Below are 57,251 nucleotides of genomic sequence, written 5' to 3' on the forward strand. Positions count from 1 at the left end.
GAGGTGTGCCCGCTCGCGCGCGGGCACACCTGCCCGGCCGGTTACTGGTGGCGCTGGGCGTGCCGCTGGCCGTGTTCGTGGTATATGAGCTGTACACGAACATCGTGGCCGCGGCCCGCCCGCTCCACTAGCTCAGGCTGTCCAGCCAGGCCTGGTGCAGCCCGGCGAACCGGCCCGAGGCCGCGATGAGCTGGGCCGGCGGGCCGTCCTCGACGATCCGGCCGCGCTCCATGACCAGCACCCGGTCGGCGATCTCGACGGTCGACAACCGGTGCGCGATGATCAGAGCCGTCCGCTCCGCGAGGATCGTCCGCAGCGCGCGCTGCACCAGCCGCTCGCTGGGCACGTCGAGGCTGGAGGTGGCCTCGTCCAGGATCAGCACGGCCGGGTCGGCGAGGAACGCCCGGGCGAACGCCACGAGTTGCCGCTGCCCGGCGGACATGCGGCCGCCGCGCTTGCCCACCTCGGTCTCGTAGCCGTCGGGCAGGCCCGCGATGAACTCGTGGGCGCCGATGGCCTTGGCCGCCTCGCGTACCTGCCGGTCGGTGGCGCCGGGCCGGCCGAACCGGATGTTGTCCGCGACCGTTCCGCTGAACAGGAAGTTCTCCTGCGTCACCATGACCACGGCCTGGCGCAGCGTCGGCTCGTCGAGCGTGCGCAGGTCGACGCCGTCGAGCAGCACGCGGCCCTCGGTCGGGTCGTAGAAGCGGGAGATGAGCTTGGCCAGCGTCGTCTTGCCCGCACCCGTCGCGCCGACCAGCGCCACGCTCTGTCCCGCCGGGATCGTCAGATCCAGGCGGGGCAGGATCGGCATCTCCTTGACGTAGGAGAACTCGACGGTCTCGAAGCGCACCTTGCCGCGCGCCCGGCCGCCGGGCAGCGCCGCCGGCTCGCGCGGCTCGGGGACGCCGGGCTCCTCCTCCAGCACGCCCGACAGCTTCTCCAGCGCCGCGCCGGCCGACTGCAGCGTGTTGTAGAACTGGCTGACCTCCTGCATCGGCTCGTAGAACTGCCGGAGATACAGCAGGAAAGCCGTCAGCACGCCGACCTTGACGTCACCGTGCAGGGCCAGCCAGCCGCCGTAGAGCAGCACCCCGCCGATCGTCAGGTTGCCGATCAGCTTGATGCCGGTCATGAACGTGGCGCCGAGCTGCATGCCGCGCGCGTTCGCGCCCCGGTAGTCGTCGTTGAGCTGCTCGAAGATCTCCTGGTTGCGCGGCTCCCTGCGGAAGGCCTGCACCGCGCGGATGCCGGTCATCGACTCCACGAAGTGCACGATCACCAGGGCCACCGTCTCGCGGGTACGCCGGTAGACGATGGCCGACTGCCGGCGGAACCACTTGGTGAACAGCAGCAGCAGCGGCAGCGGGACCAGCGCCACCAGGCCGAGGTGCACGTCCAGGATCAGCAGCAGCACCGCCGTGCCGACCATGGTCAGCACGGCCTTGACCAGCGCGTCGAACCCCGACTGGAGCAGCTCGGCGATGGCCTCGATGTCCGAGGTCAGCCGCGAGATGACGCGCCCGGAGGTGTACTTCTCGTGGAAGTTCAGCGACAGCCGCTGGAAGTGGTCGAACACCCTCCTGCGCAGCTCCAGCAGGATGCTCTGGCCGATGGTGCCCGACAGCCGCAGGAACGCCTGCCGGGTCAGCGCCTGAGTGACCGCCGCGGCCAGGATCACCCCGACCACGGTGATCAGGACGCCGGCGCCCGACCCGCGGGTGATCGGCGGGATGCCCTCGTCGATGCCCACCGAGACCAGGAAGGGGATCGACAGGCCCGCCGCGTTGGAGACCACGATGATCAGGATGAGCAGCGTGATCTTCTTGCGGTACGGGCGGAGCAGCGCGCCGAGCAGCTGCCGCGAGCGGGCCCGCAGCAGCACGGACACCTTGTCCGGCAGCTCGTCCTGGTCCTCGGAGGCGACGCCGAGCCAGGACCTCGCGTCCGGCTTGGTCTCCGGAGCCGTGGTCGTCATCGCAGAGCCCCTTCCGACGCGTCGTCGAAGTCGGCGTCCTGGGCCAGCAGCTCCCGGTATTCGGGGACCTGGGCCAGCAACTCCTGGTGCTGCCCGACGTGGGTGATCGTGCCGCCGCGCAGCAGCGCCACCTTGTCGGCCAGCAACACGGTGGAGGCTCGGTGGGCGACCACGATGCCGGTCGCCTCGCGCAGCACGTGCCGCAGCGCCTCCTCCACCAGGGCCTCGGTCTCGACGTCGAGCGCGGACAGCGTGTCGTCGAGCACCAGGATCCGCGGCTTGCTCAGCACGGCCCTGGCCAGGGCGAGCCGCTGCCGCTGGCCGCCCGACAGGGACAGGCCCTGCTCGCCGATGCGGGTGTCGAGGCCCCACGGCAGGTCGTAGACGAACATGGCCTGCGCCGTCTGGATGGCCTCGGCCAGCTCCTCCTCGGTGGCGTCGAGCCGGCCGAGGGTGAGGTTCTCGCGCACGCTCATCGAGAACAGCGTGGGCTCCTCGAACGCCGTCGCCACCACCGAGCGCAGCGTCTTGAGGTCGAGGTCGCGTACGTCGTGCCCGTCGATCGTGACCCGGCCCGAGGTGGGGTCGATCAGCCGGGGCACCAGCGCGGTCAGGGTGGTCTTGCCCGCCCCGGTCGCGCCCACGATGGCCACCGTCTCGCCCGGCCGGACCTCCAGCCAGACGTCGCGCAGCACCGGCTCCTCGGAGTCGGCGAAGCCGAAGCCGACGCCTTCGAAGCGCAGGTGGCCGCGCGGCCGCTCGATGGTGTCGCTGCCGCCCTCGATGGCCGGGACGGTGTCCATGACCTCCATCAGGCGGTCGGCGGAGGTCATCGCCTCCTGGGCCATGGCCAGGATGTAGCCGAGGCTCGCGATGGGCCAGACGAGCTGCAGCATCAGCGTGGTGAAGGCCACCAGGGTGCCCAGCGTCAGCGCGCCGGAGCCGACCGCCAGCGCGCCGAGCAGCAGGACCAGGGCCAGCGTGATGTTCGGGATGAACTCCAGGAAGGAGAAGAACTTGGCGGACAGCCGCACCTTGTCCATCGACGTGCCGTACACCTTGAGCGCGGCGTCGTCGTAGCGGTCGTAGACGTGGTGGCGGCGGCCGAACGCCTTGATCGTGCGGATCCCGAGCGCGGACTCCTCGACGAGCGTGGCGAGGTCGCCCTGCTCGTCCTGGACCTGGCGGGAGATCCTGATGTAGCGCTTCTCGAAGCGCAGCGACGTCCACACGATCGGCACGGACGAGGCCAGCACCAGCAGCCCGAGCGGCCAGTACATGTTCAGCAGCAGCACGGTGACCGTGATGAGCTGAAGGATGTTCATGACCAGGAAGAGCATGCCGAAGCCGAGGAAACGACGGATCGTCGACAGGTCCGTCGTGGCCCGTGATAACAGCTGCCCGGACTGCCAGTCTCCGTGGAAGCCCATGGGCAGGCGCTGCAGGTGCTCGTACAGGTCGTCGCGGATGGCGGTCTCCAGGCCGAGCACCGGTTTGACCTGGAGCCACCGCCGGAAGAAGATCAGCAGGGCCTCGATGACGCCGACGCCGATCGCGAGCAGCCCGAGCGGGAGCAGCGCGTCGGAGTCGCCGTGTGCCACGGGACCGTCGATGATCTCACCGCTGATGAGCGGCAGGGCGATGCCGACGCCAATGCCGACGATCGCGGACAGCCAGATGATGACCAATCTGACGACGTACGGGCGGAGGTAGGACTTCATCCGCCACAAGGAGTTGGAGGACAGCAGGGGACGGCGAGGTGTGTGCGTATCGGGAGGCATTCCTTCTAGGCTAATACGTGGGATCAACCGATTTTCTGTGGCCTCAGGGTCGGTTTCCTGTACGTGACATGGGGAAACGTGAAAGATCGTGCATTTCTGGCAGACCCTAACCGGCCTTGCGACGAAGAGGAATCCGTGATCGACCAAGCAGAGCTTCCGCACCTGCGGCGTTGCGTCGAGCTCGCCACGCGGGCCCTGGAGGTGGGCGACGAGCCGTTCGGCTCGGTGCTGGTCTCCGGCGACGGCGCCGTCCTGGCCGAGGACCACAACCGGGTCGCGTCCGGGGACCGCACGCAACATCCGGAGTTCGCGCTCGCCCGCTGGGCGGCCGAGCACATGACGCCCGAGGAGCGGGCCGCGGCCACCGTCTACACCTCCGGCGAGCACTGCCCCATGTGCGCGGCCGCGCACGCGTGGGTGGGCCTGGGGCGGATCGTCTTCGTCGCCTCCTCGGCCCAGCTGTCCGCCTGGCTGGCCGAGCTGGGCGTGCCCGCGCCGCCCGTGCGCACGCTGCCGGTCAACGAGGTCGCGCCCGGCGTGGTCGTGGAGGGCCCGGTGCCCGAGCTGGTGGAAGAGGTCCGCGAGCTGCACCGCCGCTTCCACGGCTGACGGCCGACACCCGTTTGACCTGCGGTTTGTACGCTGCGTGGCAAAGTCGATCCATGGTGCACTGCCGCTCCATCAGGGCCCGGATGACGATCGCCACGGTGGCGTTGTTCGGGGTCCTGCTCATGACCGGAGTGGCGATCACCATGGCGGTGTACCCCGCACGGGCCCGCGCCGACCTCCTGGACCAGGCGGCCGCCGCCAGCCGGCGCCTCACGACGATCGTGGACACCTACCGCTTCCCGGGCCCGATCCCACCGCAGCAGGGCATCGGGCTCCTGCAGATCGTGGACGCGAGCGGCAACGTCGTGGCGGCCAGCCGCGGGCTCACCGGCAGCCCACCGCTCACCAGGGCCCGGCCGACCGGGGGCGAATCACGGGTCGACGCCCGGGTCTGCCAGCCCGAAGGGTGCATGCTCGTGGTCGGCACCAGCAACCGTGCCACCGTGTACGGTCCGATCGTCGCCTACGCGGCGGTGCGGGAGCCGTTCCTGCTGCGCTCCTCCTTCCTGCCGGCGCTCCTGTTCGGCCCGGCGCTGCTGCTCCTGGCGCTGATGGCCTGGGGCACCTGGTACGGCGTCGGCCGCGTGCTGGCCCCCGTGGAGCGCATCCGCCAGGGGCTCGAACGGATCAGCGCCGAGGACCTCAGCCGGCGCGTCGAGGTGCCCGCCACCCGCGACGAGGTCGCCGAGCTCGCCACCACCGTCAACGACACGCTGTCCCGGCTGGAGGACGCCGTCGAGCGGCACCGGCGCTTCGTCTCCGACGCCTCCCACGAGCTGCGCGCCCCGATCACGGGCCTGATGGTACGGCTGGAGGCGGGGCTGGAGGAGCGTACCGAGGCCGACTGGCGGGCGGCGCTGGACGACGCGCGCCGGCTGTCCGACATCGTGCACGACCTGCTGATGATGGCCCGGCTGGACGCCGGGGCGACGGTGGCGGCGGAGCGGGTCGACCTGGGGCGGCTGGTGGAGGAGGAGGTCGCCCGGCGGACCTGCCGGCTGCCGGTGACGGTGGAGGCCGAGCCCTGCGTGTTCGTCCAGGGCAACCGGCTGCAGCTGGCCCGCCTGTTCGGGAACCTGCTGTCCAACGCCGACCGGTACGGGGACTCCTTCATCAGGGTCAGTGTGCTGACCCGCGGGAACGACGCGGTGCTGGAGGTGGTGGACGACGGGCCGGGGATCCCGGAGGAGTTGCGGGAGTGCGTGTTCGAGCGGTTCACCCGGCTCAACCGGACCCGCTCCAGGGACGCCGGGGGAAGCGGCCTAGGGCTCCCGATCGCCCGCGACATCGCCCGCTCCCATGGCGGCGATCTCGGCATCGGAGAAGGGCCGGAAACTCGGCTGATCCTCCGCCTCCCGCGCGACTAGCTCGGCCGCCGCCCGCACCACCGCCGCATCGACGTCCGTGCGCTGCTCCAGGACGCGGAGGACGCGCTGCAGGCGAGCCGGCCCGGTCCAGCGATAGGAGGCGATGCGCAGCAGGTTCAGCACCTCCGCGCCCGGCATCCCCCACGCGTCCAGCTCCAGTTGCCGCAGCACCCGGTCCACGTAGGCCCAGCTCGGCGCGAAAGTGAGGGCCCGCTCGTACCGGGAGTGACCCGGAGCCTGGCCCAGCAGGACCGCCAGCAGGTCGGCGACCGGGCTTCTCGGGTAGGCCCCCAGTCCGTCGTCGATCTCCACCACATACGGAAGCAGGTCGGCGTAGAGATGCCCCAGTGAGGTGTCGTCGCGGAAGGAGATCTCGCGCATCCAGGTCGAGTCCGCCGACTCCACCCTGTAGAGCTGCTCCGGCACGGCGTCGAAGGGCCAGGTGTGGAAGACCAGGTCCTGTGAGTCGATGAAGGGGTTCCGCTCGACGGCGACCACCATCATCCGCGTCCCGTCGCGCAGGAAATGACGGACCCTGACCGTGCGGGTGAGCGACTCCCACTCCGCCCGGACGAGCTGCGAGTGCCACAGCCGGGCGATCCGGCGCCACAACTCGTTCGCCGGCTCCGGCTGCTCGACGCGGAACAGCTCGGTCCCCGGGATCGGCGCGCCCGACGACAGCAGGGCGAGCAGCAGGAGGTTGGCGCTGTGGACGGCGCACCGGGCGGTCACCTCGATCCGTGCCGGCTGGTAGGCGTCGTAGGCGGACCCGGGACGGGCCATCAGGGACTGCGAGAACAGCTCGCACAGGTGCCGCGTCAGCAGCGCGCGCCGGTCGGCGGGGATCAGGCGCTCGATGCCGTACTCGAGGAAGTCCACGGTGGGGGCGCGGACGGTCAGGCCCGCGAAGGACAGCAGCGCGTGCAGGTAGGCGTCGTCCGGCCTGGCGGGGCGGCGGCGCGACTCGGCGGACGCCAGCTCCTCGGCCAGGTCGGCCAGCTCCCTGACGACCAGGCGGGCGACCAGGTACTCGCCGAACGTGGCGTGCAGGAACTCGTAGGTCTTGAGCCGCTGCTGATCCCGCAGGGCCTGGGTCGTGTGGACGAAGAAGAAGCCGCCGATGACGCCTTCGGCTCTGGTCAGCGGGCGGCGGAAACCGTGGGCCTGCTGCGTGGTCTCCTGCGCCGCGGGCAGCAACGCGCGGAGGTCGGCCTCGAGGTCGTCCTCCATGACCCACTGCCGGCCGCGGTTGAACATCGCGAACGCGGTGATCGACAGGCGCAGCAGCTCGTCCTCCACCGCGCGTTCCAGCTCCGCGTCCGCGAGGTGCTCGTCGGACTTGCGGACCTGGCGGGCGGCGAACCCCGTCAGCAGCCGTTCGTACAGCTCCGCCTCGTGGAGGTCCTCGCGCATGAGCCGCAGCGCGTTCGCGTCGGCGTCGTACAGGGCCAGCATGAGCAGGAGCAGGGGCTGCTCGGCGAGCGCCGGGACGGCCAGCACCCGGTCCACCGGCAGCGGCTCCAGGCTGCGTTCCCGGAAATAGCCGGAGTTGGCGTGGTTCCAGGTGGTGACCCACAGGTGGATCTGGTCGTCGTCGAAGGGCTCCAGCCGCACCACGTACGAGCCCCCGGGCAGCCGCGCCCGGTCCGCGACCAGGGTCCTGGAGGTGACGACGACCGCCAGCGCCCGGCCCCGCTCCGCCTGGGCGTGCTGGAACTGGGCGACCCGCTCCAGGTAGTCGGTCTGGTTGACCCCGGTGGCCTGGAGGAGCTCGTCGAACCCGTCCAGCATGACCACCGGCAGCGCGCCCCCGGCCGCGTGCACGAAGTCGGGCCAGGACATCGCCTCGTCCAGGGCGGCCCTGATGCCGTGCTCGATCTGCGCCAGCACGTCGCCGTCGGCGGGGACGCCGCGCAGCTCCACCCTGAGCGGGAGGAACTCCTCCGCGGGCAGCCGGGCCGCGAGCACCCGCGTCAGCACGGACTTGCCCGCGCCCGGCTGGCCGAGCACGAGGAGCGGCGCCTCGGTGGCCTGCGGGAGCGTGAGATGGCCGGCCAGGAAGGCGTCCAGGTCGTGACGGCGCGGGTGCCTGGCCCAGGTGGCCTCCGAGGCGACCAGGTGGCGCGAGTCGGGCGTGAGCAGGCGGAAGCCGGGGTTGACGTAGCCTTCGTCAAGGAAGGGGATCGTCATCCCGGCCGGTGTCCTGGACGAGGAGACGATCGGGCGCCGGAGGGCGGCCTGGTTCGACCGGATCAGCGACGCCAGCCGGTCGGACGGGCCGCGGGTCGCCGGGATCCTGGCCAGCTGCTCCTGGATTCCCGCCAGCCCCCGCGCCAGGCTCCTGACCTCCTCCCGGGTGGCCTGGTGATCGACGCGATCGGACCAGCAGGCCACCTCGGGGAACTCGGCGACGAGCCGGCGGAAGGACTCCTCGTAGCGGCGCACAGCCCGAGGAGCGATCTCCTGGCCCAGCCGTCCCTGCGTGGTGTCGTCCCAGGACTCCCAGAAGGCCAGCCCGGTCAGGAAGGCGAGCAGCTGGTTGGTGAGCATCTCGTAGTGGAGTGAGAGCTCCTCCAGCACCCTCTCGTACGGGAGTGCCGGGCTGGGCATCGGCATGGTGGAATCCGCCAGGAGTCGCCCGAAACCGTCGATCCCGGTGATCCTGCGCTGGTCCTCGGGGGTGAGCTCGCGCAGCACGTCCACCTCGGCGAGCACCTCGAGGTAGGCGGCGATCACGATGACCGTGTGCGCCGCCGCCAGCCGCTGCGTCGTGTCGTGGCGGCTCAGGCCCTTCACCTTGTCGCGCAGCCCGCGGAGGAAGGCGTCGCCCAGCCGGACCGCCTCGGCGCGGGCGTCGAACAGGTCGATGCCGCCCGTGCCGAACAGCGCCAGGGACGACGCCTTGTCCAGCACGTTCGTGAGCCGGCTCGGGCCGCCGAGCAGCACCACGGCGTCGCGATAGGTGAGAATCTGCCGCATCCCACCCAGTCTGCCGAAGATCGCGGCGACGCGTTCAGGATTCGGTGCCGAGCGCGATCGTCTCGGCCACTTCCGCGTGCCGCTCGGCCTCCTCCTCGGCGAAGCGGGCCGCGTCCAGTTGCTCGGCGATGTCCTCGTCCTGGCGCATCAGCGCCTCCAGCGACTGCCCGGCCATCTCCAGCACGCCCATCTCCGCGTACGCCGCCTGCAGCCGCGGGCTCCACAGCCCGATGTCCTTGACGCACGGCACGATCCGGCTGAACAGCAGCGACCTGAACAGCCGCAGGTACTCGGACCTGTCCGTGGCCTCCATGGCCTCCGCGACCTCGGCCTTCGACAGGCCCAGGTGCTCCCAGGTCTCCCGGCCGCGCAGGCGGTCGCGCATGAGGTAGCAGCCCTCGATGACGAAGTCCTCGCGCTCGCGCAGCTCGCTCCCGGACAGGTTCCCGTAGTAGTCGCGCAGCGCCATGCGCCCGAACGCGACGTGCCTGGCCTCGTCCTGCATGACGTACGCGAGGATCTGCTTGGGCAGCGGCTTGGTGGTGATGTCGCGCATGACCCCGAACGCCGCCAGCGCCAGCCCCTCGATGAGGACCTGCATCCCCAGGTACGGCATGTCCCAGCGCGAGTCGCTCAGCGTGCTGTCGAGCAGCGCCTTCAGGTGCTCGTTGATCGGGTACGCCAGGCCCACCTTCTCCTGCAGGAACCGGGCGTAGGTCTCGGCGTGGCGGGCCTCGTCCATGGTCTGCGTGGCCGCGTAGAACTTCGAGTCCAGGTCGGGCACCGACTCCACGATCTTGGCCGAGCAGATCATCGCGCCCTGCTCTCCGTGCAGGAACTGGGAGAACTGCCAGGCCGCGCCGTGCAGCCGCACGTCCCTGCGCATCTTGTCGTCCATCCGGTCCCAGAGCGGGGTGCCGTAGATGGCGATGGTCTGGTCGGGGATCCCGAGCACGTTGTACGGGTCCACCTCCAGGTCCCAGTCGATGCGCTTGGTGGAGTCCCACTGCTTGTCCTTGCCCTTCTGGTACAAGGCCAGCATCCGGTCCCGGCCGTCGTCGTACTCCCAGGTGAACCGGCTGCTTCCGGACATCTCGACGTCCCAGGTGGAGAGCTCCGGGGGGATGGTGTAGAGATCGTGGGTCGACATGGGACCTCCGAGGGGGGTTACGTACACCGTACGTCCGTGTTTCGAGCTTGCAGGTACGCCGTACGTCAGTCAATAGAATGAGCTATGCCATCCGAGCCTCTCTCCCGAGGACGCATCGTCGCCACGGCCATCGACCTGATCGAGCGGGAGGGCGCCGACGCGGTCTCCATGCGGCGCATCGCGGCCGAGCTCGGGGTGGGCGTCATGTCGCTCTACAACCACGTGCCCAACAAGGACGCCCTGCTCAACGGGGTGGCCGAGGCGGTGCTGAGCAAGATCGAGTTCACCGACGACCCCGACGCGCACTGGACCGACCGGGTGCGGATGCAGGCGCGGGCCTTCCGGCAGATCGCCCACCACCACCCGCGCTCCACCATGCTCGTGGTCAGCCGCCAGCTCCACTCGGCCGCCGGCCTGCTGCCCGTCGAGCGGGCGCTGGCCACGCTGCGCAGTGCCGGGTTCGACGGCGCGGACGCGGTGCGGATGTTGCGCATGTTCATCGCCTACATCGTGGGCTCGCTGCTGCGCGAGGTCGGCGTGACGCCCACGTTCGCGCCGGTCCAGACCCGGACGATCAAGGCCGACGGGGTCGATCCGGCGCTGTTCCCCGAAGTGAGCTCGCTGGCGGACCTGCTCGCCGAGTGCGACCACGAGGCCGAGTTCGACTTCGGGCTGGAGTTGCTGATCACGGCGATCGAGGCCCATGCGGGGCGTCGGGAGGGCACCCGGTGAGCTGCCCCGGGTGCCCTCCGGAGCCGGCTAGTACCAGTTGTGCGATCTCCAATGCCCCCAGGCGCCGCACGGCCTGCCGTACCTCCCCTTGATGTAGGCCAGGCCCCACCGGATCTGCGTCTCCGGATTGGACTTCCAGTCGTGGCCCGCGCCGCGCATCTTGCCGGCCGGAAGGGCCTGCGGGATGCCGTACGCGCCCGACGAGTGGTTGAGGGCCCGGTGGTTCCAGTTGCTCTCCCGGGTCCACAGGGCGTCCAGGCAGCGGAATTCCCGGTAGTTCCAGGCCCGCTGGACGACGTGGTCAAGGGCGATCTTCTTGTTCCTGCTGGCCGGCCGCACGGCCGACATCTTGGGTTGCGCTGACGTGGTCCAGGTCCGGGTCTTGATCGGTGGCCCGCTCTCGACGCTCTCGGCCCTGGCCGGTGCGGTGGCGCCGAAGGCGGTGACCGCGGTGAAAGAGATAATGGTGCCGCTTATCGCGCGTTTGCCGTCCAATGTGATCCTCGCTGTCGGGTCGCGTGCGGACGGGCGCCCTCGACGGGCGCCCTGCCGGTCCGCGTCCGTGGCTCGGACGTGGAGGGTCCGCGCGGCCCTCCGGGATCCTGTGTCCGCCCGGTCGTGCTGGGCGGCCCGGAGGGCGCCGCGACGTGTCCTCTAGCACGATTCCTATTACGCGCGGTCACCGCGGGTCATACACCAAGACACGCGAAGGACAGGTGTTTGTGTGATCGTTGCGGATAAAGGGTCCGTTCGCTGGACCGGTATTGCGCGGTCCGCCACCCAAATGGGCGGGCCTTGCCGGAAAACGCGGACAAGCCTGGGGTTTGGCTCAGTACCAACGGTGGGATTGGAAGTGCGCCCAGGCGCGACACGGCGTCCCGTACCGCTGCTTGATGTAGCCGAGGCCCCACCTGATCTGGGTGCGGGGGTTGGTCCGCCAGTCGCGGCCCGACGAGGCCATCTTGTGCCCCGGGAGCGCCTGCGGGATTCCGTAGGCGCCCGAGCGGTTGCCGGCGCGGTGGTTCCAGCCGCTCTCTCTTGACCAGAGCAGGACCAGGCACCTGAAGTGGGCTTTGTCCCAGCCTCGCTGGGCCACCATGGCCTTGGCGATGGACTTGTTCCTGCCGCTGGTCTGGGAGCTCTGCGCCTGCGCGGCCGGGGCGCCGCCCGCCGCCACGAGTGTGGCGGTCAGGACCAGGACGCCGGTACGGCGGAGCATGGGCATGCGGGTTCCCTTTCGAGGGGGTTCGTGGACCGCGCCACCCTGCCCGATGGGTTCCCTTTACAGCGAATTGATGATGAAAAGGTAGATCGTCAGTAAAGATCTCGATATATACCTCCTTCTGGGGATATGTCGGAAAAATGAGGGGTGCGTCACAATTCTGGCCTGACTCGTTCTGTAGGGTCGGAACATGAGCCTCAGCGACATCCCGCTTCGCACCCTCACGGACGCCCCCACGACCCTGGGCGAGCTGGCGGCCGGCAAGCCCGCCCTCATCGTCAACGTGGCCTCCCGGTGCGGCCTCACCCCGCAGTACACCGCGCTGGTCGAGCTGCACCGGCAGTACGGCCCGCGCGGCTTCACGGTGATCGGCATGCCCTGCAACCAGTTCGCCGGCCAGGAGCCCGGCACGGCCGAGGAGATCCAGCAGTTCTGCGCCGCCACGTACGGCGTGGACTTCCCGCTGCTGGAGAAGGCCGACGTCAACGGCCCCGGCCGCCACCCGCTCTACGCGGAGCTCACGCAGGCCCCGGACGGGGAGGGGGCGGCCGGCGACGTCCAGTGGAACTTCGAGAAGTTCCTGGTGGACGGCGAGGGCCGGGTCGTGGCCCGCTTCCGCCCCCGCACCACCCCCGACGACCCGGCGGTCGTCTCGGCGATCGAGAAGCTGCTCTAGGGCGTCAGCCGGCGGTGTGCGCGAGGACGGCCGCGGCCAGCTCCTCGTGCACCTCCGGCGGCAGCGTGTGCCCCATGCCCTCGACCATCATCAGCCGCGCTCCCGGGATCGCCTCCGCGATGAGCGCGCCGTGGCCGGGCTTGGCCGGCTCGTGGGTGCCCTCGATGACCAGGGTGGGCGCCTTGACCAGGTGCAGCACGCCCACCGGCTCGAAATCGGGCCGGGCCATCGCGGCCAGGCGGTGGTTGGCCACGGCGTCCAGGTCGCGGGCCCGGTCGTAGATCCGCTCCTGCAGGCGGCGGGCCGCGTCCTCGTCGAACGGCAGCGCGGTCCCGTGCAGCACGCGCTGCTCGGCGATCATGCCGTCGATCCGCTCCCGCCGGTCCGCCGGCGGCGGGGCGGCGATCATCGCCCGGAAGAAGTCCACGAACTGCGGCGCCGGCTCCGGCAGGCTGCCCTCCGGCTGCGGCTGCCCCATCAGCGCCCGCATGATCACCTGGCCCTCACCGCCGCCGAGCGGCGAGGAGCCGATGACGGTGAGCGTCCGCACGCGCTCCGGCCGCTCGACCGCGATCAGCTGCCCGAGCAGCCCGCCCGCCGAGTGGCCGACCAGATGCGCGCTCTCCAGCCCGTGCGCGTCCATCACCCGCAGCACGTCGTCCTTGATGTCGTCCCACGTGTACGGCTCCTTCGCGAAATCGACGGTGCCGGACCTGCCGGTGTCGCGGTGGTCGTACCGGATCACCCGGCGGCCCCCGGCCGTCAGCCTGCCGACGAACTCGTCCGGCCACAGGATCCCCTGCGACATCGAACCCATGATCAACACGATCGGCGCGTCGGTGGCGGCGCCGAACTCCTCGCTCCAGATGTTCGGTTGCATGCTCAGAGCATGTCCTGTCCGGCCACAGGTGCCTTCCGTAGAACTACTAGCCGCGCCAGCTCAGTACGGGTACCGATGCCGAGCTTCGGATAGATCTTGTACAGGTGGTACTCGACCGTCCGGGGGCTCAGGAAGAGCTGCGCGGCGATCTCCTTGCTGGACAGCCCGTCGGCGACCAGCCCGGCGATGCGCCGCTCCTGCGGGGTCAGCGCGTCCAGCACCGAGCCGCCCGGGTCCTGCGCGCTCTCGCCCGCCGCGCGCAGCTCGCCGTGCGCGCGGCGGGCCCACGGCTCCGCGCCGGCCTGCCGGAACGTCTCCAGCGCCGCCCTCAGGTGCGGGCGCGCCTCGCCCGGCCGGTGCGCGCGGCGCAGTCGCTCGCCCAGCAGCAGGCCGGTCCTGGCCGCCTCGAACGGGTTCGCGTGCAGCCGCAGCGCCTCCTCGAAGTCGCCCTCGCCGGGTGCGACCATCGCGCGGCACCGGGCCAGCAGGGCGCGCGACTCCGCGGTGCCCGCGTTGGCCGACCACCGCTCGTACGCCTCCAGCGCCGCGCCGGCGGCCGCCACGTCGCCCGCGCCCAGGGCGGCCTCGATCCGGTCGGGCGTCGAGCGCCACACCACGGTCGGATGGCCGGCTCCGGGACCCGCCGCCACGATCGCGGCGAACCGGTCGTGCGCCGCGGCGAACCGGCCCAGTCCCAAATCCAGCATGGCCAGCGCGTACGCGGCCACGCCGACCCGCAGCCCCACCCGGTGGGGGACGGCGATGGCCAGCGCCTCCCGGGCGTGCCGGCGGCACTCCTCCTCCTCGCCCCGCAGCGCCGCCAGGACCGCCAGGTTGGCCAGGTGCGCGGCCACCGTGTTGGCGTACCCGGCCTCGCGGGCCAGCTCCAGCCCCTCCTCCGAGAGGGCCCGGCTCTCCGCCAGCCGCCCGGCGAACCGCTCGCCGGTGGCCACGAACTCCAGCACCACGGGGAGCTGCCCGACCATCCCCGACACCCTGGCCACCCGGCCGGCCCGCCCGGCCAGCTCCCCCGACAGGTCGGCCTCGCCCAGGTAGCTGGCCGCCGCCGACGCCCACAGGAACTCGGCCGCCTCCGTCAGCTCGTCCGTCCGCCCGAGCGCCCGCCTGAGCAGGTCGTGCCCGCCGGCCGCCCCGGAGAGCATGGCGCCGATGCCCGCCAGCACGTCGCGCAGGAACCCCTCGGGGTACGCCTGCGCCCGCCGCCCGATCTCCACGATGGCCGCCGTGTCGCCCGCGTACGAGGCCGCCTCCGAGGCGTCGGCCAGCATGCCCAGGCTCTCGCCGGCGGCCAGGATCCGCACGGCCTCGGCGGCGCTGCCCGAGTTCAGCTCGAACCGGCCGCGCAGCTGGGCGATCTCCATGCCCAGCGCGGCGTCCGCCCCCGCGCGCTCGCGGGCCTCGGCCAGCAGGGACTCCGCCTGGCCGGGACGGCCGCCGAGCCAGGCGGCGACCGCGGCGTCCTTCAGGCGGGCCGCCCTGAGCGGCGGCTCCGGGGTGAGCTCGGCGGCCCTGACCAGGGCGGTGGCGGCGTCGCCGTACCCGCCCCGGTCGCGGGCCCGGGCGGCGGTCTCGGCCAGCGCGGCGGCGACGCCCTCGTCCTGGCCGAGCGCGGCGGCCGCCAGGTGCCAGGCACGGCGGTCGCCGTCGGCGAGTTCGGCCAGCACGGCGTGCGCCTCGCGGCGGCCCGCCGGGGTCGCGGCCTCGTGGACGGCCGAGCGGATGAGGGGGTGGCGGAAGCGCACGGCCGGGCCGGAGACGTGCGCGAGCCCGGCCGCCTCCAGCTCGTGCAGCGCCGCCCGGTCCGCGCCCATCCGGGCCGCGGCGCGCAGCACCAGGTCGAGGTCGCCTTCGACGGCCGCGAGCAGGGCGACCAGACGGACCGGCTCCGGCAGCGCGGCGACCTGGTCGCCGAAGAGCCGGCTGCCGCCGGGCAGCGGGTCCGGCAGCGGCTCGCGGCCGGCGAGCTGCCCGGGACTCAGCAGCCGTACGGTCTCGCGCAGGGCCAGCGGGTTGCCCCTGGTCAGCGCCACGAGCTCCCGCTTGACCCCCGCCGCGACCCCGGCGCCCGCCGCGGCACCGGTCTCGGTCGCCGTGCCCCCCGCGGGTCCGGGCCGCTCGCCGGCGCCGGCCTCCAGCAGTTGGGTCGCCGCCGGTTCCGGCAGCCCGCCGAGCTCCACCGACGGCACCCCCTTCACCGGCGCGTCCCCCCGTACGGCCAGGAGCATCGCGATCCGCTCCGTGCCCAGCCGCCGGGCGGCGAACAGCAGCGCGTCCGCCGAGGCCCGGTCCACCCACTGGAAGTCGTCCACCACGCAGATCAGCCCGTCCGGCGCGGCGGCCTCGGCCAGCAGCGACACCACCCCCGCTGCCAGCAGGAACCGGTCCCCGGACGCGGACCCGGCCAGTCCGAGCGCCCCGCGCACGGCCTCGCGCTGCGGCTCCGGCAGCGGGTCCAGCAGCCCGGCCACCGGGCGCAGCAGCTGGTGCAGGGCGGCGAAGGCCAGGTCGGACTCGGGCTCGACGCCGGTCGTCCTGAGCACCCGCATGGAGCCGCCCCGGGAGGCGGCCAGGTCGAGCAGGGCCGTCTTGCCCACGCCCGCCTCTCCGCGCAGCACGAGGGCCGCGCCGGCGCCGTCGCGGGCCCGGGAGATCACGTCGTCGATGGCGGCGGTCTCCGCCGATCTGCCGAAAAGCACAAAGGGGACTGTATTGGCAGGTCAGGGGATGGGAAAGGCGGGCGGTGCCGCAGCGCGCGCTGGGTACCGCTCTACGTTGTCGGCCGGCCCGCCGCCGGCCCGGACACTCGCCGCACGTCACGCAGGGAGCGCGCATGACGATCAACCCGTACGCCGGATCGCCCTTCACCTACGTCGCCGAGCCGGCCGCGGCCCCGTACTCGATCGTCGAGTTGATGCCCGGCGTGCGCAATCTGTGCGAATACGTGCGGCTCGCACCCGGTGAGCGTGTCCTGCTGCTGATGGAGCACACCGTGGATCCGGTCGTCGTCCAGGCCATCGCCGCGGCGGCGGCCCTGCGGGACGCGGACGTGCGCATCCTGTCGGTGCCGCCGTTCAGCGCCGGCGGGTGGGACCGGGAGGCGCCGCTGGGAATCGAGACGGCCGCCTTCCACGAGGCCGACGTCGTGATCAGCGGCACCTGGTGGGGCGAGGTGCACACGGCGCCGCTGTTCTTCGACCAGATCAAGTCCCGCTCCTCCCGCTTCCTGTCCCTGCACATGACCGCCACGGCCGGCGCGCTGCTGACCGGCGGCCGGCTGCCCGCCGAGGTCTTCTACGCGCTGCTGCGGCGGGCGCTGCGGCAGCTGTCCGCGGCGACGTCGATCCGGGTGACGTCCGGGCGCGGGACCGACGTGACGTTCTCCGGGCCGGCCTTCGACCCCGACCCGGGCGCGCTGCGGCCCGGCGACTGGCGGCCCTTCCCGTACGGGGGTGCCAACTTCTGGCCGACCGACACCGAGGGCGTGCTCGTCGTCGAGGACTCCACGGTCACCGGCGTGCCGGAGGAGCCCCTGCGCATCACGCTCGAGGGCAACCTGGTCCGCAAGGTCGAGGGCGGGGTCGCCGCCGAGCAGCTGCGCCGCTACTGTCCCGGCGGCTTCTACATGCGGCACGGCCTGTTCGGGCTGAACCCGAAGGTGCGCCTGTCCGGCGGCACGCAGTTCGAGCGGGAGAAGCACGCCGGGGCGTTCTACTGCGGCCTCGACGGTCTGACCGACGGTGTGCCGGTCAAGTCGGGGCCCGGCTTCGCCCACTGCGACTGCCAGGTGGACCGGCCGACCGTGGTCGTGGACGGGGAGCTGTTCGTGGAGCAGGGGCGGCTGCTGATGCTCGACGAGCCGGAGATCAGGGAGGTCGCGGCGCAGTTCGGCCCGCCGGACGTGATCCTCGACGACAACCCCGTGATGATCCTGCCGCGCCGCTACAGCGGGGCCCGATAGAGGGCCTCGATCAGCGTACGGACCCGGAAGTCGCCGCCTTCCAGCAGCTCGGAGCCGCGGTTGGGCACGTAGCCGAAGGCCAGGCCGCGGTCCGGGTCGGCGAAGGCGAAGGAGCCGGTGGCGCCGCTCTGGCCGAACAGCCCGGTGAGGTGCTCGGGAGCGGGCCAGAACGGGCCGCCCGGCACCGCGAACCCGATGCCCCAGGCGGTGCGCACCCGCAGGATCCGGTCGATCCCGTCGGCCTGCGGGGTGCGCACCCGGTCGAGAAGGTCCCGGCTCAGCAGCCGGACGCCGCCGACCTCGCCGATCAGGGCGGCGAAGTAGCGGGCCAGGGAGTGGGCCGAGGCGACGCCGTCCATGGACGGGCTCTCGACCTCGTACGTGCGCCGCTCGTTGGTCGTGTCCCAGCCGATGGCGACGCTGCCGTACAGGGCCCGGTACGTCAGGGTGCCGGGATCGTGCAACGCCTCGACGAACTCGGCCAGCTCCGGCACCTCCATGCCCAGGCGCACCGCCTCCGCGTCGGGGACCACCATCGTGGCCAGCCGCGGCATCGCCGCGTCCGGCACGCGGACGTAGCAGTCCAGCCCGAGCGGCCCGGTGATCTCCCTGGCCAGGAACTCGCTCAGGGTGAGCCCGGAGACCCGGCGGACGATCTCGCCTGCGAGGTGGCCGATGGTCACGCCGTGGTAGCCGTGCGCGGTGCCCGGCGGCCATTCGGGGGCCGCCGCCGCGAGGGCCTCGGTGATCGGTGTCCAGTCCCGCAGGTCCTCCCAGGTGATCGGGCGCATGTGCAGGCTCGGCAGCCCGGCTCGGTGGCCGAGCAGCGTGCGTACGGTGATCTCGTCCTTGCCTTGCCGGGCGAACTCCGGCCAGTAGCGCGCCACCGGCGCCTCCAGATCGACCCGGCCCCGCTCGGCGAGCAGCAGGAGCGCGCCGGAGGCGAAGGTCTTGCAGGTGGAGGCGAGGGGGGCGATCGTGTCGCGGCGCCAGGGGCGGCGCGTCGCGGGGTCGGCCCAGCCGCCCCAGAGGTCGACCACCGGCTCGCCGTGCCGGTAGACGGTGAGCCCGGCGCCCACCTCCCCGCCGTCCGCGAAGTTCCGCTCGAACGCCTCCCGCACCGGCTCGAATCCCGGTGCCACCACACCCTCTGCCAACGTCATCGGGCACTCCTTTCCGATCTTCCCGACCTTCCGGTCGGTAGGGAGCATGACGCTAGCCTACCGATCGGAAGGTTGGCAACCGACCGGTAGGTAGGGATGTTAGGCTGGCGCGGTGGCACTGCGGAGGAGGCGGCGTTGACCAGGGACGAGCCGGGTGGCGACACGAGGTCTCGGATCATCGAGACGGCGCGGGAGTTGTTCACCGCGCAGACCTACCGCGCGGCCTCCATGCGCGACATCGCCGCCCGCGTCGGCATCACCAAGCCGTCGCTCTACCACCACTTCCGCAGCAAGAGCGAGCTGCTGGCCAGCCTGGTGGAGCCGCCGATCGACGAGCTGGAAACGGCGATCGAGGCGGCGAGCGAGCAGGCGTCCGCGGGCATCGGGCCGGCGGAGGTGCGGCGGCGGGTGCTGGAGGGCTGCCTCGACGTCATGCTGGCCCACCGGGAGACCATGGTCCTGCTCCTGCACGACGCCTCCGTCTACGGGGACGAGACGACCGGGACGATGTCCCGGGTGGTCGGTCTCATGAACCGCGCCGTCGACCTGCTGGCGGGCCCGGACCCGGACTGGCGGCGGCGGGTGCGCGCGGCGCAGGCGCTGGCCGCCGTCACGGACCCGATCACCCAGCTCCCCGACGTGCCCGCCGCCGACCTGCGCGCCGAGCTCCTGCGCGGCGCCGCCGCCGTCCTTGCCACCGATCCCTAGCCTCTCCGCCACCCCTTACCCGCACCCTCCCGGCCCCCCCGCACTTCGGCGTGGGTCCTCCGGGAGGGAAGGAACGAGGGATGACAGGGGCGGACCCTCCCCGCACTTCGGCGTGGGTCCTCCGGGAGAGAAGGAACGAGCGGTGACGGGGGGCGGGCCGGAGCCCGGCCGGGCGGGCGCGTCGTCGTGGGGGCGCCGCCCGCCGGCGCGGCCGGCTCGCGATCGAGCCCACCTGCGGCAACGGGGCTCAGCGGCGGGGAGCGCAGCTGCCGCGGATGATGAGCTCCGTGGGCAGGACGACGCCGCGCGGCCGGCGGCCGCCGGAGCGCAGGACCAGCTCGGCCGCTCGATAGCCCATGTCGCGGCCCGGCTGGGCGATCACCGTCAGGGGCGGGGAGCAGAGCTCGGCCCAGGGCACGTCGTCGTACATCACCAGCGACACGTCCCGGGGCACCCGCAGGTCCAGCTCCCTGGCCGCCAGCACCGCCGCCTCCCCGAGCACGTTGCCCCCGGCGAGCACCGCCGTCAGGTCGGGGCGGCTCTGGAACAGGCCGGAGGCGGCGGCGTAGGCCGAGTCGCGGCTGCCCGTGCCGAACACGACCAGCTCCTCGTCCACCGGCGAGCCCACCGCCTCCCGGAACGCCGCCACCCGCCGGTCCTGGCCGGGGCCGCCGAGGAAGGCGATGCGCTTGTGGCCCAGGCCGCGCAGGTAGCGGACCGCCGTGCGGATGCCCGCCCGGTCGTCGGCCACTACGGACGGCACATCCAGCGGGCGCGACTGCGGGGCGGGGGGCAGGCCGTCCAGGCGCATGAGGTCGGTCATCGCCGTCGCGGCCGGATCGTCGCCGGCGGCCGGGCCGGGCGGCAGGTGGTCGGCGAAGACCACCGTCATGCCCGCGCGGATCGCCGGGGCCCAGGTCTCCTCGTCGCCGGACGGGACGGCTATGAGGCGGTCGACGCTCTGCTCCAGGAGCATGCCGATCAGCTCGGACTCCTGCTCGGGGTCGCCGCCCGTGGAGCCGAGCACGACAGGCTCGCCGGCCGAGCGGGCGCAGGCGAGCACGCCCTCGGCGAGCTGGGCGTGGAAGGTGTCGGTCAGGTCGGGGACGAGCAGGCCCATGCCGCCCGTGCGGCGCTGGCGCAGGTTGCGGCCCAGGGCGCTGGGGCGGTAGTCGAGCTGGGCGGCGACGGCCAGGACGCGCTCCCGCGTCTGCGGGCTGGCCGAGCCGCCCGAGAGCACCCGGGACACGGTCGCGACGCCCACGCCGGCCGCCTCGGCCACATCCTTGATCGTCGCCCGCCTCTCCATGGAAACGATTCCATCATGGTTCCAGGAAAACCGGAAGACGGACGCGCTGACAACGGCTGGTCACGCGGTAACCCTTGACACCGATGTCCGTTTCGGGTGAGATGCTTGAAAACGTATCCACGTGAGTGGTGACTCTGTACCAACGTCCGGGCCACAGCCCTGGAGCGCGAAGGAATGTCATGGCATCCATCGTTCTGACGAACGTCGACAAGATCTACGCCGGTGGCGTAAAGGCCGTGAACGGGCTCAACCTTGAGATCAAGGATGGCGAGTTCATGGTGCTGGTCGGCCCGTCCGGTTGCGGTAAGTCGACCGCGCTCCGGATGATCGCCGGCCTTGAGGACATCAGCGGCGGCGAGATCTCGATCGGCGACAAGGTCGTCAACCACCTCCCGCCCAAAGACCGCGACATCGCGATGGTCTTCCAGAACTACGCGCTCTACCCGCACATGACGGTCGAGGAGAACCTCGCCTTCGGCCTCAAGCTCCGCAAGATGCCGAAGGCGGAGATCCAGAAGCGCGTCGGCGAAGCCGCCAAGATGCTCGGCCTGGACACCTACCTCAAGCGCAAGCCGGCCGCCCTCTCCGGCGGACAGCGCCAGCGTGTCGCCATGGGTCGCGCCATCGTGCGTGAGCCGCAGGCCTTCCTCATGGACGAGCCGCTGTCCAACCTGGACGCCAAGCTCCGCGTCTCCATGCGCGCCTCCCTCAACACGCTGCACGAGCGCCTCGGCGTCACCACCGTGTACGTCACCCACGACCAGGTCGAGGCCATGACCCTGGGCGACCGCGTCTGCGTCCTGCGCGACGGTCTGCTCCAGCAGGTCGACACCCCGCAGAACCTGTTCGACAAGCCCGTCAACCTGTTCGTGGCCGGCTTCATGGGCTCGCCGTCGATGAACTTCGTCACCGCCGAGCTCGTCCGCGACGGTGGCGCGGCCGTGACCTTCGCCGACATCAAGCTGCCGATCCCCGACTCGACGTTCACCGACAAGCCGGGCCTCGACCAGTACATCGGCAAGAAGATCATCCTCGGCATCCGCCCCTCCGACTTCGAGGACGCCACCTCGGCCGGCAACCACGCCAACGGCTGGGCCACGCTGCCCGTCAAGGCGGAGGTCACCGAGGAGCTGGGCTCCGAGATCAACGTCCTGTTCCTGATCGACGCCCCGCCGGTCGAGCACAAGGACACCGTCGCCGCCGCCGACACCGGTGACGACGAGGAGGCCGCGCTGCCGCTCGTGGGCGACAAGTCCCTGTGGACCGCCCGCGTCAACGCCCGCAGCCACGTGCGTCCCGGCCAGAACATCGACCTGGTCCTCGACACGCACAACCTGCACTTCTTCGACCCGTCCTCCGGCCTGGCGATCGGCCACGAGGCCAACCGCTGAGCACCCCCTGACTCCTGATTCCCGGCCGTGAGCCCAGCTCACGGCCGCTCGGGCCCCCACCGCGACCCCCTCCCGCGGCGGGGGCCCGTTCCTTTGCCGCGGGAGGGGAGGGTCAGCGGCCGATCCTCGACGACACCATGGACTGCAGGCTGCGCGGCACCAGGCGGCCGACCGCCACGATGGCCTTGTAACGGAAGTCCGGCACCGACACGCGCTTGCCCAGCGCCAGGTCACGCATGGCGTCGCGGACCACGTCCTCGGCCTTCAGCCACAGGAATCCGGGGATGCCCGAGGCGTCCATCGAGGCCCGCCGGTGGAACTCGGTCCGCACGAAACCGGGGCACAGCGCCATGATCCTGATGCGCGGGTTGCCCACCTCGTGCGCGGCGGACTCGCTGAAGTTCACCACCCACGCCTTGGACGCGCTGTAGGTGCCCCGGGTGAAGAACGCGGCCACCGAGGCCACGTTCACGATCGCGCCCCGGTCGCGCTCCAGCATGCCGGGCAGCGCCGCCAGCGTCAGCCGCAGCACGGCCTCGCAGTGCACCTTGAGCATGCGCACCTCGTTCGCGACCGGCACGTTCGGGAAGTGGCCCGCGTTGCCGAACCCGGCGTTGTTCACCAGCAGGTCGACGCCGCGAGCGGGGTCACGGAGCCGCGCCTCGACCCTGGCCAGGCCCTCCTCGGTGGCCAGGTCGGCGGGCAGCACCTCGACGTCCACGCCGTACCTGAGCTTGAGCTGGTCGGCGGCCTGGGCGAGGCGGAGCTCGTCGCGCGCCACGAGGACGAGCGAATACGCGTCGGCGGCCAGGCGCCGGGCGAAGGCGGCGCCGAGGCCGGCGGTCGCTCCAGTGATCAGTGCGGTAGGCATGCCTGAACCATAACGTTCATGGCAGGATGAACGGTGTGCGCCTCGTTGTGGCCGTGTCGCTTATCGTGTCGCTCCTCGTGGCACTCACCGCCTGCTCGACCGCCCGGCCGCCCGCCGAGGCGGTCTCGACGGCTTCCGCGGTGTCCCCGTCTCCCGCGCCGTCGCCCGACGCCACCCCGTCTCCCGACGTGACCCCGCCGCCCGAGCGGGGTGAGCTGCGCTTCACGGAGATCGCCGAGCTGGAGCAGCCGGTGGCCTTCGCCGTGCGCAAGGGCGACGACCGGCTCTACGTCGCCGAGCAGACCGGCCGGCTGCGCACCTCCGGCGGCGACACGGTCATCGACCTGTCCGGCGAGGTGAGCACGGGCAACGAGCAGGGGCTGCTCGGCGTCGCGTTCCACCCCTCGGGCCGCTGGGTCTACCTCGACTGGACCGACGCGAACGGCGACACCCACGTCACCGAGTGGGCCTACGACGGCACCAGGGCCACCGCCAGGCGCGACGTGCTCACCCAGGACCAGCCGTACGCCAACCACAACGGCGGTCAGCTCGCCTTCGGCCCCGACGGCCACCTCTACATCGCGCTCGGCGACGGCGGCAGCGCGGGCGACCCGGAGGGCAACGGCCAGGACCTGGGCACGCTGCTGGGCAAGATCCTGCGCATCGACCCGCGCGGGAAGCCGTACACCGTGCCGGAGGACAACCCGTTCGTCGGCAAGGAGGGGGCGCGTCCGGAGATCTGGGCCTACGGCCTGCGCAACCCCTGGCGCTTCAGCTTCGACCGCTCCACCGGCGACCTGTGGATCGGCGACGTCGGGCAGAACGCCTGGGAGGAGGTCGACTACCAGCCGGCCGGTTCTGAGGGCGGCGAGAACTACGGCTGGAACCTGCGCGAGGGCAAGCAGCCCTTCCGCGACGGCAAGGCCGGTGACCTGGTCGACCCGGTGATCGTCTATCCCCTGAACGAGGGCGGCAACTGCTCGGTGATCGCCGGCCACGTCTACCGCGGCCAGAAGATCCCCTGGTTGCAGGGGCAGTTCCTGTACGGCGACTTCTGCGCCGGATGGGTCAGGGCCGCGCCCGTGGACGATCTCAAGGCCGCGGCCGAGGTGGGCAAGGTGGACCAGCTCTCGTCGTTCGGCGAGGGCCCCGACGGCGAGCTCTACGCGCTCAGCCTGCAGGGTCCGCTCTATCGGATCGAGGCTGCCTGATCCGCTCGATCAGGTCCTCCACCTGGTCGTTCAGCTTCGCGCCCCGGGCCCAGCCCGCGTAGTGGGTCAGGAAGACCACCACCTCCCGCAGCTCGTTCTCGTTCAGGTCCCCGGCGCGCAGGGCGGCGTCGAGCTGGACGTCCGTCATCTCGTGCAGTCCCTGGCCGACGAGCAGCCCGATGAGGAGCAGGCGGCGCTCCCTGATCGACAGGACCGACCGTGACCAGACATCGGCGAACTGGCGCTCAGCCGTCATGCCGAAGGAGTCCACGGTCTCCATCGCGGGTTCTGTCATTGTTCGCTCCGGGGGTGGCGGTAGGGATCCTCATATCTTTCGCTACTTCCTGAGTTGAACCAATGGAGGTTGCATGAACGTTGTAGCGGCGCGCCACAGACCCGGTACGGACGGCTTTTTGATCTGTAACAAGTAAAGCCAATGGACGGCCAAGATTTGGTCAAGATTTTTCACCGCCCATCGGGCTCATTCCTCCTGAAAGCGGGCACAACCACTCCGTTGGTCCGTAAAGCGGAGGTAAGCCCTGGTGAAAAAGGCACGGGCTTTGATCGCGCTCATGGGCGCGGTCCTGATGCTGTCCGCGTGCGGACAGCCGGAGTTCACCTACGTACGTGACAAGGGTGGCACGACCTACTTCAAGGTGCCCGCTTCGTTCACCCAACTCGACGCCTATCCCATCGAGCTGTATCTGTCCGGTGACCACCCCAACTCGCAGGCGGCGCTGCTGCGGGCCCAGCGAGTCTGGTCGACGGCCTTCGACCAGTCAACGGATCCGTCGGTCAACCACCTGCTCGGCTCGCCGGAACCGTTCGTCTACGCCACCGTGCACCAGCTCACCGAGGAGCAACGCGACTCGATCTCCCTGAACCGGCTGCGCGACTTCATCCTGCCGGTGACCGAGCAGATGCGCATGCTCTACGCGCAGCAGGCCGCGGCGGGCGGGCAGGCGCCGATGTTCAACGGTTTCGAGCCCATCAGCGACGAGGTCCTGCTCCTGGACCAAGGCGCCAGGGGCGTGCACGTCCGCTTCAACTATCAGATCGGCAACGACGTCCAGACCTTCGACCACACCGCCATCCTCGACGAGAAGGGCGGGACGGTCTCCGTCATGCTCATCGGCTGCCAGTCGGTCTGTTTCCGGAAGCGCGCCGCCGAGTTCGAGAAGATCGCGAGTTCGTTCAAGCTGCTCCGGCTGCCCGGATGAGGGAGCATCATTGACCACGACCAATCAGCATGAAGGGCTGCGTGCCCCCGGCAGCGGGCCCTCCGATCCCGAATCCGTGACCAGGAAGAAGATGCAGTTCTGGGATCGGAGCAAGTTCCTCATCGTCCTCGTCCTGGCCTACCTCATCCTCACGTGGAAGGTGATGGCGGACTTCGAGGGCGTCGTCAGCTTTCCCGAGGCGGCGCAGCAGATCGCGTACGCCTACCAGTGGATCTTCTGGCTGCTCGGCGCGGAGGTGCTGCGGCAGCTGCACTTCTTCGTCAGCGAGCACTGGTCGGCCTACCACCGCTTCTGGAGCCAGAAGGTCTTCGGCGGTTTCGAGCGCTGGACGCACCGCCGCTTCGACGACTGGACGCGCTTCCGCCTCGCGCGGGCGCTGAAGATCGCCTTCTTCATCACGCTGACCGCGCTGGTGCTGGGTGCGGTGCTGGACGTCAGCCCGTTCGCCGCGCTGCTGCAGGCGCCGGCGCTCATCTGGCAGGCGCTGCCGTTCTTCCTGCAGATCGTCTTCCTGTTCTTCTTCGTCATCATCCAGTTCGTGGGCCTGTTCTGGTTCCTGTCCAGGGGCGGCGTCGAGACGTACTTCCCCGACGACATCAAGACCCGCTTCCGCGACGTGTGGGGGCAGGACCACGTGGTCGAGCGGGTCCAGGAGAACATCGTCTTCCTGGAGCGGCCCGACGAGATCGAGCGACGCGGCGGGTACGTCCCCAGCGGCCTGCTGCTGTGGGGCCCGCCGGGGACCGGCAAGACCCTCATGGCCGAGGCCGTGGCCGGCGAGACCGGCAAGCCGTACGTGTTCGTGGATCCGGGCGCGTTCACGAACATGTTCATGGGCGTCGGCATCCTCAAGGTCAAGGGGCTGTTCAGGAAGCTGCGCAAGCTGGCCCTCCGGTACGGCGGCGTGATCGTCTTCTTCGACGAGGCCGACTCCCTCGGCAAGCGCGGCCGCCTCGCCCAGCAGGGCCCGCCCGGCCAGGGCGGCGGCTTCTCCGAGTTCTCCGGCCACCACGGCTGCCACGGCCTGAGCTACCTGACCGAGGAGACCCGCCAGGTGCTGGCCTTCCGCGGCGGGCCGCCGGCTGAGGAGGAGCCCGGCCGGCGCAACCGCTTCTTCATGGGCGGCGGCATGAACGGCAGCGGCGACCCCGGCACGCTGCAGGCGCTGCTCACCGAGCTGTCCGGGCTCAAGAAGCCGCGCGGGTTCTTCAACCGTCTCGTGCGGCGGCTGCTCGGGATGCGGCCCAAGCCGCCGCCCAAATACCGCATCCTCGTCATGATGGCCACCAACCGGCCGGACGCGCTGGACGAGGCGCTGCTGCGGCCGGGCCGCATCGACCGCATCTACAAGGTCGGCTACCCGTCCAAGGCGGGGCGGGTGCGGACGTACCAGGGCTATTTCGACAAGGTGTGGCACGAGCTCACGCCGGAGCAGATCGACAAGCTGGCCACGATCACCCCGTACGCCACCGGCGCCACGATCAAGGACCTGGTCAACGAGTCGCTCATCACCGCCATCAGGGACGGGCGGGAGATCATCACCTGGTCGGACGTGCTGCGCGCCAAGCGGCTCAAGCAGCTCGGCCCGCCCGAGGACGTCGAGTACATCGAGCGCGAGCGGCACGCCGTGGCCGTGCACGAGGCCTGCCACGCCGTCGTGGCGTACGTGACCCGCTTCCACCTCGAGATCGACATCGCCACCATCGAGAAGGGCGCCGACTACCTGGGCATGGTCGCCTCGATCAAGCCCGAGGACCAGTTCACCCGGTGGAAGTCCGAGCACGAGGCCGACATCATGGTCTCCCTGGCCTCGCTGGCAGGCGAGCGCATGTTCTTCGGCGAGGACAACTCCTCGGGCGTCTCCGGCGACCTCTACTCGGCCACCTACCTGACCGCCATGATGGAGTCGTACTGGGGCATGGGCTCCGGCGTCACGTCGCTGCCCGCGCTCCAGGAGCTGGAGATCATGGGCGGCAAGGCCATGCGCAAGCGCGGCCCGGGCGGCTCCATCGGCATCACCGACAGGGAGCCGGCCAGGAACCAGCCCGACCTGACGCCCGACGTGCTCGGCGAGCGCATCGAGTTCAACCTCGTCCGGCTGCTGGAGAAGACCGAGGCGCTGCTGCAGGAGCACCGCAGGGAGGTGCTCTGCCTGGCGCACGCGCTGGAGACGCACAAGACGCTCAACGGCGACGACGTGGTCGCCATCATCCGGCGCGAGCCCGGGCCGCTCATCGACGGCACCGTCTACGCCTCCGACGAGCTCTACCGGGAGCTGGAGGACTACCACCGCGACGCGGCCAGGGCGCACAAGGAGCACAGTCACATCGAGCGCGACCTGCCGGGGAACGCGGGGGAGCCGGTCGAGGCGGTGCCGGTCGGCCTCGGCGGATCGGGCCTCAAGGCCGCCCGCGCGATGCCACCGGGCCCGCCGGCGGTCATCCAGGGCCATCCGGTGATCCAGCCACCCGCCCCCTACGGGCCGCCTGTGCCGGCGGGCTCCCCGGCGTCGCCCACGGCGGCGGGGCCGCCCGGGACGGTGGGAACGCCTTCCGCGGCAGGCTCGCCCGCGCAGGCGGGGCCGCTGGGGTCGCCTATGGCGGCGCCCCCGTCGGTGACGGCGCCCGCGGGGGCCACGTCTTCGCCGGAGACATCCGCCTCGGGCGGCTCGCCGCCGGTCGCCCCTCTGCAGGGCGGGGCTTCGCAGGTCGCGCCCCAGCAGGGCGGGGCTTCGCCGGTCGCGCCTCTGCAGGGCGGGGCGTCGCCGGTCGCGCATGACGGGCCGGTCGTGCATGACGGGCCGGTCGTGCCCGACAGGTCGGCCGAGCCTGCCGACCGGCCCGAGTTCGTGCCCTGGGCCGCCGCCGCCGCTCCCGCGCCGGTCTCCGGGGTGGCCCCGGCGGCTGCCACGCCGGTGCCCGTGGTGGTGGGCACAGCCGCTCCAGCCGCCGCGCCGGCGCGGCGCAGGGCTGTCGGCCGGATCTGGCTGGTCGTCGCCAGCCTGCTGGGGCTGGTCGTGCTGTCCATCATCGCCGCGCTGGCGGTGACGGGCACGCTGGCGGGCGGCAACGGCGCCAACGCGGCCGGCTCGTCGCCGGTGGCCTCGCCGGGGCTGCTGCTCCTGCTGTTCGTCGTGGTCGTCGCGGCGATCGTGGGCGGCGGGCTGGCGTTCGTCGCGATCAAGGGCGTACGCGCGGCGCAGGCCAGGGCCGAGCAGGAGCGCGACACGGCCAACGCCCGAGCCCAGCTCCTGGCCGCGGCGATGGAGCCGGACAAGGCCATGCGGCTGCTCGGCTACGACGGAAACGGCAACGGCACCGACTGGCGCGCGTAGCCGTACCGTCCACGGGATCGGCCCATCGGGCCCGGGCACGACGCCCGGGCCCGATGCGTGTCCGGGCGGACGTGTGCGGGCGCGGACGTGCGCGGACGTGCGCGGACGTGCCTCAGAGTCGGCGCGCGGTCAGGGTCGGTGCGCGGTCTGGGTCGTGTGTTCCTCGTGGGCGCGGCGCAGGAGGGCCATCAGGCGGTCCTCGTCGCGGATCTGCCGCCGGTACTTCTCCGGCAGCTTCCTGAGCTCCGCCTCCTCGGTGAGCAGCCGCCGGAAGATCTCCTCGCGCACCTCCGGGTCCTGCTCGACGTCCAGGTACTGCTGCGCGTGCCGCCGGACCACCGACACCGTGTTCTGCGCGCGGCCCTTGGCGCTGGCCAGCGAGGCCACCACCGTGACCAGCAGCACCCCGATGATCACCGACAGGGACAGGCCCGTGCTGATCTCGACGACTGGCACCGGCTCGCCGTCGTTGATGAACGGCACGTTGTTCTCGTGCAGCGCGTGCAGGACCAGCTTGACCCCGATGAAGGCGAGGATGACGGCCAGGCCGTAGGCCAGGTAGATCAGCCGGTCCAGCAGCCCGTCGATGAGGAAGTAGAGCTGGCGCAGGCCCAGCAGGGAGAACGCGGTGGCGGTGAAGACGAGGTAGACGTTCTGGGTCAGGCCGAAGATGGCCGGGATCGAGTCGAGGGCGAACAGGATGTCGGTCCCGCCGATGGCGATCATGACCAGCAACATCGGCGTCATGACCCGCCGCCCGTCCTCGACGGTGAACAGCCGGTCGCCGTCATAGGTGTCGGTGGTACGCAGCAGCCGGCGGGCCACGCGGACCATGAGGTTGTCGGGGGAGTGGCTCTCCTCGCCCTCCGGCTTGAGCAGGTTGCCCGCCGTGATCAGCAGGATCAGGCCGAAGAGGTAGAACACCCACGCGAACATGTTGATCAGCGCCGCGCCCACCAGGATGAACCCGGTCCTGGCCAGCAGCGAGAAGACGATGCCGAACAGCAGCGCCTTCTGCTGGTCGGCGCGCGGCACCTTGAAGCTCGACATGATGACGAGGAACACGAACAGGTTGTCGACCGACAGCGCCTTCTCCGTCACGTAACCGGCGAAATACTCGGCCCCCGGCTCGGGCCCGCCGAGCAGCCAGACGCCGACGCCGAACAGCAGGGCGATGCCCACGTACAAGGCGGACCAGACCGACGCCTCGCGCAGCGTGGGGATGTGCGACTTGCGGACGTGGAAGAAGAAGTCGAACAGCAGCAGCCCGACGATCCCCAGGATCGTCAGCCACCACACCGCGGCGGATACGTCCACTCGAGGCTCCATGTGTGCGGGCCGTCGTGGGGGGTGGCGACTTCTGGCGGGCGCGAACTCGTATCCTCGCAAGTGGTACCCGGTCTTACCGGATCTCACCCGGCATCCGTCCCGGAGAGAGAAGGGGCACAGTGCGACAGGAGCACCGCGTCATCGTCATCGGCGGCGGCATCGCCGGCGCCGGCGCCGCCTTCGCGCTGGCCCGCAGGGGCGCGGCCGTCACGGTCGTGGAGTCCGGCCTGGCCGGGCAGGCCACGGAGGCCGGCGCGGGCATCATCTCGCCGTGGGCATCCACCGTCGAGGGCCCGTTCTACGACCTGTACGCGGCGGGCGCGGCCTACTACCCGGAGGTCATCGAGCGGCGGAGGCGACGGTCATCGAAACCCGGGTCGGGCTGCGCCCGTTGCCGTCGGGGGAGCTGCCGATCGCGGGCGCGCTGCCCGGGACGGCCGGGCTGCACGTGGTGACGGGGTTCGGCGCGGCGGGTCTGACGATGGCGCCGTTCACGGGCGACGCCCTGGCCCGCTCGATCCTGCACGGCGAGGTCCTGCCCGAGCTGGCCGCCGTCGCCCCGTCGGCCTAGACCCTGGCCCGTCGGCCAGACCTGGCCCGTCGGCCTGGACCCGGCCTAGACCTGGATGCCCAGGCGGGCGATCGGCTCGACCAGCTCCTCCTCCTCGTACGCGAAGTGCGAGGACAGCACCTCGGCCAGCCGGTCCACGCGGGCCCTGACCCCGTCGAGCCCGGCCGGGCCGCGCCGCAGCAGGTCCACGCACGCCTCGTCCAGCCGGGTGAGCAGCTCGGCGATCACCTCGTGCTCCTGCTCCAGCTTCTTGATCACCGGCGCCAGCGTCGAGTCGCGCTCCAGGATGGCCGGGAACATGGCCCCGTCCTCGACCGTGTGGTGCACGGTCAGCAGCCGGCAGAACGTCGCGCAGTACGTGCCCAGCGTCCAGTGGTTCTGCCGCACGCTCAGCCGGTTGATCGTCGAGCGCAGCTCCTCCGCGCCCAGCCGGCCCGCCGCCACCTCCTCCACCGCGTCCTGGACCTGCCGCAGCTCCTGGCGGTAGCCGTCGTGCACGTCCACCAGGTGCTTCCCGAGCCGCCGCTGCTCGGGTGTGAGAGCGGCCGGATCCTGCTTGGGCGCGTGCGGCCGCCCCTCCTCGTCCAGGTCGAGCAGCTCGGCGATGGTGACGGGCCGATCGGCCGGCTCGGGCGCGGGCCGGCCCAGCTGATCGGCCACGGCCGCGCGCACGGCCGGCGCCACCTCCTCGGCGAACGTACGCAGGTCGCGCTCCGCCTGCAGCCCCGGCGCCAGCACGAAGCCGGTCATCCCCACCTCGAACACCAGCTCCGTGAGCTGCTCGGCCCACAGCGAGGCGGGCCCGTCGAGGAACCCGGGCCCCGGCAGCGGCGAGAACGAGCCGCCGATGTTGTACACCTTGCGGATCGTGGCCGGGTCGCGCCCCGCGTCCGCGGCCGCCGCGTCCAGCACCTTCACCTGGGCGGCCACCGCCTCGGGCGGGCTGTAGAAGGAGGAGGGCAGCCAGCCATCGCCCATCCGCCCGGTCAGCTCCAGCATCCTGCGCTTGATCGCGCCGATCCAGATGCCGATCGGGTGGGCGGGGAACGGCCCGGGCCGGGCGCCGCCGAGCCGGTAGTGCGCACCCTCGAACACCACGGGCTCACCCGGCGTCCACAGCGCCCGCAGCACGGTGATGGCCTCGGCCAGCGCCTCGATCGACTCCGGCGGCGACAGCCGGCGCCCGCCCATCGCGGCGATCGCGTCCCAGAACGCCCCCGCGCCCAGCCCCAGCTCCACCCGACCGCCGCTGAGCAGGTCGAGGGAGGCGGCGGCGCGGGCCAGCACGGCGGGCGGCCGCAGCGGCAGGTTGACCACGTCGGGGACCAGCCGGATCCGCTCGGTGCGCTGCGCCACGGCCGACAGCAGCGTCCAGGTGTCCAGGAAGTCCGCCTGGTACGGATGGTCCTGGACCCCGATCAGATCGAGCCCGAGCCGGTCGGCCAGCGTGACGTGGCGCAACAGCCGGTCGCGCCCGGCGGCCTCAGGTGACAGGAACGCGCCGAACCACAGATCGTGCATGAGAATCCCCCTGACTCGATGTTCGCACGGCCCTCCGAACCGGCGGTGCCTGCCCCGCGTCTTATCGGTTGTGCGCCGACTTGTCTGGCTCGTCCCCGCCCTCCTGCTCGTCACCGGCTGCTCGCCAAGCGTGCCGTGCACGTTGATCGGCACCCCGGTGGGCGTGGGAGTGCACGTCAAGGGGCCGCTCGCGGACCGGTCGGGCTCCGTCGAGCTGGAGGTGTGCTGGGACGGCGCGTGCAAGCAGGCGCGTGCCGGGCTCTATCCGTCCTCGCGGGCGGGCCGGGAGACCTGCTCGGGCGACACCTGCGCGATGACGGGCGTGCCGACCGGGGAGAAGCACGGGTTCGGCGATGTGGAGGGGCTGCCAGAACGGCCCGTCGAGGTACGGCTTACGCTGCGGGGCGGCGGAAGCGACCCGGTGCTGGAGCGTACGGTCACCGTCACCCCGAAGGGCCGCTACCCCAACGGCCCCGAGTGCGGGGAGGGCGGGCCCAACGCCGTGCTCACCATCGAGGGCGACGGCACTGTGCGAGAAACCTCCTGATTAACACGGCGTTCACATTCGGGCAAAAACCGGGAAACGGCCGTCCGTAAGACTCGGCGTGGCTGAGAAGAACCCCGAAAGGACCGCCGTGAGCTACAAGGCTGAGTACATCTGGATCGACGGCACCGAGCCCACGGCTCTGCTGCGCTCGAAGACCAAGATCCTTGCCGACGGGGCCGAGCCTCCGGTCTGGGGCTTCGACGGGTCCAGCACCAACCAGGCCGAGGGCCACTCGTCGGACCGTGTGCTCCGCCCGGTGCTCACGTGTCCCGACCCGATCCGCGGTGGTGCCAACAAGCTGGTCCTGTGCGAGGTCGAGGAGATCAACGGCGACCCGCACGTCAGCAACACCCGCGCCCTGCTGCGCCCGATCGCCGAGCAGTACGCCGCCCAGGAGTCCTGGTTCGGCATCGAGCAGGAGTACACCTTCTTCAAGGGCAGCCGCCCGCTCGGCTTCCCCGAGGGCGGCTTCCCCGCCCCGCAGGGTCACTACTACTGCGGCGTGGGCGCCGAGGCCGTGTTCGGCCGCGAGATCGTCGAGCTGCACCTCGACCGCTGCCTCGCCGCCGGCCTCGCGATCTCCGGCATCAACGCCGAGGTCATGCCCGGCCAGTGGGAGTTCCAGGTCGGCCCGGCCGGCCCGATCGAGGTCGCCGACCACCTGTGGCTCGCCCGCTACCTCCTCTACCGGACCGCCGAGGAGTTCGGCGTCGAGGCCACCCTCGACGCCAAGCCCGCCCGCGGCGACTGGAACGGCGCCGGCGCGCACACCAACTTCTCCACCAAGGCCATGCGTGAGGGCTACGAGGCCATCATCACCGCCTGCGAGTCGCTCGGCGAGGGTGACAAGCCGATGGAGCACGTCTCCCAGTACGGCGCCGACATCGAGAGCCGCCTGACCGGCGCCCACGAGACCGCCCCGTGGAACAAGTACAGCTACGGCGTGTCCGACCGCGGCGCCTCCGTCCGCATCCCGTGGCAGGTCGAGGTGGACAAGAAGGGCTACATCGAGGACCGCCGCCCGAACGCCAACGTCGACCCGTACGTGGTCACCCGCCTGCTGGTGAACACCTGCTGCTCGGCCCTGGAGAAGGCCGGCCAGGTCTGATCCTCCGGAGGACGGGGCCCCTTCGCGCGAAGGGGCCCCGTTTTCTCATGCGAGGCGGAAGTCCACATCGGGGGTGATTTCCGCCACGTCCATCTGCGCCTTCTGCAGGCGCCCGGAGTGGTCCCAGTTCATCGCCTGCCAGCGGGTGAACTGGTCGAGCACCCACATTCCGGACTGCCGGCTGCCGTTGCCCGACTTGCCGTTCCCGCCGAACGGCAGGTGGGCCTCGGCGCCGGAGGTGGAGTTGTTGACGCTGACCATGCCGGCCGAGATGCCCTCGCGGAAGCGGAAGGCGTGCTTGGGGTCGGTGGTGTAGATGGAGCTCGACAGGCCGTAACCCGGCAGGTTGGCCAGCTCGATGGCCTCGTCCAGGGTGCGGAACGCGGTCACGCCCACGAGCGGGCCGAACGTCTCCTCCATGAACAGCCGGTCGCCGGGACGGACGCCGTCCACCACGACCGGGTGGTAGTAGAGGCCCTCGCCGCCGTCGAAGTCGCCGCGCGGGTTGTCCTTCGTGATCCGCCCCCGGCCGCCCGTGACGACCTTGTGGTGGGGCTGGATCCAGGTCAGGTATTCCTCGTAGCGGTCGGCGAACTTCTGGTCGAGCAGCGGCCCGGCCAGCACGTCCTGCTCGGGGTCGCCGATCCGGGCGTCGCCCACGGCGCGCGCGAACCGCTCCACGAACGCGTCGTGCACGCTCTCGTGCACGATGACCGTGCCCAGGCTCGTACAGCGCTGGCCGGCCGTGCCGAAGCCGGAGAACAGCGCGCCCTCGACGGCCAGGTCGAGATCGGCGTCCGGCATGATCACCATCGGGTTCTTGCCGCCCAGCTCCAGGCAGGCCGACTGCAGGTGGCGGCCGGTCAGCTCACCGACCTTCCGGCCCACCTCGCTGGAGCCGGTGAAGCCGACCTTCTGCACGCTGCCCTCGCCCAGGGCCAGCTCCAGGCCCGCGAACGTCTCCGCGCCGTCGGCGAAGACGATGTTCAGCACGCCGTCGGGCAGGCCCGCCGCCGTGAACAGCCGGAACATCGCGTGCGCGGAGGCGGCGGCGTACTCGGCGGGCTTCCAGACGACGGCGTTGCCGCACAGCAGGGCCGGGACCAGGTACCACGACGGGACGGCCACCGGGAAGTTGCCCGCGGTGATGACCGCCGCCGCGCCGATCGGGTTCCGGAACGTGAACAGGTTCTTGTCCGGCATCTCCGACGGGACCGTCTGCCCGTAGAGCCTGCGGCCCTCGCCCAGGAAGAAGTCGCACGTGTCCACGATCTCCCGCACCTCGCCGAGCGACTCGGCGTACGGCTTGCCGATCTCCTCGGTCACCAGCCGGGCCAGCCGCTCGGCGTTGGCCTCGACCAGCCGCCCGATGGAGGCGATCACCCGGCCGCGCACCGGCGCCGGCACCTTGGCCCACTCGCGCTGCGCCTCCTTGGCGGTGCGGCAGGCGGCGGCGAACGTGCCGGCGTCGGCCAGGCCCACCTGCGCCACGACCTCGCCCGTGCGGGCGGGGTTGACTGATTCGTACGTGGCCGCGGACTCCGCGTCCTTGCCACCCACGATGGAAACGATCTGTCGGCTCACCGGTGCCCTCCTCATGTGCTTCTGCGGTAGACGCTAGCTCTCCAGGGCCAGTTTGCGCAGCTCCGGGCCGTGGACCGGATCGGCCAGCGCCGCGGCGAACTGCGCCTTGAGGTAGTTGAGCGGCGAGCCGGTGTCCCACCAGGTGCCGTCGATGACCTGGCCGTACACCGGGTTCCCGGCGGCGGCGTGGCGGTGCAGGGCGTCGGTGAGGTAGATCTCGCCCTCGGGGTCGCCTTGCCAGCGGCGGGTGGCGGCCTCCAGCTCGGCGACGACGCCCGGAGTGACGACGTAACCGCCGATGGCGGCGTACCGGGAGGGGGCCTCCTCAGGGCGCGGCTTCTCGATCAGGCCCGAGATGCGCAGGCGGCCCCCGCCGAGATCCTCCTCGACGATCGGCACGCCGTAGCGGGAGGCGTCCTCGACCGCCATCGGCAGCAGGGCGAGCACGGGCGCGCCCGTCGCCTCGTAAGCGGCCTTGAGCTGCCTGGCGCGGGGCACCTCGGCCACGAACACGTCATCGCCCCACAGCACCATGAACGGCTCGTCGCCGATGACGCGGGCGGCGTTCAGCACGGGGGTGCCGTTGCCGTAGGGGCCGTTCTGGTACAGGTACGTGATGTGCGCCAGGGACGACAGCTCGGCCACCGCGTCGGCGAGGTCGTCCTTGCCGGCGTCGCGCAACTGCTGCTCCAGGTCGGCGTCCGGCGCGAAGTGCCGCTGCACGAGCTCCTTGCGGGCCGAGGTCACGATGGTGATCTCGTCGATGCCGGAGTCCACGAGCTCCCTGATGGTGTGCTCGATCACGGGCTTGTCGCCGATCGGCAGCATCTCCTTCGGCAGCGCCTTCGTCAGGGGGAGCAGCCGGGTGCCCAGACCGGCCACCGGGATCACGGCTTTGCGGACCATGCGTCTCTCCTCGTGCGTGCGGCGAGTCGGGTGACCGACCGGAGAGAGCCGACGTTACCCCAGGCATCGTCCGGCCCGACGACCGCATTGCGGCAATTGCCAGAGGGACGTTCACTATTCGTGGTCCGGGCGATATCTGGGCAGCCTCGGCACATTATTGGGCCGTGTTCCGGAGAATGAGCTCGGCGACCCGGCGGGGCAAGTCCGGAGAAAGGAAAGAATGGCCCATGCCCTCGATCGTCTCCAGTCGCGCGCCGGGAATCCGGGCCGCCAGCGCCGCGCCGTGCGGCGGCGGGAGCAGCGGGTCCGCCGTGCCGTGGATCACCAGCGTGGGGGCCTTGATCGAGGACAGCGGGGCTCGCCGGTCCGCGGTCATCGCGCGCCCGGCCAGGTCGTGGTTGGTCGCGGCGGCGGGATTGCCGGCACGGTCGTAGGACTCCTCGACCAGCCGCCGGGCCGCCGCCTCGTCGAAGGGCAGGACCTCGCCGCTCAGCACCCGCCACGTCTCTACGTTCGCCGCGATGTACTCCTCGCGGGTGATCCTCGGCACGGCCGCCGCGCGCATGAGGTGCTCCAGAAAGCTGGGCGCGGGCGGTGGCAGGTCGTCCGGGTCCGGGGCCTGGCCGGACAGGGCGCGTACCCAGATGGGGCCCGCGTCGGTGCCCATCGGGCTGGTCATGATCGCGGTCAGCGTCGTGACCCGCTCGGGGCGGTGCGCGGCCAGCCACTGGCCGACCGCGCCGCCGAGGGAGGCGCCGGCGACGTGTGCGGAGAGGGTGTCGTACGCGTCGAGCACGGCGAGGGAGTCGGCGGCCAGGTCGGCGAGCGTGTACGGGTCGGTGGTGAAGTCGACGCAGTCGGAGCGGCCGGTGTCGCGGTGGTCGAAGCGGATCACCTGCCGGCCGCCGGCCACGAGGGTGTCCACGAGGTCGTCCGGCCAGCCGAGGCCGGGGGTGGAGGTGCCCATGACGAGCAGCACCACGGGGTCTCCCCGGTCACCGAACCGTTCGGTCCACAGGCTCAGTTTCCCGGACTTGATGAATTTCTCTTCTGCGGCACCCATGGCCATAAATATAGCGAAATCTCGCCATTTAGCGGTGAAATGCGTTAATTCGCATTTCGTGGTATAATGGCGTTACCACGAGCGGGTGGGAGCTGGGAATTCGGCGGTTGTTTCCGAAATATCGTGTTTTGTGATGACCGCCAGCCGCTCGGCCAGGTCCGCCAGCGCGCGGGAGGCGGCCAGCTCGTCCCCGATCTCCGGCACTGCCGGATCGGCGGGATTGCGGCGCGCCCGGCCGGTCCCGGTCACGCGGTCGCCGTTCCCCATCGTCAGCGTCGCCCGGGCGGCGGTGTCGTCGCCGTCCTCGGCGAGAGAGATCCGCACGGTCCATTCCTTGGCCTCCATGACCACACCTCCTCCACCCCTAGCGGGCTGCCCGGCCGCGCGCCGGTAAACCTGCCACCGGCTCGGGCTCGGGGGCAGGGGGCGGCCCTGCGGGTATCTCGCGGTCCGATCGGGTTCAGGGGGCGTGTTTGCGATGATCTCCCGGTCCGATCGGGCTCGGGGCGGGCCCGGGGCGATCGCGGTCCGATCGGGCTCAGGGGGCGGGCCCGGGGTGATCTCGCGGTCCGATCGGCTCAGGGGTGGGCGGCCCGAAGGACGGCGATGCCCTCCAGGACGTGTCCGACCACGTGGTCGGCCCCATGCTCGTGTCCCGGCCACGTGGTCGGCCCCATGCTCGTGTCCCGGCCACGTGCCGTGGTCGATCCAGATGCGCCGCAGCCCGGCCGCCCGCGCCCCGCCGATGTCGGCGATCAGGTTGTCGCCCACCATCCAGCCGCCCTGGCCCAGGTCGGCCCCGCACCGCCGGGCGGCGATCGCGAACAGCTCCACCGCGGGTTTGCGCACACCCTCGGCCCCCGAGATCGCGTACCCGTCCACCAGGTCGTCCAGCCTGGTCCGCCGGATCTTCGCGAGTTGCCGCCGCGCCGGGCCGTTGGTGACGACGCCCACCCGCCATCCCGCCGCGCGCAACCCGGCCAGCGCTTCCGGCACCCCGGCGTAGAGCTCCGCGAGGTGTGGCATCCGCGCGTGGAAGCCCTCCATCAGCGCCTCCGCCGACTCCCGTACGCCGAACATCCGGCGTACCCGCGCGAAGAACCGCTCCCGGTCCGGATGGGTCGCGGCGTGCAGCGCGACCAGCCGCTCCACCGCCCCCTCCGCCGGCCGGTGCCGCTCGGCGAACTCGCCCGCCCACAGGACGAACGCCGTGTCCAGGTCGAGCAGCGTCCGATCGAGGTCGAAGAGGGCCAGCCGCGTCATACCTCGAACGCTAGGCGGTGAAGCAGGTGGTCACGGACGCTAGGCGGTGAAGTCGGCGAAGTCGAAGCCCGGCGAGACCAGGCAGCTCACCAGCACCGCCTCGTCGCCCGCGGGACGCGCCGACTGCCACGCGCCACCCGGCACGACCGCCTGCGGCACCTGCCCGTGCTCCACGTCCGGTCCCAGGACGACCGTCTCGTCCCCGATCGTCAGGTCGAGCGGCCCGCCGCGGTGCCACAGCCAGATCTCCGCCGACCTGACCATGTGCGGCACCGACTCCTCGCCCGGGTGCAGCAGGAAGTAGATGGCGGTGGCGCTGGCCCGCGCACCGGGATACCCGTCGGGCGTGAACGTCACCGGCGACCGCCACGTCTCCCGGAACCAGCCGCCCTCGGGGTGGGGGAGGAGGTCGAGGGCCTCGGCGATCGGCGGTCGCTCCACGAACGCGACCGGTGCGCCCTTGACGTCCCGGCGCAGGAAGCGGTTGCCGTCGAGGACGAGCTGGCCGTCGAGCGAGCCGGCCAGGGCCGCCGCCTCGTCGGCCACCTGGATGGACGGGCCGTCAGGGTAGATCCGCAACTCCACGAGGTGAGTCTATGTGGATATTTCGGACAGGTCCTGCTTCCGCTGATGACCCTGTGCGTTCACCTGTCGTACGATTTCTAATATTTTAATATTTTTTAACCGGCAACCAGACCGACGAATGAGGCAAGACCAGGTGAAACCCGATCAATGGCGTTCGCTGCTCGACAGCAGGGCATCGCGGCGCCAGATGCTCACGTACGCCACCGGCGTGGCCGGGCTCATCGCGCTGGGCCAGGTGCCCGGCGGCGTGAGCGACCCGGCGCCCGCGCTGTCCGCGAACCCGTTCACGTTAGGCGTCTCCTCCGGCGACCCCCGCCCCGACGGCGTCGTGCTGTGGACCAGGCTCGCCACGCAACCGCTGGCCGACGACGGGATGGGCGGCATGCCGCGCGTCCCCGTGCCGGTCCGGTGGGAGATCGCCGAGGACGACGGCATGCGCCGCGTGGTGCGCAAGGGCGTGGCCACCGCCCGTCCCGAGCTCGCCCACGCCGTCCACGTCGAGGTGAACGGGCTGCGTCCCGGCCGCGAGTACTGGTACCGCTTCACGGTGGGCGACGAGACCAGCCGCACCGGCCGTACGAAGACCGCGCCCGACCCCCGCTGGAACACCGAGGTCTCCTTCGCGTACGCCTCCTGCCAGCAGTGGGAGAGCGGGTTCTACACCGCCTACCGCGACATGGCGGCCCAGGACCTCGACCTGATCGGCCACCTGGGCGACTACATCTACGAGCTGGCGATCGGCGCCACGGGCGGCCAGCGCAAGACGTCGCTGTCGGCCGCGCACAACGCGCCCACCATGACCCTCTCGCAGTACCGCCTGCGTTACGCCCTGGTCAACTCCGACCCGGACCTGCAGGCCGCCCGCGCGGTCGCGCCCTGGTTCTTCGCGCTGGACGACCACGACGTCGAGGACAACTGGGGCGCCGACCTGTCGCCCACCGGCGGCACCCCCGAGAACTTCCTGCGCCGCCGCGCCGCCGCCTTCCGCGCCTGCTTCGAGAACCAGCCGATGCGCCCCTCGGCCCTGCCCGTGGGGCCGGACATGCCGATGTACCAGCGCATCCCGTACGGCCGGCTGGCCACGTTCCACGTCCTGGACGAGCGGCAGTTCCGCAGCCCCGCCGACGTCACGGCCCGCCTCGACCCGAGCCGCACCATGCTCGGCGAGCAGCAGGCCGCCTGGCTGCTCGACGGCCTGGGCCGCTCCCGCAGCACGTGGAACGTCCTGGCCAACCAGGTGATGATGTTCCAGCTCGACCGGCTCACCGACCCCGGGCTGCAGCAGCTCAACCCCGACACCTGGGACGGGTACGCGGCCGAGCGCGACCGCCTGTGGGCCGGCATCACCCAGCGGAAGGTCGCCAACCCGGTCGTGATCACCGGCGACGCGCACGTCAACTGCGCCGCCGAGCTCAAGGCCGACTTCGCCGATCCAGACTCCCCGACCGTGGGCGTCGAGTTTCTCGGCACCTCGATCACCTCCGGCGGCAACGGCTCCGACACCACCGCCGGCGGGGCCGAGTGGCTGGCGGCCAACCCGCACCTGAAGTTCTTCAACAACCAGCGCGGCTACATCCGCTGCCGCCTCGCCAAGGACACCATGCGGGCCGACTACGTGGTCGTGGACAAGGTCACCACGCCCGACGGCACCGCCTCCGTACGCAAGTCGTTCGTCGTCGAGTCAGGCCGGCCCGCCCTCCAGGACGCGTGATGAAGAAATCCCTCTACTTCGCCGCCGCCTTCGCCCTCGTCCCCCTGGGCGCCGTGCCCGCGGCCGGCTCCACCACCGCCCCCGAGCTGCCCAGGACCCCCGCCGGTCAGGTGCTCGTGGTGCAGGCCGATCTCCAGGACTCGGTACGCCCGGCCGACGCCGCCGACACCACCGACCTGGACAACTTCGCCGCCCGGCTGGCCGCCGAGCTGCCCGCCGCCCCCGATGCCCTGGTGCTCAACGAGCTCCTCGGCCCCGGCGCCCGCCGCCTGGCCACCAGCCTGAGCCGGGCCCTGGGGTACCGCTACCGGGTCGAGGTGGCGGGGGAGCGCTCGGCGTTCCAGGCCGACGGCTCCGTACGCGAGACCGCGATCATCCTGAACGCCGACACCATGACCGCGGCCCGGCCCACCGGGTACGAGCGCGTGCAGGACGAGGACCAGGCGTACACGGGGGCGGCCAAGCGCGACGGCAGCCTCCAGGTGCCGCTGCTCGCCGTCCACCCGGGCGGCGACCCGGCCACGGCGACGGCCGCGTACACGGCCCTGGCGGGCGCCAAGTTCCCGCAGGGGCAGGTCACGGTGCTGGGGGGCGACTTCCGCGCGGCCCGCTGCGCCGTGCCGAGCACCGACCAGACCATCGGGTGCGCGCCCCAGGCGTTCTGGGCGGATCTCACGGGGCCGAAGGCGTACAGTGACGCGCTGTTCGACAAGGCCGACGCGCAGAGCCGCAGCCACAGCGGCTACCTGTTCGCCCGCGGGCAGGTGCTCGCGGCCGGGCTGGACACGGCGTACGACGCCGACCTGCCCGACCGCGCCTCGTGCAAGCCGCACTTCGACGCCGGCCGGCCCCGCTCGGCGCCCCGGGACTGCCGCTCGGCGTACTACGCCGACGTCCCGTTCGGCTGGGCGCTGCTGGCCGCCGGGCAGCCGGTCCAGCAGACGGTCACGCCGAGCCGGATCGCGCTGGACCACTGCGAGCTGGCCGTACGCCAGGCGGAGGTGGCGGCGAGGATCGTCAACAACACCGGCGACGCGCTCTCCAGGCCGCTCACGGTGACGGCCGCCGCGCCGCTCACCGCGACCCCCGCCACCGCGACCCTGGACGCGCCCGCCGGTCAGGCCACCACCGCCACCATCAAGATCACCGCCCCCAGGGACACCCCGCCCGGGGAGCACCGGATCACCGTGCGCGTCGGGGACGAGAGCACGGAGGTGCCGGTCACGGTCACGGAGACGTGCACGGAGCCGAAGGTGTACGCCAGCAGCTTCCACGCCGGCTTCGGCCCCGAGCGCGCCGTGGACGGGGACATCGCCACGTTCTGGCACTCGGAGTACTCGCCGCCCACCCCGCTCCCGCAGTCGATCACCCTCAACCTGGGGGAGGTCAAGCAGGTCGGCAACGTCGGCTACCAGCCCCGCTTCGACGGCAACCTGAACGGCACGATCCTGGACTACAAGGTGTACGTCAGCACGGACGGCCAGACCTTCACGGAGGTCGCGGGCGGCACGTGGGCCGGCGACGCCCGGCTGAAGACGGCCACGTTCCCGGCCGTGGACGCCCGTTACGTGCGGCTGGAGGGCACCAGGGCCAGCGGCGGCTCGTACTTGTCGGCGGCGGAGGTGACCGCCGGCTGACCCGTCGGAACCTGCCGCGTCGGGTCCGCCGGCTGATCTCCCCTGACCGGCCGCGAACTGTCGGTCGGGCTGGCTAGTCTGCGGCAGGTGACGGAACGGTGGAGCCGCGATCAGGTGTTCGCCCTCGCCCCCGACGCGCCGTCCCAGAAGGCGGCGCAGGGGGTGGCAGCGCCAGGGAAGTGGTCGTTACGCGGCACGACAGGCACGGTCCTGTACGGCGAGTGCAAGGGCAGCGGCGCCAAGCCCTACCTTGCGTGCGTCGACCTGACCGAGCCCGCATACCGGTGCAGCTGCCCGAGCCGGAAGTTCCCGTGCAAGCATGCGCTCGGGCTGCTGCTCCTGTGGTCCGCCGACGCGGTCCCGGTCCAGGAGGCGGCGCCGCAGTGGGTGACGGAATGGCTGGAAGGGCGGGCCGAGCGCGCCGAGAAGTCGGCCGCCCGCCTCGAAGCCGCCCGCGCCAAGGCCGCCGAGACCGCCGCCCTCGAAGCCGGCGGCACCGGAGCCGGGGGCACCGGAGCCCGGGGCACCGGGGCAGGGGGAGCCGGGGCAGGGGGAGCCGAAGCTGGGGACGCCGGGCCCGGCGACGCGGTCGGCCGGGCGACCCTCGGCGAGACGGGCGCGCCGGGCCTGGACTCCTCGGGCGCCGACCCGTCGGCCCCGGGCGCGCTCGGCGCTGAGGGATCGGGTTCGGGCCCGGGTGCGCCGGGACGAGGCGTTGGGGCAGGGATCGGGGCCGGCGGGGCGAACGGGATCTCGGCAGGCGGCCGGGGTGAGTCCGTACGTCACTCGCGGGTCGCCGCCGGGCTGGCCGAGCTGGAGCGGTGGCTGGCCGACCAGGTGCGCCAGGGACTGGCGGGAGCGGCCGAGCACGACTGGGACGGCCTGGCCAAGCGCCTCATCGACGCCCAGGCCCCGGGCGTGGCGGGCGTCGTGTCCCGGCTGTCCCGGGTGCGGGCCGAGGAGGGCTGGCCGGGGCGGCTGCTGGAGGAATACGCCCTGATCAACCTGCTTGCCATCGCCTACCGGCGGCGGGCCGAGCTGCCGAAGCCCCTCGCACAGACCGTTCTCATCCGCGCCGGGTTCCCCGTCACCAGGGAAGAGGTGCTGGCCGGGCCGCCGGTGCGCGACCACTGGGACGTCCTGGGCAGGCGCGACGAGGCGCAGGACCGGCTGACGGCGCGCCGCGTCTGGCTGCGGGGCCGCCGCACCGGCAGGCCCGCCCTCATCCTGTCGTTCGCACCACAGGGGCAGCCGCTGGACGCCTCCCTGGTGACGGGCACCACGATCGACGCCGACCTCACGTTCTACCCGGGCGCCGCCCCCTTGCGCGCCCTGGTCGCAACCCGCCACGGCACCGCCCCCTGGCACCCACCCACCCCCGACCCGTCCCCACCAACGGACCCCCCAGCCGCGCCGTCACGGGCAGCGGGGTCCCAGGGGGCGCCGTCTCCGGGTGCGGCGCCTCCCGAGGGACAAACCGCCACCGGACTGCCTCCCACCACCGCCCTGCCTGCCACCGCACAGGTCCCGGCGATGCCGGGCGGGGTCGTGTCTCGCGCCGCGTCGGCCTCCGAAGAGGGAGGCGGCGCCGCAGGGTCGGCTCCCGCCGCGTCATCGCCAGAGGGGCGAGTCGCCGCCGGGGTGCCTTCCGTCGCACAGGTCCCCGCCGTGCCGCGTGCCGTGCCGCCCGGGGTTTCGCCGGAGGAAGGGCTTGATGAGGTGGCGCGGGCGCTGGCCGAGGATCCGTGGACCGAGTCCTGGCCGCTCGTGCTGGCCGGAGTGGTCCCCGACCGGACCTCCGTCGGCGGCCTTCCTCTGCACCCCCGCTGCCAGGACCCCTGGCGGCTGATCGCCGTCTCCGGAGGGCACCCGGTCACCGTGGCGGTCGAATGGACCCCCCAAGGCGTGCGACCCCTGACAACCTGGGACGACGAAGGAACGGCGGTGATCCTGTGACCGGCTGGGACAAGCTGGCGTCCACGGCGCTCGTCGGCACCGACCGGCGGCCGTACCAGGGAGGTGACCTGCTGGAGGCGGCCGCCGTCGAGGTGGCGAGGCGGCGGGCGGGACGGCGCGTGGCCGGGACGGGGGCGCAGCGGAGCGCGTCCGCCGAGGAGGTTGAAGCCCGAGCTGAAGGGCAAGGGAGCGCGTCCGCCGAGGAGGTTGAGGCCGGGGCTGAAGGGCAGGGGAGCGCGCCTGCCGAGGAGCGGGCGGCGGTGGGGCGGCGGGCGGCCGAGCGGCTCGGCCGGATCCTGGGCGGCGAGCACGAGCGGCTGCTTCCCGAATGGCTGGCCGCGGCCGCCGCCACCGGCCGTAGGGTGCCCGCCTACGTGCTGCCCGAGCTGCTCGAACGCGGCCGGCGCGACCGTTCGATCAGGGTGCATCTCGGCGTCCTGGCCGGGCAGCGCGGCCGCTGGCTGGCCGGGCTCAACCCCGCCTGGGACTATCTGCTGGAGGAGCCCACGGGCGAGACGTGGGAGCTGGGCGGTGCCGCCGACCGGCGGGCGCATCTGCGCGCGCTCAGGGCGGCCGACCCCGCCCAGGCCCGGCGGCTGCTGGAGAGCACATGGGAGCGCGAGACGCCCGACGACCGGGCCGAGTTCGCGGAAGTGCTGGCCGAGGGGCTCAGCATGGCGGACGAGCCGTTCCTGGAGCAGGCGCTCGACGACCGCCGCAGGGAAGTACGCCAGACCGCCGCCAACCTCCTCACCCGCCTGCCCGGGTCGCGCATGTCGCAGCGCATGGCCGAGCGGGTGCGCGCCTGCGTGACGATCCGGCGGGAGGGCACCGGTGACGTCATCGCCATCGAGGCCCCCACTGCCTGTGACAAGGCGATGGAACGCGACGGCGTGCGCCCGAAGCCGCCCCGGGGCATCGGTGAGCGCGCCTGGTGGCTGCAGCAGATCATCGCCCGCGCCCCGCTGTCGGTGTGGGACCGCCCGCCCGCCCTGCTGCTCAAGCTGAAGATCCCCGACTGGGACGCCGAGGTGAAGGCGGCCTGGGTACGCGCCGCCGTGCTGCAGAAGGACCCCGAGTGGGCGCGGGCGATGTTCGACTGGGACCCGATCGCCGACCTGCTCGAGTCGTTGCCGCCGGACGAGCAGCAGGAGCTGGCCGCGAGGTTCGTGCAGAACCACGACCTGGACAGCCAGTTGATCATGGTGCTCGGCGGCGTGTCGTCCCACTGGCGCGAGGGCCTGGCCACGGCCGTCCTTCGCAAGATCGTGAAGGTGGCCACCACGCAGCCGTGGAACCTCGGCGAGCTGGTCAAGCTGGCGGGCGAGCACATCGACCCCGCCCTGTTCCCGCTGGCCGAGAGCTACTCGCCGGTCGAGCCCATCCAGCAGGTCGCCGCCCTGCTGCGTTTTCGTGCTGACATGTACAAGGAGCTTTCCCTATGACCGTTCTGCGCCCGCACGCGGAAGACCAGTACGCCGAGGAGCTGGCCGTCCTGGCCAAGGACGACGACCGGCCCAGGCCGCCGGGCTGGAAGTTGTCGCCGTGGGCCGTGACCACGTACATCCTGGGCGACGGCGAGCGCATCACCCCCAAATACGTGGGCGCGCGGCGCATCGTCGAGGTCGCCGTCGCCACCCTGGCCACCGACCGCGCGCTGCTGCTGCTCGGCGTGCCCGGCACCGCGAAGACGTGGCTGTCGGAGCACCTGGCCGCCGCCATCAGCGGCGACTCGACGCTGCTGGTGCAGGGCACGGCCGGTACCGCCGAGGAGGCCATCCGGTACGGCTGGAACTACGCCAGGCTCCTGGCCGAGGGCCCCTCGATCGAGGCGCTGACCCCGTCGCCGGTGATGCGGGCCATGGCCGAGGGCCGCATCGCCCGGGTCGAGGAGCTCACCCGCATGCCGTCCGACGTGCAGGACGCCCTGATCACCGTGCTGTCGGAGAAGACGCTGCCGATCCCCGAGCTCAACCGCGAGGTCCAGGCCGAGCGCGGGTTCAACGTGATCGCCACGGCCAACGACCGTGACCGGGGCGTCAACGAGCTGTCCAGCGCGCTGCGCCGCCGCTTCAACACCGTCGTGCTGCCGGTCCCGGCCACCGCCGAGGAGGAGGTGGACATCGTCGCGCGCCGGGTCGCCCAGCTGGGCCGCGCGCTGGCGCTGCCGGAGACGACGACGGGGCTGGCCGAGATCCGGCGCGTGGTGACGGTGTTCAGGGAGCTGCGCACCGGCGTCACCGAGGACGGCCGCACCAAGGTCAAGTCGCCCAGCGGCACCCTGTCCACGGCCGAGGCCATCTCGGTCCTGACCAGCGGCATCGCCCTGGCCGCGCACTTCGGCGACGGCGTGCTGCGGCCCTCCGACGTGGCCGCCGGGATCGTCGGCGCGGTGGTGCAGGAGCCGGTGTCGGACCGGGTGGTGTGGCGCGAATACCTGGAGACCGTGGTCCGCGAGCGCTCCGACTGGCGCGACTTCTACCGCGCCTGCCGCGAAGAGTCATGAGCGTCTCCGTCCTGGGCGTACGCCACCACGGCCCCGGCTCGGCGCGGGCCGTGCGCCGGGAGCTCGAACGCCTGCGCCCCGACGTGATCCTCATCGAGGGCCCGCCCGAGGCCGACGGCCTGGTCTCCCTCACACCCGAGCTGGAGCCGCCGGTCGCGCTGCTCGCGCACGTGCCGGGGGAGCCGGCCAAGGCCGCATTCTGGCCGTTCGCCGCGTTCTCGCCGGAGTGGCAGGCGATCATGTACGCCACGTCGGCCGGCGTCCCCGTGCGCTTCTGCGACCTGCCCGCCGCCCACTCCCTGGCCGATGACGGCGACGACGCTGCCGGCCTGCGGGCCGAGGACGGCGACGATGCTGCCGGCGGGCGGGCCGAGGACGGTGAAGAGCCTTCCGGGCTGCGGGTCGATCCCATCGGGGCGCTCGCCCGCGCGGCCGGGTACGACGATCCGGAGCGCTGGTGGGAGGACGTCGTCGAGCACCGGGGCGGTGACACGCCGTTCGAGGTGATCGCCGAGGCCATGGCCGCCGTGCGCGAGGGCCACGAGCCGGACGGCCGGGAGGCCAGGCGCGAGGCGTACATGCGTAAGACCCTCCGTGCGGCGCTCAAGCACGGCTTCGGGCGGATCGCGGTGATCTGCGGGGCCTGGCACGTGCCCGCGCTGGCCGGGCCGCTGCCGCCCGTCACGGCCGACAACGCCGTCCTGCGCGGCCTGCCGAAGGTGAAGGCGGAGCTGACGTGGGTGCCGTGGACGTACGGGCGGCTGGCCTCGTGGAGCGGGTACGGCGCGGGGATCACCTCGCCGGGCTGGTACCACCACCTGTTCGACGCCCCCGACCGGCCCGTGGAGCGCTGGCTGGCCGGCGCCGCCGCGGTGCTGCGCGACGAGGGGTTGCCCGTGTCGTCCGCGCACGTCATCGAGTCCGTACGCCTGGCCGAGAGCCTGGCCACCCTGCGCGGCCGGCCGCTGGCCGGTCTGGGCGAGGTCACCGAGGCCGCCAGGGCCGTGCTGTGCGAGGGCGACGACCTGGCGGTGGAGCTGATCCAGCGGCGCATGGTCGTGGGCGACCGGCTCGGCCACGTCTCCGACGGCACCCCGATGGTGCCGCTCCAGCGGGACCTGCGCGAGCAGCAGCGGCGGCTGAAGCTCAAGCCCGAGGCGCTCGACCGGGAGATCGACCTCGACCTGCGCAAGCCCCTCGACCTCGACCGCAGCCACCTGCTGCACCGGCTGCGGCTGCTCGGGGTGGGCTGGGGCACGCCGGGGCAGGCCCGGGGGAAGGGCACGTTCAGGGAGACGTGGACGCTGCAGTGGCGGCCCGAGCACGACCTGGCGCTCATCGAGCACGCCGCGCTCGGCACCACCGTGGCCGCCGCGGCCGCGCAGCGGGCCAGGGACCTGGCGGCGGCCGAGTCCGCGGCGCTGGCGGACCTGACGTCGCTGGTGGAGCAGTGCCTACTGGCCGAGCTTCCGCCGGCGCTGCCCGAGGTGCTGGCGGCGCTGTCGGCCAAGGCCGCGCTCGACACCGACGTCACGCACCTGATGGCGGCGCTGCCCGCGATGGTGCGCGCCCACCGGTACGGCGACGTGCGCGGCACGCCGGCGGAGGGGCTGGCGGTGATCGTGCGCTCGATGCTGGAGCGGATCTGCGTCGGCCTGCCGGTGGCGGTGACGGGGCTGGACGACGACGCGGCGGCCGACCTGCTCAAGCACGTCGACGCGGTGCACTCCGCGGTCGCCCTGCTGTCCGACGGCGTGCGGGAGGAGGCGTCGCCCCGCAGCCGGTGGCTGGGCACGTTGCGCGGCATCAGCGACCGGCAGGACCTGCACGGGCTGATCGAGGGCCGGTTCACCAGGATCCTGCTGGACTCCGGCGAGCTCGACGACGCCGGTGACCGCATGTCCAGGGCCATGTCCCGAGGGCAGGCGCCGGCGCGGGCGGCGGCGTGGGTGGAGGGGTTCCTGGCCGGGGGCGGGCTGCTGCTGGTGCACGACCCGCGCCTGCTGAGCCTGGTCGACGGGTGGCTGACGGGGCTGTCCGGCGAGCAGTTCACCGACGTGCTCCCGCTGCTGCGCCGTACGTTCGGGGCGTTCGCCGCGCCGGAGCGCCGGGCCGTCGGCGAGCGGCTGCGCTCGGCCGGCCACGACGACGGGGCAGCGGAGCCGGACGTGGACGAGCGGCGCGCGGCGGCGGCCGTCGCGACGGTCCTGTCGATCATCGGAAGGGCGGGCGGATGAGTGGGGCGGACGAGCGGATGCGGCGCTGGCGGCTGGTGCTGGGCGGCGGGTCCGCCGACGGCACCGGGTGCGGGCTGGAGGGCGTGGACGCGCAGATGGACGCGGCGCTGGCCGCCGTCTACGACCAGGGCGGGCCCGACGGCACGCGGAGCGGGGGACGGGAGGGCGGGCTGGGCGCGTCGGCCCCGCGGGTGGCGCGCTGGCTGGGCGACATCCGTACATACTTCCCCGCCACCGTCGTCCAGGTCATGCAGAAGGACGCGATCGAGCGGCTGAACCTCACCAGGCTCCTGCTGGAGCCGGAGATGCTCGAGGCCGTGGAGCCGGACGTGCACCTGGTCGGCACCCTGCTCGCGCTCAACAAGGTGATGCCCGACCAGGCCCGCGAATCCGCCCGGGCCCTGGTGCGCAAGGTGGTGACGGAGCTGGAGCGCCGGCTCGCCCAGAAGACCAGGGCGGCCGTGACCGGCGCGCTCGACCGCTCGGCCAGGACCCACCGCCCCAAGCGGGTGGCCGACATCGACTGGGACCGGACGATCAGGGCGAACCTCAAGAACTACCTGCCCGAGCGGAACACCGTCGTCCCCTCCCGGCTCGTCGGCTACGCGCGCAGGCAGCGGTCGGTGCAGCGCGAGGTGGTGCTGTGCATCGACCAGAGCGGGTCGATGGCGGCCTCGGTGGTCTATTCGAGCGTGTTCGGGGCGGTGCTGGCGTCGATGCGGTCGCTGAAGACGTCGCTCGTGGTGTTCGACACGGCGGTGGTGGACCTCACCGACCGGCTGCACGATCCGGTGGAGCTGCTGTTCGGGACCCAGCTCGGCGGCGGCACCGACATCAACCGGGCCATCGCCTACGGCCAGGGGCTCATCACCCGGCCGGCCAACTCGATCTTCATCCTGATCAGCGACCTGTACGAGGGCGGCGTCAGGCAGGAGATGCTGCGCAGGGTGGCGGCGATGACGCAGGCCGGCGTACAGGTGATCGTGCTGCTCGCGCTGTCCGACGAGGGCGCGCCGTTCTACGACCACGAGAACGCGGCCGCGCTGGCCGCGATGGGCGTGCCCGCGTTCGCGTGCACGCCCGACGCCTTCCCCGACCTGATGACGGCCGCCATCGAGCGGCGCGACATCGCCCGGTGGGCCGAACGCCACGCCGCTCCCTGACCGTCAGGCACCCTGCTGTTCCGGCCTGGCCCGCCGGGGCAGCAGGTACGACAGCGCGAACGTCAGAGCCAGCAGCCCCACCTCGACCCACACCGTGGCCTGCATCGAGGAGCCGAAGCTCCATTCGCTGCCGAGCAGGTTGAAGAACAGCGTGCCGAGCACGGCGGTGCCGAGCGCGCCGCCGAGCTGCTGGACGCCGGTCAGCGTGCCCGAGGCGGAGCCGGACTCGTGCGGCTCGACCCCGGCCAGCACGATGTCGAAGAACGGCGCCATGGTCAGGCCCATCCCGATGCCGACCAGGGCCAGGCCGGGGGCGAGCTGCCAGCTGCCGACCTCCATCCCGGCCAGGTGGATGGTCATCGCCAGCACGGCGGCGCCGGCGGCCATCACGACGGTGCCGATCTGCAGCAGGCCGCGACCGAGCTTCTCCTGCAGCCCCGCCATGGCCAGGCCGAAGCCGACGACGCCGCCCAGCGCCTGGGGCAGCCCGGTCAGGCCGGCCTCGAGCGGGGTGAAGCCGAGCCCCGCCTGCGTGTAGAGGCTGAAGACCAGGCCGAAGCCCATGATGCCGGAGAAGAAGGCCAGGCCGGCCACCATCCCGCCGGTGAAGGCCCGCTTGCGGAACAGGGTGGGCGTGATCAGCGGGTCGCGGCCGGAGGCGGCGCGGCGGGACTCGTACCGGCCGAAGACGGCGAACATCACGATCGAGGCGGCCATCGAGACGAACGTCCAGGCCGGCCAGCCCAGCTCGCGGCCCTGGATCAGCGGGAAGACCAGCAGGAACGCGGCCGCCGAGACGAGCGCCACGCCGGGCAGGTCGAGCCTGGTGGCGTTGGCCAGGCGGTATTCGGGCAGGAAGCGCAGGGCGGCGAGCACGGCGGCCAGGCCGATCGGCAGGTTGATCAGGAAGATCATGCGCCAGCCCGTGCCGAAGAAGTCGGCGTCCACCAGCCAGCCGGCCAGGACGGGCCCGCCGACGGAGGAGATGGTCATCACCGGCCCGAACATGCCGAACGCCTTGCCCAGCTCCTGCGGCGGGAACATCTCCTTGATCAGCCCCAGGCCCTGCGGGATCAGCACGGCCCCGAACAGGCCCTGCAACACCCGGCTGGCGATCAGCATCTCGGGGCTGACCGAGATGCCGCACAGCAGCGAGGCGGCGGTGAAGCCGCAGGCGCCGATCACGAACATGCGCTTCCTGCCGTACAGGTCGCCGAGCCGGCCACCGGTGATCAGGCCGACGGCCATGGCCAGGGTGTAGCCGGCGCCGAGCCACTGCACGAGGCTCTCGGAGCCGCCCAGCTCCTTTTGGATCGTGGGGGCGGCGATGGTGGTCACGAGCGCGTCGAGCAGATCCATGACCTCGGCGGCCAGGATCACGAACAGGGCGACCCAGCGCCAGCGATAGGGCTGGACCTCGGTCGTCGCCGCTGAGGCGGTGACTGTCATGGGCAAACTCCTTCATAACGGTGTTCTATGGACGAACGGTGTTCGTCACGAACACTGTTTTAGTGACGAACGGTGTTCGTGTCAAGTACAGTGTTCGTATGGCGGATGGCAAGGAAGACGGTCGGAGCGAGGTGCCCGCGCCCCCGTGGCGCAAGGCGCGCCGGACGGCGCAGCCCAAGCGGCAGCTCAGCCAGGACCTGATCATCGAGACCGGGCTGCGGATCCTCGACGCCGAGGGCCTCGACGCGCTGAGCATGAGACGGGTGGCCCAGGAGCTCGACACCGGCCCCGCCTCGCTCTACGCGCACGTGGCCGGCAAGGACGAGCTGCTCGAGCTGGTCTACGACCGCGTGCTCGGCGAGATCCGGCTGCCCGAGCGCGACGCGGCCCGCTGGAAGGAGCAGCTGCGGACGTACGCCATGGAGGTGCACCGCGTGCTGGCCGCGCACGCGGACGTGGCCAGGGCGGCGCTGGCCAACATCCCGTCGGGGGAGAACTCGGTCCGCGCCGGCGAGTTCCTCTTCGGGCTGCTGATCGAGGCCGGGATGCCCCCGAGCGAGGCGTCCCTGGCGATGGACCGGCTCTCCCTCTACATCGTCGGCGACGCCTACGAGGGCTCCCTGCACTACGCGCGGATGCGCGCGGCCGGGCTGCAGAGCAAGCAGGAATACTTCGAGGCGTTCGTCGGCCAGATCGCCGGCTACTACCGCGCGCTGCCCTCGGACCGGTTCCCGCACGTGAGCAAATACGTGGACGACCTGATCGCCGGCGACGGCGAAGATCGCTTCCGCTACGGCCTCGAACTGCTGCTGGACGGCATCCAGGCCCGCATGCCCACGTCCTAGGACGGCCTTGGGACCCGCCTTAGGCCCAATTCCCTAGGCCCCGCGCCCGATGTGCCGGACGGGGCTTCGCCATAGCTTTCCGTCATGACGACGACGACTGTTGAGAAAGCCGCGGCGGGCGTGGTGTCCCCGCAGTACCGGGCGCTGAGCATCGGCCTGGTCGCCCTGGTCATGTTGCAGGCATTCGAGGCGATGGCGGTGGCCACGGCAATGCCCGTGGTCGCGCGCGATCTCGGCGGCATGCCGCTGTACAACCTGGCCTTCAGCGCCACCTTGGCGGCCAGTGTGATCGCGACGGTGCTGGGCGGGCGGTGGAGCGACGTACGGGGGCCGCTCCAGCCCATCGCGGCCGGTGTGGCGGCGTTCGTGGCCGGGCTGCTGCTGGCCGGGTTCGCGCCGAACATGGAGCTGTTCGTGGCGGGCAGGTTCGTGCAGGGCATCGGCACCGGATTCACGCAGGTCGCCCTGTACGTGCTGGTCGCCAGGGTGTACCCGCCGGCGATGCATCCCAAGGTGTTCGCCCTGTTCTCGGCGGCCTGGGTGGTGCCCTCCATGATCGGCCCCGCCATCGCCGGTTTCGTGGTGGAGAACCTCGACTGGCGGTGGATCTTCCTGGGCGTCACGGTGATCGTCATTCCGGCGGCGTTGCTGCTCTGGCACGGCACCGCCGGCAAGGTCGACGGCAGCATCGCCACGGAGCCCGCCTCCGGCCTCGGCCGCAAGCTCGTCTACGCCACGCTGACCGCCGTCGCCGCCGCCCTGATCCAGTACGGCAGCGCGCTCGGGCTGGCCGGCCTGCCCCTGCTCGTCGTTGGCGCGGCCCTGCTGGTCACGGCCCTGCCCAAGCTGCTGCTGCCCGGCTCGCTCCGGGCCGCCCGCGGCCTGCCGACGGGGCCCGTGCTGCGCGGCCTGGCCTTCGGCTCGTACACGGCGGCCGAGGTGCTCATCCCGCTCATGCTGATGAACGAGCGCGGCCTGAGCGCCACCGCCGCGGGCGTGGTGCTGACCGTCGGGGCGCTCGGCTGGTCCACCGGCTCCTGGATCAAGGGGCGCGGCCTGATCAGCGACATGACGGCCATCCGGGGCGGCGCCGCCTTGATCGCCCTCGGGATCGCGATGGTGAGCCTGGTCCTTGTCGACTTCGTGCCGCTCGCGGTGGCGTACGTGGCGATGGCCATCGTCGGCCTCGGCATCGGCGCGCTGCACCCCACCGTGTCGGTGCTGGTGCTGGAGATGTCCAAGGAGGGCGAGGAGGGCAACAACAGCGCGGCCGTGGGCGTGGGTGAGTCGGTGTTCACCGTCATGGCCGTCGCGGTCAGCGGCGCGCTGTTCACCGCCGCCGCGCAGAACTACGCGGCCGGTCTTGCCTTCAGCGTCGCGCTGGCCGTTCTGGGCGTCATCCTGGCCCCGCGTTTTGTGCACTCCCCGGCAGCGGGCACTATGGAGGAAACCGCGTCATAAAAGGGGGGTACATGCCGCGAGTGCGGGAGCTTGAGGTTTTCCGGCTGGTCCTGCCATTCGGCAGGAGGTCGGAGAGCCTGCTCGTCAAGCTCACCGACCACGGCGGGATGACGGGCTGGGGCGAGGCCACCGCGCCCCAGGCGAAGACCTGGTCCAGGCTGGAGGAGTCGCTGGCCGCGCTGCTGATCGGGGTCGACTGGGAGCACCCCGACCAGGTGCCGAGCGGTGACTCCGCGGTGGACATGGCCTGCTGGGACCTGTGGACGCGGATGCGCGGGGTGCCGCTCGCCGAGGCGATCGGCGGCACCCGTACGTCCCTCATAGCGACTGTGCGGCTGGCGCCCGACCCGTCCGTGGAGAGCCTCGTGGCCCGGGTCAACCAGCAGGTCTGCGCCGGCTACGGGCACGTCACGCTGGACGTCCGGCCCGGCTGGGACGTGGAGCCCGTACGCGCGGTGCGGCAGGCGTACCCTGCCCTGACGCTGGCCGTCGACGGCGGCAACGCCTACACCGACCTCGAACAGCTCGTCGCCCTCGACTCCTACGGCCTCGAGGTCATCGAGCGGCCCTTCCCGGTCGCCGACACCCACTCCCACGCCTCGCTCCAGGACCAGGTGGCCGCCTCGGTGGCGGTCGAGGCCGGCTCGGCCGCCGAGCTGGACGACTACCTGACGCTGCGGGCGGCGCGGGTCCTGCTGCTGCGGCCGTCCTCGTTCCCGTCGTTGTCGGAGGCCAGGCGCGCGCACGACCGGGCCGCCGCGGCGGGCTGGGACATCCAGTGCACGGGCGGCCAGGGGGCCGGGCTGGCCCGGGCGGCCACGGTGGCGGTCGCCAGCCTGCCCGGCTGCACGCTGCCGTGCGACGTCACGCAGCCGCCGCGGCAGAACCAGATCGTCACGCCGATCGTGGGGGCGAACGCCGGGATCATCGCGGTCCCGCTGACGCAGTCGGGGCTCGGGCACGACATCGACGAGACGCGGCTGCGGCGGATGTCGAGGGAGTCCTTCCACGCGTGACGCCCGGGTGATCGGGCTCTCCTGCCGTTGACCCCAGACATCGGGATCTCAAGGGGGCGGGCCTTGCAGCTGACCCGAGGGCGGATCTCACGCATCCTGCTGACGAAGGACCTGGCTCCTGGGGTGCCCCGCCACGGACCTGGACGTCGTCGAGCCGGCGGTCGCCGGGGCTGCGCGCGCGAACACGTGTTCGCTCAGCGCGTGCTCGCCGGGGCCCTGGGCGACCGGGCCGACCTGGTAGAACTGTCCGCGAGGGCCGAACGAGGGGAGCCGTGGGGGCTTCCGCTGGGAGGGGCGATGAGCGGACGCGACCCGGATGCCGACGCCGTCAGGCTGGCCGGCGAGTCGCTGGCGGCCGGCGACCCGACCGGCTGGTTCGAGCGCCTCTACGCCGAGTCCGCGACCGGCGACGCGATCGTGCCGTGGGACTCGCGGACCCCGCACGCCCTGCTGGCGGAGTGGGGCTCGCCCGGCAGCGGCCGGGCGCTGGTCGTGGGGGCCGGGCTGGGCGACGACGCCGAGCACGTGGCGGGGCTCGGCTATGAAACGGTGGCGTTCGACGTGAGCGAGTCGGCCGTCCGGCTGGCCCGGGATCGCTTCCCCGGGAGCCGGGTGAGCTACCAGGTCGCCGATCTGCTGGATCCGCCCGGGGCGTGGCGGCGGGCGTTCGACCTGGTGGTGGAGATCATGACCGTGCAGTCCCTGCCGGAGCCGCTGCACGCGCGGGCCATCGCGGGCGTCGCCGGGTTCGTCCGACCCGGGGGCACGTTGCTCGTGATCGCGTCGGGCCGGGAGGAGGGCGGGCCGGTGTTCGCGCCGCCCTGGCCGCTGACCCCGTCCGAGATCGAGGCGTTCGCGGGCGACGGGCTGGAGGCGGGGGAGATCGAGGACCTGCGCGACGGGGAACGGCATCGCTGGCGGGCCACCTTCCACCGGCCCGCCTGAGCGTCACCCGCCGAAGAGCTGGGCCGAGAGATGGTCGCAGGCGATGACCTCGTCGGTGAACCGCCGCAGGTCGCGCTTGCCGCCGCGTTCGAAGAAGAAGACCTGCCAGACCTGGCCCTGCCTCCGGATGCACCAGGTGCTCTCGCCGGGCTGCTCCATGACCCGGAAGTCGCAGGGGCTGGCGCCTCGCCGCAGGAGCGCGGCCCGCAACCCGGCCGCCGTGCCGTCCGCGGGGCGGGCCAGCTGGTCGTAGAGGTGGTGGCAGGCCGCGCTCTCGTCCTTGAACCGCCGCGGGTAGAACGTCTGGCCGCGGTGGCGATAGAACACCTTCCACGCCTGCTTGGTCCGGGTGAGACACCAGGCGTCGTCGGCCGGGCGGTCCAGGATCCGGTGCCGGTCCGGGGGGATGCCGGCCGTGGCGAGCGCGCGGCGCAGGTCCTCGACGTTCATGGGCGCGAGACCTTCATGGGCGCGAGACCTTCATGGGTGGAAGACGTTCATGGGTGGAAGACGTTCATGGGTGGGCGACGTTCATGGGTGGGAGACAGGGTTCCCGTCCTCGTCCCATCGTTGCTCGCCGACCAGCTCGCCGCCGCCTCTGAGGTGCCTTTCGAGAGCGAGCCGGCCGTTGCGGTGCCACTCCCTGTGCAGGACCGGGAAGCCGCCTTCGTAGACGGACTCCAGCCTGAGCGTCTGATCCGGCCAGAAAGCGCGGGCCGGGCCGTTCAGGATGCCATGGGTGTATCGGGTCTCTCCCAGTAGCGTCCCGTCGGGGCCGGTTTCGGTGGCGACACCGGTGAACAACTCGCCGTTGTGGGTCACCCGCTCGTGGTCATCGACATCGGTCTCGGCCAGTGGCACGCGAGGCGTCGTCATGCTTCCACCTTTCCCGTCATGCTCCCGACTTTCCCGGAATCGAGTCGATAGGGCCCAGAATGGCGGTGCAGTTCGCGCAGCAGGGGGCGGGCAGGCCCTCCCCACCACCGAACAGGCGGCGGTTGTCCACGACGATCTCGGAGAGATGGGCCGCGTCGGTGGGGTGGCGGCCGTCGCTCTCCCTGGCCCAGAGAGCCTTGTTCGTCGCCACCACTTCGGAATGCGTGCCAGCGACATCGCCGTGAGGATAGCCACCCGAATATCCGGGCCCGTACTCGTAGGCATTCGGATTGCGCTCGGCGTACTCGCGCATCTCGTCGAGCGGTCCCTGCAGAGTCGGATGCAGATCGTCCGGCACGACGTGGGCAATGGTGCGGTTGTCGGCTTCGAA

General features: G+C 72.0%; 46 protein-coding genes and 1 pseudogene (1 of these 47 running past the window's edge). 24 read left to right on the forward strand and 23 right to left on the reverse strand.

All coding sequences use genetic code 11. From position 1 onward, the window contains the following. Window positions 1–127: 127 nt before the first annotated feature. The gene (locus tag AB0J69_RS15850; RefSeq protein WP_364117405.1) at window positions 128–1,978 is read right to left on the reverse strand and encodes an ABC transporter ATP-binding protein; all 1,851 of its coding nucleotides are present in this window, start codon (window positions 1,976–1,978) and stop codon (window positions 128–130) included. Further along, window positions 1,975–3,759, reverse strand: a complete 1,785-nt coding sequence (locus tag AB0J69_RS15855) for an ABC transporter ATP-binding protein (protein WP_364117407.1) — start codon at window positions 3,757–3,759, stop codon at window positions 1,975–1,977. Before AB0J69_RS15855 ends, AB0J69_RS15850 begins: the two co-directional genes overlap by 4 nt. 135 nt (window positions 3,760–3,894) lie before the next feature. On the opposite strand from AB0J69_RS15855, the gene AB0J69_RS15860 reads away from it, so the two are divergent. Both AB0J69_RS15860 and AB0J69_RS15865 read left to right on the forward strand, forming a co-directional pair. Beyond that, window positions 3,895–4,368 (forward strand): nucleoside deaminase, encoded by a 474-nt coding sequence (locus tag AB0J69_RS15860; protein WP_364117409.1) that lies wholly within the window; start codon window positions 3,895–3,897, stop codon window positions 4,366–4,368. An 83-nt stretch (window positions 4,369–4,451) separates the two neighbouring features. Continuing rightward, the gene (locus tag AB0J69_RS15865; protein WP_364117411.1) at window positions 4,452–5,735 is read left to right on the forward strand and encodes an ATP-binding protein; all 1,284 of its coding nucleotides are present in this window, start codon (window positions 4,452–4,454) and stop codon (window positions 5,733–5,735) included. On the opposite strand, the gene AB0J69_RS15870 is transcribed toward AB0J69_RS15865, so the two are convergent. Both AB0J69_RS15870 and AB0J69_RS15875 read right to left on the reverse strand, forming a co-directional pair. Then, entirely contained in the window at window positions 5,631–8,714 is a 3,084-nt protein-coding gene (locus tag AB0J69_RS15870; RefSeq protein ID WP_364117413.1) for a hypothetical protein, read from the reverse strand. The two genes, AB0J69_RS15865 and AB0J69_RS15870, sit on opposite strands and share 105 nt — an antisense overlap. 34 nt (window positions 8,715–8,748) lie before the next feature. Then, entirely contained in the window at window positions 8,749–9,864 is a 1,116-nt protein-coding gene (locus AB0J69_RS15875; RefSeq protein ID WP_364117415.1) for a ferritin-like domain-containing protein, read from the reverse strand. Window positions 9,865–9,948: 84 nt separating this feature from the next. Between AB0J69_RS15875 and AB0J69_RS15880 the strand changes: the two genes are divergently transcribed. After that, window positions 9,949–10,596, forward strand: a complete 648-nt coding sequence (locus AB0J69_RS15880; RefSeq protein ID WP_364117416.1) for a TetR/AcrR family transcriptional regulator C-terminal domain-containing protein — start codon at window positions 9,949–9,951, stop codon at window positions 10,594–10,596. 27 nt (window positions 10,597–10,623) lie between these two features. Here AB0J69_RS15880 and AB0J69_RS15885 read toward each other — a convergent pair whose 3' ends face one another. Then, the gene (locus tag AB0J69_RS15885) at window positions 10,624–11,091 is read right to left on the reverse strand and encodes a transglycosylase SLT domain-containing protein (RefSeq protein WP_364117418.1); all 468 of its coding nucleotides are present in this window, start codon (window positions 11,089–11,091) and stop codon (window positions 10,624–10,626) included. Window positions 11,092–11,425: 334 nt separating this feature from the next. Next, on the reverse strand, window positions 11,426–11,821 hold the full coding sequence (locus tag AB0J69_RS15890) for a transglycosylase SLT domain-containing protein (protein WP_364117420.1): 396 nt from the start codon (window positions 11,819–11,821) through the stop codon (window positions 11,426–11,428). A 187-nt stretch (window positions 11,822–12,008) separates the two neighbouring features. On the opposite strand from AB0J69_RS15890, the gene AB0J69_RS15895 reads away from it, so the two are divergent. Then, window positions 12,009–12,494: a glutathione peroxidase gene (locus AB0J69_RS15895; protein ID WP_364117422.1), complete on the forward strand. Its 486-nt coding sequence runs from the start codon at window positions 12,009–12,011 to the stop codon at window positions 12,492–12,494. Between the two features lie 4 nt (window positions 12,495–12,498). Here AB0J69_RS15895 and AB0J69_RS15900 read toward each other — a convergent pair whose 3' ends face one another. Both AB0J69_RS15900 and AB0J69_RS15905 read right to left on the reverse strand, forming a co-directional pair. Then, the gene (locus tag AB0J69_RS15900; RefSeq protein ID WP_364117424.1) at window positions 12,499–13,374 is read right to left on the reverse strand and encodes an alpha/beta fold hydrolase; all 876 of its coding nucleotides are present in this window, start codon (window positions 13,372–13,374) and stop codon (window positions 12,499–12,501) included. 2 nt (window positions 13,375–13,376) lie between these two features. Then, entirely contained in the window at window positions 13,377–16,091 is a 2,715-nt protein-coding gene (locus AB0J69_RS15905; RefSeq protein WP_364117426.1) for an AAA family ATPase, read from the reverse strand. A gap of 134 nt (window positions 16,092–16,225) precedes the next feature. Between AB0J69_RS15905 and AB0J69_RS15910 the strand changes: the two genes are divergently transcribed. Next, window positions 16,226–17,353, forward strand: coding sequence for a hypothetical protein (locus AB0J69_RS15910; RefSeq protein ID WP_364117428.1), 1,128 nt, complete (start codon window positions 16,226–16,228; stop codon window positions 17,351–17,353). Here the strand turns inward: AB0J69_RS15910 and AB0J69_RS15915 are convergent. After that, window positions 17,335–18,516, reverse strand: a complete 1,182-nt coding sequence (locus AB0J69_RS15915) for a serine hydrolase domain-containing protein (RefSeq protein ID WP_364117430.1) — start codon at window positions 18,514–18,516, stop codon at window positions 17,335–17,337. The genes AB0J69_RS15910 and AB0J69_RS15915 overlap by 19 nt on opposite strands. A 135-nt stretch (window positions 18,517–18,651) precedes the next feature. On the opposite strand from AB0J69_RS15915, the gene AB0J69_RS15920 reads away from it, so the two are divergent. Next, window positions 18,652–19,224 (forward strand): helix-turn-helix domain-containing protein, encoded by a 573-nt coding sequence (locus AB0J69_RS15920; RefSeq protein ID WP_364117432.1) that lies wholly within the window; start codon window positions 18,652–18,654, stop codon window positions 19,222–19,224. Between the two features lie 247 nt (window positions 19,225–19,471). On the opposite strand, the gene AB0J69_RS15925 is transcribed toward AB0J69_RS15920, so the two are convergent. Further along, complete coding sequence (locus tag AB0J69_RS15925) at window positions 19,472–20,533, reverse strand: LacI family DNA-binding transcriptional regulator (RefSeq protein WP_364117434.1); 1,062 nt, start codon at window positions 20,531–20,533, stop codon at window positions 19,472–19,474. Between the two features lie 179 nt (window positions 20,534–20,712). On the opposite strand from AB0J69_RS15925, the gene ugpC reads away from it, so the two are divergent. Further along, window positions 20,713–21,924: a sn-glycerol-3-phosphate ABC transporter ATP-binding protein UgpC gene (ugpC, locus tag AB0J69_RS15930; RefSeq protein ID WP_364117436.1), complete on the forward strand. Its 1,212-nt coding sequence runs from the start codon at window positions 20,713–20,715 to the stop codon at window positions 21,922–21,924. 112 nt (window positions 21,925–22,036) lie between these two features. On the opposite strand, the gene AB0J69_RS15935 is transcribed toward ugpC, so the two are convergent. Then, window positions 22,037–22,795 (reverse strand): SDR family oxidoreductase, encoded by a 759-nt coding sequence (locus AB0J69_RS15935; protein WP_364117437.1) that lies wholly within the window; start codon window positions 22,793–22,795, stop codon window positions 22,037–22,039. A gap of 35 nt (window positions 22,796–22,830) precedes the next feature. Between AB0J69_RS15935 and AB0J69_RS15940 the strand changes: the two genes are divergently transcribed. Then, on the forward strand, window positions 22,831–24,006 hold the full coding sequence (locus AB0J69_RS15940; RefSeq protein ID WP_364117439.1) for a PQQ-dependent sugar dehydrogenase: 1,176 nt from the start codon (window positions 22,831–22,833) through the stop codon (window positions 24,004–24,006). Here the strand turns inward: AB0J69_RS15940 and AB0J69_RS15945 are convergent. Continuing rightward, entirely contained in the window at window positions 23,966–24,301 is a 336-nt protein-coding gene (locus AB0J69_RS15945; protein ID WP_364117441.1) for a carboxymuconolactone decarboxylase family protein, read from the reverse strand. The two genes, AB0J69_RS15940 and AB0J69_RS15945, sit on opposite strands and share 41 nt — an antisense overlap. Before the next feature lie 247 nt (window positions 24,302–24,548). On the opposite strand from AB0J69_RS15945, the gene AB0J69_RS15950 reads away from it, so the two are divergent. Then, on the forward strand, window positions 24,549–25,226 hold the full coding sequence (locus AB0J69_RS15950) for a hypothetical protein (protein ID WP_364117442.1): 678 nt from the start codon (window positions 24,549–24,551) through the stop codon (window positions 25,224–25,226). A 10-nt stretch (window positions 25,227–25,236) separates the two neighbouring features. Next, complete coding sequence (locus tag AB0J69_RS15955) at window positions 25,237–28,581, forward strand: AAA family ATPase (RefSeq protein ID WP_364117444.1); 3,345 nt, start codon at window positions 25,237–25,239, stop codon at window positions 28,579–28,581. 129 nt (window positions 28,582–28,710) lie between these two features. Here AB0J69_RS15955 and AB0J69_RS15960 read toward each other — a convergent pair whose 3' ends face one another. Beyond that, complete coding sequence (locus AB0J69_RS15960) at window positions 28,711–29,898, reverse strand: TerC family protein (RefSeq protein WP_364117446.1); 1,188 nt, start codon at window positions 29,896–29,898, stop codon at window positions 28,711–28,713. Window positions 29,899–30,029: 131 nt separating this feature from the next. Between AB0J69_RS15960 and AB0J69_RS15965 the strand changes: the two genes are divergently transcribed. Further along, the gene (locus AB0J69_RS15965; protein WP_364117448.1) at window positions 30,030–30,365 is read left to right on the forward strand and encodes an FAD-dependent oxidoreductase; all 336 of its coding nucleotides are present in this window, start codon (window positions 30,030–30,032) and stop codon (window positions 30,363–30,365) included. A gap of 161 nt (window positions 30,366–30,526) precedes the next feature. Here the strand turns inward: AB0J69_RS15965 and AB0J69_RS15970 are convergent, their stop codons facing one another. After that, window positions 30,527–32,002, reverse strand: a complete 1,476-nt coding sequence (locus tag AB0J69_RS15970) for an LLM class flavin-dependent oxidoreductase (protein WP_364117450.1) — start codon at window positions 32,000–32,002, stop codon at window positions 30,527–30,529. Window positions 32,003–32,072: 70 nt separating this feature from the next. On the opposite strand from AB0J69_RS15970, the gene AB0J69_RS15975 reads away from it, so the two are divergent. Both AB0J69_RS15975 and glnII read left to right on the forward strand, forming a co-directional pair. After that, entirely contained in the window at window positions 32,073–32,549 is a 477-nt protein-coding gene (locus tag AB0J69_RS15975; RefSeq protein WP_364117452.1) for a hypothetical protein, read from the forward strand. A gap of 88 nt (window positions 32,550–32,637) precedes the next feature. After that, entirely contained in the window at window positions 32,638–33,657 is a 1,020-nt protein-coding gene (glnII, locus tag AB0J69_RS15980) for a glutamine synthetase (RefSeq protein ID WP_364117454.1), read from the forward strand. A gap of 45 nt (window positions 33,658–33,702) precedes the next feature. On the opposite strand, the gene AB0J69_RS15985 is transcribed toward glnII, so the two are convergent. The 5 genes from AB0J69_RS15985 to AB0J69_RS16005 all read right to left on the reverse strand — a co-directional run bounded on the left by AB0J69_RS15985 (window position 33,703) and on the right by AB0J69_RS16005 (window position 39,058). Then, window positions 33,703–35,241 (reverse strand): aldehyde dehydrogenase family protein, encoded by a 1,539-nt coding sequence (locus AB0J69_RS15985; RefSeq protein WP_364117455.1) that lies wholly within the window; start codon window positions 35,239–35,241, stop codon window positions 33,703–33,705. Between the two features lie 33 nt (window positions 35,242–35,274). Next, on the reverse strand, window positions 35,275–36,147 hold the full coding sequence (locus AB0J69_RS15990) for a UTP--glucose-1-phosphate uridylyltransferase (RefSeq protein ID WP_364117457.1): 873 nt from the start codon (window positions 36,145–36,147) through the stop codon (window positions 35,275–35,277). Between the two features lie 154 nt (window positions 36,148–36,301). After that, a complete protein-coding gene (locus AB0J69_RS15995; protein WP_364117459.1) occupies window positions 36,302–37,210 on the reverse strand; it encodes an alpha/beta fold hydrolase in 909 nt (302 codons plus the stop codon). A gap of 72 nt (window positions 37,211–37,282) precedes the next feature. Beyond that, complete coding sequence (locus AB0J69_RS16000) at window positions 37,283–38,473, reverse strand: HAD-IA family hydrolase (protein WP_364117461.1); 1,191 nt, start codon at window positions 38,471–38,473, stop codon at window positions 37,283–37,285. A 39-nt stretch (window positions 38,474–38,512) separates the two neighbouring features. After that, a complete protein-coding gene (locus tag AB0J69_RS16005; protein WP_364117463.1) occupies window positions 38,513–39,058 on the reverse strand; it encodes a cupin domain-containing protein in 546 nt (181 codons plus the stop codon). A gap of 133 nt (window positions 39,059–39,191) precedes the next feature. Between AB0J69_RS16005 and AB0J69_RS16010 the strand changes: the two genes are divergently transcribed. The 7 genes and pseudogenes from AB0J69_RS16010 to AB0J69_RS16040 all read left to right on the forward strand — a co-directional run bounded on the left by AB0J69_RS16010 (window position 39,192) and on the right by AB0J69_RS16040 (window position 50,268). Then, a complete protein-coding gene (locus AB0J69_RS16010; RefSeq protein ID WP_364117465.1) occupies window positions 39,192–40,769 on the forward strand; it encodes an alkaline phosphatase D family protein in 1,578 nt (525 codons plus the stop codon). Beyond that, on the forward strand, window positions 40,769–42,406 hold the full coding sequence (locus AB0J69_RS16015; protein ID WP_364117466.1) for a discoidin domain-containing protein: 1,638 nt from the start codon (window positions 40,769–40,771) through the stop codon (window positions 42,404–42,406). Before AB0J69_RS16010 ends, AB0J69_RS16015 begins: the two co-directional genes overlap by 1 nt. A gap of 114 nt (window positions 42,407–42,520) precedes the next feature. Continuing rightward, a pseudogene (locus tag AB0J69_RS16020) lies at window positions 42,521–43,762 on the forward strand (SWIM zinc finger family protein); the annotation flags it as partial. A gap of 596 nt (window positions 43,763–44,358) precedes the next feature. After that, complete coding sequence (locus AB0J69_RS16025; RefSeq protein ID WP_364117468.1) at window positions 44,359–45,807, forward strand: DUF5691 domain-containing protein; 1,449 nt, start codon at window positions 44,359–44,361, stop codon at window positions 45,805–45,807. After that, window positions 45,804–46,868: an AAA family ATPase gene (locus AB0J69_RS16030; protein WP_364117470.1), complete on the forward strand. Its 1,065-nt coding sequence runs from the start codon at window positions 45,804–45,806 to the stop codon at window positions 46,866–46,868. The genes AB0J69_RS16025 and AB0J69_RS16030 overlap by 4 nt, the downstream gene beginning before the upstream one ends. After that, window positions 46,865–49,105: a DUF5682 family protein gene (locus AB0J69_RS16035; protein WP_364117472.1), complete on the forward strand. Its 2,241-nt coding sequence runs from the start codon at window positions 46,865–46,867 to the stop codon at window positions 49,103–49,105. The genes AB0J69_RS16030 and AB0J69_RS16035 overlap by 4 nt, the downstream gene beginning before the upstream one ends. After that, window positions 49,102–50,268 carry a VWA domain-containing protein gene (locus AB0J69_RS16040; protein WP_364117474.1) on the forward strand — a complete coding sequence of 389 codons (1,167 nt, stop codon included), beginning with the start codon at window positions 49,102–49,104 and terminating at the stop codon, window positions 50,266–50,268. The genes AB0J69_RS16035 and AB0J69_RS16040 overlap by 4 nt, the downstream gene beginning before the upstream one ends. A 3-nt stretch (window positions 50,269–50,271) precedes the next feature. Here the strand turns inward: AB0J69_RS16040 and AB0J69_RS16045 are convergent, their stop codons facing one another. Beyond that, entirely contained in the window at window positions 50,272–51,717 is a 1,446-nt protein-coding gene (locus AB0J69_RS16045; protein ID WP_364117476.1) for an MFS transporter, read from the reverse strand. 98 nt (window positions 51,718–51,815) lie between these two features. Between AB0J69_RS16045 and AB0J69_RS16050 the strand changes: the two genes are divergently transcribed. The 4 genes from AB0J69_RS16050 to AB0J69_RS16065 all read left to right on the forward strand — a co-directional run bounded on the left by AB0J69_RS16050 (window position 51,816) and on the right by AB0J69_RS16065 (window position 55,984). Next, complete coding sequence (locus AB0J69_RS16050; RefSeq protein ID WP_364117478.1) at window positions 51,816–52,562, forward strand: TetR/AcrR family transcriptional regulator; 747 nt, start codon at window positions 51,816–51,818, stop codon at window positions 52,560–52,562. A gap of 84 nt (window positions 52,563–52,646) precedes the next feature. Continuing rightward, entirely contained in the window at window positions 52,647–54,023 is a 1,377-nt protein-coding gene (locus AB0J69_RS16055) for an MFS transporter (protein WP_364117479.1), read from the forward strand. 11 nt (window positions 54,024–54,034) lie between these two features. Beyond that, window positions 54,035–55,039, forward strand: a complete 1,005-nt coding sequence (locus tag AB0J69_RS16060; protein ID WP_364117481.1) for an enolase C-terminal domain-like protein — start codon at window positions 54,035–54,037, stop codon at window positions 55,037–55,039. A gap of 297 nt (window positions 55,040–55,336) precedes the next feature. Continuing rightward, on the forward strand, window positions 55,337–55,984 hold the full coding sequence (locus tag AB0J69_RS16065) for a class I SAM-dependent methyltransferase (RefSeq protein WP_364117483.1): 648 nt from the start codon (window positions 55,337–55,339) through the stop codon (window positions 55,982–55,984). Between the two features lie 3 nt (window positions 55,985–55,987). Here AB0J69_RS16065 and AB0J69_RS16070 read toward each other — a convergent pair whose 3' ends face one another. The 3 genes from AB0J69_RS16070 to AB0J69_RS16080 all read right to left on the reverse strand — a co-directional run. Continuing rightward, window positions 55,988–56,434, reverse strand: coding sequence for a hypothetical protein (locus tag AB0J69_RS16070; protein WP_364117485.1), 447 nt, complete (start codon window positions 56,432–56,434; stop codon window positions 55,988–55,990). Window positions 56,435–56,515: 81 nt separating this feature from the next. Beyond that, window positions 56,516–56,860, reverse strand: coding sequence for a hypothetical protein (locus AB0J69_RS16075; RefSeq protein WP_364117487.1), 345 nt, complete (start codon window positions 56,858–56,860; stop codon window positions 56,516–56,518). Between the two features lie 16 nt (window positions 56,861–56,876). Next, window positions 56,877–57,251: the final stretch of a hypothetical protein gene (locus AB0J69_RS16080; protein ID WP_364117488.1), read on the reverse strand. Its footprint extends 1,287 nt past the window's final position; the window shows 375 of its 1,662 coding nt (coding positions 1,288–1,662); its start codon lies off the right edge, out of view — the gene reads right to left on this strand; its stop codon occupies window positions 56,877–56,879.

Source organism: Nonomuraea sp. NPDC049709 (genome assembly GCF_040674815.1).
Taxonomy (GTDB): Bacteria; Actinomycetota; Actinomycetes; order Streptosporangiales; family Streptosporangiaceae; genus Nonomuraea.

What these genes read in the sequence shown, in the direction of transcription:
- AB0J69_RS15865 (WP_364117411.1), top strand. Translation starts at nt 4,452, where the DNA reads ATGACGATCGCCACGGTGGCGTTGTTCGGGGTCCTGCTCATGACCGGA.
- AB0J69_RS16040 (WP_364117474.1), top strand. Translation starts at nt 49,102, where the DNA reads ATGAGTGGGGCGGACGAGCGGATGCGGCGCTGGCGGCTGGTGCTGGGC.
- AB0J69_RS15915 (WP_364117430.1), bottom strand. Translation starts at nt 18,516, where the DNA reads ATGACGTTGGCAGAGGGTGTGGTGGCACCGGGATTCGAGCCGGTGCGG.
- AB0J69_RS15945 (WP_364117441.1), bottom strand. Translation starts at nt 24,301, where the DNA reads ATGACAGAACCCGCGATGGAGACCGTGGACTCCTTCGGCATGACGGCT.
- AB0J69_RS15910 (WP_364117428.1), top strand. Translation starts at nt 16,226, where the DNA reads ATGACGATCAACCCGTACGCCGGATCGCCCTTCACCTACGTCGCCGAG.
- AB0J69_RS15925 (WP_364117434.1), bottom strand. Translation starts at nt 20,533, where the DNA reads ATGGAGAGGCGGGCGACGATCAAGGATGTGGCCGAGGCGGCCGGCGTG.
- AB0J69_RS15970 (WP_364117450.1), bottom strand. Translation starts at nt 32,002, where the DNA reads ATGCACGATCTGTGGTTCGGCGCGTTCCTGTCACCTGAGGCCGCCGGG.
- AB0J69_RS15870 (WP_364117413.1), bottom strand. Translation starts at nt 8,714, where the DNA reads ATGCGGCAGATTCTCACCTATCGCGACGCCGTGGTGCTGCTCGGCGGC.
- AB0J69_RS16030 (WP_364117470.1), top strand. Translation starts at nt 45,804, where the DNA reads ATGACCGTTCTGCGCCCGCACGCGGAAGACCAGTACGCCGAGGAGCTG.
- AB0J69_RS16060 (WP_364117481.1), top strand. Translation starts at nt 54,035, where the DNA reads ATGCCGCGAGTGCGGGAGCTTGAGGTTTTCCGGCTGGTCCTGCCATTC.
- AB0J69_RS16015 (WP_364117466.1), top strand. Translation starts at nt 40,769, where the DNA reads ATGAAGAAATCCCTCTACTTCGCCGCCGCCTTCGCCCTCGTCCCCCTG.
- AB0J69_RS16045 (WP_364117476.1), bottom strand. Translation starts at nt 51,717, where the DNA reads ATGACAGTCACCGCCTCAGCGGCGACGACCGAGGTCCAGCCCTATCGC.
- AB0J69_RS15895 (WP_364117422.1), top strand. Translation starts at nt 12,009, where the DNA reads ATGAGCCTCAGCGACATCCCGCTTCGCACCCTCACGGACGCCCCCACG.
- AB0J69_RS16055 (WP_364117479.1), top strand. Translation starts at nt 52,647, where the DNA reads ATGACGACGACGACTGTTGAGAAAGCCGCGGCGGGCGTGGTGTCCCCG.
- AB0J69_RS16035 (WP_364117472.1), top strand. Translation starts at nt 46,865, where the DNA reads ATGAGCGTCTCCGTCCTGGGCGTACGCCACCACGGCCCCGGCTCGGCG.
- AB0J69_RS15875 (WP_364117415.1), bottom strand. Translation starts at nt 9,864, where the DNA reads ATGTCGACCCACGATCTCTACACCATCCCCCCGGAGCTCTCCACCTGG.
- ugpC (WP_364117436.1), top strand. Translation starts at nt 20,713, where the DNA reads ATGGCATCCATCGTTCTGACGAACGTCGACAAGATCTACGCCGGTGGC.
- AB0J69_RS16070 (WP_364117485.1), bottom strand. Translation starts at nt 56,434, where the DNA reads ATGAACGTCGAGGACCTGCGCCGCGCGCTCGCCACGGCCGGCATCCCC.
- AB0J69_RS15890 (WP_364117420.1), bottom strand. Translation starts at nt 11,821, where the DNA reads ATGCCCATGCTCCGCCGTACCGGCGTCCTGGTCCTGACCGCCACACTC.
- AB0J69_RS15900 (WP_364117424.1), bottom strand. Translation starts at nt 13,374, where the DNA reads ATGCAACCGAACATCTGGAGCGAGGAGTTCGGCGCCGCCACCGACGCG.
- AB0J69_RS15855 (WP_364117407.1), bottom strand. Translation starts at nt 3,759, where the DNA reads ATGCCTCCCGATACGCACACACCTCGCCGTCCCCTGCTGTCCTCCAAC.
- AB0J69_RS16075 (WP_364117487.1), bottom strand. Translation starts at nt 56,860, where the DNA reads ATGACGACGCCTCGCGTGCCACTGGCCGAGACCGATGTCGATGACCAC.
- AB0J69_RS16065 (WP_364117483.1), top strand. Translation starts at nt 55,337, where the DNA reads ATGAGCGGACGCGACCCGGATGCCGACGCCGTCAGGCTGGCCGGCGAG.
- AB0J69_RS15990 (WP_364117457.1), bottom strand. Translation starts at nt 36,147, where the DNA reads ATGGTCCGCAAAGCCGTGATCCCGGTGGCCGGTCTGGGCACCCGGCTG.
- AB0J69_RS16000 (WP_364117461.1), bottom strand. Translation starts at nt 38,473, where the DNA reads ATGACGCGGCTGGCCCTCTTCGACCTCGATCGGACGCTGCTCGACCTG.
- AB0J69_RS15850 (WP_364117405.1), bottom strand. Translation starts at nt 1,978, where the DNA reads ATGACGACCACGGCTCCGGAGACCAAGCCGGACGCGAGGTCCTGGCTC.
- AB0J69_RS15935 (WP_364117437.1), bottom strand. Translation starts at nt 22,795, where the DNA reads ATGCCTACCGCACTGATCACTGGAGCGACCGCCGGCCTCGGCGCCGCC.
- AB0J69_RS15880 (WP_364117416.1), top strand. Translation starts at nt 9,949, where the DNA reads ATGCCATCCGAGCCTCTCTCCCGAGGACGCATCGTCGCCACGGCCATC.
- AB0J69_RS16050 (WP_364117478.1), top strand. Translation starts at nt 51,816, where the DNA reads ATGGCGGATGGCAAGGAAGACGGTCGGAGCGAGGTGCCCGCGCCCCCG.
- AB0J69_RS15995 (WP_364117459.1), bottom strand. Translation starts at nt 37,210, where the DNA reads ATGGGTGCCGCAGAAGAGAAATTCATCAAGTCCGGGAAACTGAGCCTG.